Source organism: Roseivivax sediminis (assembly GCF_900112685.1).
Lineage (GTDB): Bacteria > Pseudomonadota > Alphaproteobacteria > Rhodobacterales > Rhodobacteraceae > Roseivivax > Roseivivax sediminis.
In genome coordinates, this window is record NZ_FOMS01000016.1 from 1 (window position 1) to 55929 (window position 55929).

Below are 55929 nucleotides of genomic sequence, written 5' to 3' on the forward strand. Positions count from 1 at the left end.
GCCCAGAACCCCTCGGGATCCTCCACCGACCGGCGATACATCTCCTCGTAACGCGCCTCGTCAACATGCGCCCGCGACACCGTCGCTGCGCTCGGGCTGAACGTTTTCGGCAGTTCGGTCATGCGCTCCTCCTCCGACAACGGCGCCGCGTCTGGCGGCGCCCGCACGATTTGCCGGAAGGATACGCGAATGCGAAAATAAATAAATAACCCATTAGAACCAATAAAAAAGTCAGTAAATAATTTTCCCTATGTCGGATCGCTCTGTAAATTCAGTTCACCTTTTACGCGAACACGCTGGAAAACAACGCACGTTAGCGAAAACCGCCGACGTTGCGTAACGTCACGGTCGCGCAGACCGGAGCGAAAACTGGCATCCGATCCCGGAGAGCCATCGGCGAGCGCAAAGCTTTCGCGGTGACCTTGCTGACGGGAAACCGGCCCGCCACGCACGGCTTGCATCACTTCGGTGTTCGTGACGTTACCCGAAAGTCGCCGTCGAGCACGATCTCGTAGCGCCCGTCGGGGCACAACACATCGTGCAGCGCGTAGCCCGAGCCGGCCTTCTCGATATCGGCGGGACTGACCTCGCAGCCCATCTCCGCGAGAACCTGGAGCACACGGCCCACATCCGTTCCCTGCGCGGCGGCAGGCGGCGCCAGGGCTGTCAGGCAGAGGGCGAAGGCGGCGAAGCGGGGCATCCTGGCGATCCTTCGGAGACAGGGGCGCACATCCAAGGCGCCGCTTCCTCCGAAGATGGACAACGCGGGCCTGTCCCGCAATGGACAGACCCGCAGAAAGACGGCCGAGGTGCCGCGCGGTCAGGCGCGCAGCGTCTCGGTCGACGAAAAGAACATTGCCTGGCTGATGGCCGAGCGCACCTGATCCTCCGAATAGGGCTTGGAGATCAGGAATGCGGGCTCCGGCTTGTCGCCGGTCAGCAGACGTTCCGGGAAGGCGGTGATGAAGATCACCGGACGCTCGCCCAGTTCCCCGAGGATATCGTTGACCGCGTCGACCCCAGAGGAATTGTCCGCCAGCTGGATGTCGGCGAGGATGAGATCCGGCGTTTCCTGCCCCGACAGCTTCACCGCACCTTCGCGCGTGCGCGCCACGCCCGTCACACGGTGACCCAGATCCGCGACGATGCTCTCGAGGTCCATGGCGATGATCGCCTCGTCCTCGATGATCAGCACCCGGCCGGACATGCCGTCGGCCATCTCGCGCCGTGCGGTGGAGATCAGCGTCTCGGCCTCGTCGGGACCGGTCTGCATGATTTCACCGACCTCGGACATGGTGAATTCCTCGATCGTGTGCAGCAGCAGTGCCTCGCGGCTGTTGGTCGTCAGCTTGGCGAGGTGCCGCTGCGCCGCGGCGCGCGGGCCCGTGTCGTCCTCGGTGACCGGCGCGCCGGTGGTCACCCAGATACCGTGAAACACCTGGAAAAGTCCGACTTTCCCGGAACTCGCTTCCTGCACCATCGTTCTGTCGGTGAGGACCGCCTCGAGAGTGGCGGCTGCATACTTGTCCCCGGTCGTCTGCGACCCGGTGAGCGCGCGTGCATAGCGACGCAGATACGGAAGTGCCGCGCCGATCTCGCTGCTCAGGTCTTGTGTCATGGAGTACGTCCCTTCGGAAAACTTTCTTGGGAACCGAACGCGGGTTCCCGCAGTTTGTTCCCGAGCTAGGTGGCGAGTATGTGGCCAATTTGCGCGTGAAGGACAACTATGGCTCAGACCCGGGATAAGACAAAGCAGGCCCAAGTGATCGATGATAACCTGAAGCGTGTTTACCAGGACATGCTCAACGAAGATGTGCCCGACCGATTTCTTACGCTGCTCGACCAGTTGAAAGAGCAGGAGAAGTCCGGCGCGGATGCGAGTGAGAGTGCGCCGACTCAGGTCCGGAGCGCACGCAACTCATGAGCGATGATCCCCGTGACGAGATCGTGAAGCACCTTCCGGCGATGCGGGCCTTCGCCCTCAGCCTGACGCGCAACTCCGCGCTCGCCGACGACATGGTGCAGGACAGTCTCGTCAAGGCGTGGACAAAGATCCACACCTTCGAGCCTGGCACCAACATGCGTGCGTGGTTGTTCACGATCCTGCGCAATACCTACTATTCCAACCGTCGGAAGGCGGGCCGCGAGGTATCGGATGCCGACGGTCTTATGACCGAGGGCCTCTCGGAGAAGCCGGCCCATGACGGCCGGTTGCAGCTCGCCGACTTCCGGCGCGCCTTCGCGCAGCTCAACGACGAACAGCGCGAGGCGTTGATCCTTGTCGGGGCCTCCGGTTTCTCCTACGAGGAGGCCGCAGATATGTGCGGCGTCGCAGTCGGAACCATCAAGAGCCGCACCAACCGGGCGCGGGCCCGACTCGCGCAGTTGATGAATCTGACCGAGGACGAGGCGCTCGAGATGACTGACAGCGCGACGATGGCTGTGGTGTCGGGCAACCGATCGTCCGCAGCGGGGTGATACATGATCGGCGCCACTGGTCCGAGGCCGGTCCCGAGCGGGCTCGGCGCCCGCATCATCGGCTTTCTGACCATCGCGCTGGTACCATTGGGCCTCGTTGCCTATTGGCAGACCACCCAGCTTGAGGAAGAGACGCGGGCCCGATCGCAGTTGAGCGTGACCGGCATAACCGAGAATGCCGCCACCTCTGAACGCCGGAACGTCCTGCGCGCGCTCGGCGCCGCGCAGGCGATCGGGGCGACCGGATCTATCGTCGCCGCCGACGCCGACCAGTGCGACCGGTTTCTGTCGGACTTCCGGGAGTCGAGCCAGAATTACACCTTCGTGGGCGTATTGCTGAAGAGCGGCCGCGTGAAATGTTCCTCGGCGGGACGCACCGTCGACCTTTCCGAGTTTCCGCAGATCGTCAGGTCGATCCAGGAACCGTTTCCTTCGGTGGTGCGCGTCGACAACCCTGCCGTCAGCCCCAGCCCGGTGGTCGTCGTCTCCGAACCGTTCGAGGTCGACGGCGTGCTGCAAGGGCATGTCGCAATCTCCGTCCCGGTGGAGTTCATTCGCCGCGGCGAGCCGCGCGGAGCCGAATATCTCGACCTCGTGACCTTCAGCCGGACGGGGCAGATCCTGACGACCGGGACCGGCTACGAACGGGCCCAGAGGCTCCTGCCGGCCGATATCGACCTGTCCTCGCTCGCCGACGCGGCCGAGCATTCCTTCCTCGCCCGCGGCGCCGACGGGACGGAGCGGATCTTCGCGCTCGCCCCCGTGGTGCCGGACCTGGTCTATGCGCTGAGTGTCTGGCCGCAGGACAGTTCGGCCGCAACCACGCTCGGTACGTCGGGCCTTGCGCGATCCTTGCCGCTCATCATGTGGGCGGCGAGCGTTATCGTCGCATACCTTGCCGTGAACCGGCTGGTGATCCGGCATATCCGCACGCTGCGCCACCAGATGCGCAGCTTTGCCCGCGACCGCCGCGTGCCGGCACAAAGCGCCGTCGCCGACATGGCGCTGGAGTTGCGGGACATGGAAAACGACTTCCTGCACATGGCCGATTCCATCATGCAGGACGAGGCGCAGCTCGAGAACACGCTGCGCGAGAAGACGATTCTGCTGAAGGAAGTCCACCACCGGGTGAAGAACAACCTTCAGCTTATCTCTTCGATCATGAACATGCAGATCCGGCAGAGCGAGTCGAACGAGACCCGGCTCGTGCTGCAACGACTTCAGGAACGCATCCGCGGGCTCGCCACGATCCACCGCAATCTCTACCAGACCGGCGATCTGGGCCATGTTAACGCAGCGCAGCTTCTGTCGGATCTGATCGAGCAGATGAGCATCGTCTCGCGCGACAGCGACGTGACGCTGGAGGTGACCAAGAGCCTCGCGGAAATCGAGGTCTATCCCGACCAGGCGGTGCCGATGTCGCTGCTGGTGGCCGAAGCGCTGACCAATGCAGGCAAGTACATGGGCCCCGATTCCGACGGGATCTACCGGCTGCATGTCGACCTCAAGCGCGACGCCGTCGACCGCGGCGTGATCCTGGAGGTCGCCAACAGCTGCAGCGAGCAGCCGCCCGACGAGGACGCAACGCGCACCGGCCTCGGCAATCGGCTGATCCAGGCTTTCTCGACCCAGCTCGGCGGCACGCTCAACCAGGGGATCGAGAAGGGGCGTTACCGTGTGACGGTGCTGTTCCGGCTGTCCGATTTCAAACCCGAAGTCGTCGATTACTGAAGGAATCGCCGTGCCCAGCCCGCCTCCCATCGCCCCGTTGCCGCGGCCCGACACCGCGGCGGGCACGCCCAGGCGCGTCGGTGTGGAGGTCGAATTCGGCGGGCTCGACGAGGCGCGGGTTGCCGAGACCGTGGCGGCGGAGCTGGGCGGCTCCATCTCTCAGGGCGAGGAAAAGGGCTATATCGTCACCGGCAGCGCCGCGGGCGATTTGCAGGTCTACCTCGATACCGCACTCCTGAAGCGCCCGGACGGCTGGTGGGGCGAGGGGCTGCATTCCATGGCCCGCACCATCGTCCCGGTGGAGATCGTCACCAGCCCGATCGCACCCGAAGGCATCGCGGCGCTTGACACCTTGCTCGCCGCGTTGCGCGGAGCTGGGGCCACGGGCACGGCCTCCGGCCTCGTGGCGGGGTACGGCGTGCATTTCAATCCGGAGGTGGTGTCGACCGACCTGTCGGATGTGCTGCCGGTCCTGTCGGTCTACGCCTTCTGCGAGGATGCGCTGCGCCGCGAGATGGGCATCGACATCGCGCGGCGGATGCTGCCGTTCGTCGATCCCTATCCGCGCGCTCTGCTCGACGGGCTGGCGGGAAAGGTCCTGCCGAACATGGCGGCGCTCATCGACCTCTATCTCGATCGTGCGCCGTCGCGGAATCACGGGCTCGACATGCTGTCTCTGTTTTCCCATATCGACCGGGATCGCGTCGCAGCGCGGATCGACCTGTCGTCGATCTCGCCGCGGCCGACCTTCCATTACCGGCTTCCCGATTGCCGCATCGACGAGCCGGACTGGTCGCTGGCGCTGGAATGGAACCGCTGGGTTCGGATCGAACGCATGTCCGAGGATTCCGGACTCGTGCGCGAACTTGCCCGCGAATGGCGCGCCCACCGGGACGCGCTGACCACCACGCGCAGTGACTGGACGCAGAAGACCGTCGACCGGTTCGGAGACTTCGCATGAGCCGCCCCGTCGTCGGCGTCACCGTCTCGCGCCGCTCGGGCTGGCGCATCTTCCCGCTCATGTGGCTGAACATCCGCCTCGCGGGCGGGCGCGCGGTCAAGTGGCGGGCGGGCCGCGAGGTCGATCTCGACAAGGTCGACGCGGTGGTGATCGGCGGCGGCGACGACATCGCGCCGACGCTCTACGGCGGCGAGGTGCGACTCGGCGTGCGGCTCGATCCGGCGCGCGATGCGCTGGAGACGCAGGTGATCCGCGAGGCGTTCGACCGCAACCTGCCGGTTCTGGGCATCTGCCGCGGCGCGCAGATGCTGAACGTCGTGCTGGGGGGGGATCTGCATCAATCGGCCTACGACGTCTACGACTCGCGCTACGTGCGGACGATCCTGCCGTTGAAGCGGGTCGATCTCGACCGCGAGAGCCTGCTTGCGCGCACCACCGGCACCGGCTGCATGCGCGTCAACGCGCTGCACACCCAGGCGGTGAAGCGCATTGGAAGCGAGCTGCGCGTCGCCGCCCGCGACGAGGGCGGTATGATCCAGGCGATCGAGCGCACGCGCGATCCCTTTGCCATCGGTGTGCAATGGCATCCCGAACACATCTTCTACCGCCGCGCCCACCGGCGGCTGTTCCGCGCCCTGATCGAGGCCGCGCGGGCGCGTCGTGCCAATTCCGGCCAGGTGGACGCCGCGGAGGCGGAAGCGCGGGCCAACGCCGTGCCCGATGTGGCAGCGTCGTAGAGACTCGGTATACGTGATCTGTTGCCGACCTGACACTAAATCTGGGGCTCCCGCGCCTGTGAAGGAACTTGCGGTCCGCCCACCGGTTCTTTCTTCAAACCAAGTGAGGAACCGAGCGCAAATGTCCACAGACGTCTTCATCATAGGGCTGGGCGCATTGTCGTTCGTTGCGGTCCTGATCTATGCGACGACCGGACGAACGAGGCGCGAGGACCGCACGCGGCACAACGACAGGCGCATGTCCTCTCTGGCCCGGGACAGCCGGTCGCACTGACCCGCATCTTGCCGGAAAGGGGCGCCCACTGTGGCGCCCCTTTTCTTCATGCGGCCTTTTCACCGGCGGCGCGCTGCGGTTCTGTGATCCGGACGCAGCTGACCGGAGGCCCCCGATGTCCGATCTCGAAACCCGCATCGCCGCCGCGCGCGGCGAAATCCCCGCCGATCTCGTCCTGCGCGGGGGCCGTGTGCTCGACCTCGTCACCGGCGGATGGATCGAGGGGGATATAGCGATCTGCGGCGACCGCGTCGTCGGAACCGCGGCGAAGTATGACGGCAAACAGGTGATCGACGTCACGGGCCTGACGCTCGTTCCCGGCTTCATCGACACGCATCTGCACGTGGAATCCTCGCTCGTCACGCCGCTGGAATTCGATCGCTGCGTGACGCCGCACGGAGTGACCACCGCGATCTGCGATCCGCACGAGATCGCCAACGTGATCGGGGCCGATGGCATCCGCTATTTCCAGGATGCCGCGGAGCGCACGGTGATGGATCTGCGCGTGCAACTGTCGTCCTGCGTGCCCTCCACCCACATGGAGACGGCAGGCGCGACGCTCACCGCCGATGACCTCGCGGCATTGCGGGGCCATCCGTCGGGCATCGGGCTCGCCGAATTCATGAATTACCCCGGGGTGATCCACCGCGATCCGCAGGCGATGGAGAAGCTGCGCCTGTTCGAGGGCGGACACATCGACGGCCATTGCCCGCTGCTGTCCGGCCAGGATCTCAATGCCTATTGCGCCGCCGGAATAAGGACGGAGCACGAGGCAACGAGTGCCGAGGAGGCGCTGGAAAAGCTGCGGAAGGGCATGCGCGTGCTGATCCGCGAAGGGTCCGTGTCAAAGGATCTGAATGCCCTTCACGCGGTGCTGAACGAGCGCACCGCGCCCTACATGTGCCTGTGCACCGACGATCGCAATCCGCTCGACATCGCGGAAGAGGGGCACCTCGATTACATGATCCGCACGCTGATCGCGCGCGGCACACCGCCGCTGGCCGCATACCGCGCGGCGTCGCTGTCGGCGGCCGAGGCATTCGGGCTGAGGGATCGCGGTCTGATCGCGCCGGGCTACCGCGCGGATATCGTCGGGGTCGGTTCGCTCGAGGCGTGCGATGTGTCGCTGGTGATCGCGGGGGGCACGGTGGCGGACGCGGCTGCCTTCGACGCCCGGCCGGCGCTCGAGCCGGTGGGGCGCAGCTCCGTCCGCGCTCCGCGCGTCGTCGCGGCGGATTTCCGGGCGCGGGGCAATCGCGAAGAGACCGACGTCATCGGCATCCGCGAGGGCCAGATCCTGACCGACCACCTGCACGAGACGATCCCGGTGCAGGACGGCGACAAGCGGCCCGATCCCGCCCGTGACCTCGTGCGCATCGCCGTGGTCGAACGGCATGGCTTAAACGGCAACATCGCCACGGGCTTCGTGCGGGGCTTCGGCATGTCGCGCGGCGCCATCGCCGCGACGGTCTGCCACGACCACCACAACATCGTCGCCGTCGGCGTGGACTATGACGATATCGCCTGCGCGGTGAACCGGCTCTCCGAGATCGAGGGCGGCTTCGTGGTGGCCGAGGGCGGCAATGTGGCGGCGGAACTGGCGCTGCCCGTCGCGGGGCTCATGTCGCTGGAGCCCTTCGAGGAGGTGCGCGATCGGCTGACGACATTGCGCGCGGCGGCCAAGGACCTTGGCGTGACGCTGCATGAGCCGTTCCTGCAACTGGCCTTCCTGGCGCTGCCGGTGATCCCGGCGCTCAAGATAACCGACCGCGGCATGGTCGACGTCACGAAGTTCGAGATCATCGGCTGACGACGCTTGCTCGGATGACTATATTTCTGTACTTCCAGAAATATGGAAGAAAGAATCGTTCCCCAGCTTGCCGCACTCGCCCATCCCGCGCGGCTTTCGGTGTTCCGGCTGCTGATCCGGCGCGCACCGGACGCACTCCGGGCCGGAGAGATTGCCGCTGTGCTCGGCCTGCCGGCCTCGACGCTCTCCGCGCATCTGTCACACCTGCGTCAAGCGGGTCTGATAGCCGAAGCCCGTAGCGGGACTGCGCGGCTTTACCGCGCCGATGTCGAGGGTGCGGCGGAGCTGGTGGAAACCCTCGTCGGCGAGTGCTGCCGGGGGCGCGTCGCAAGCTGCATCCCCTGGTGGGGACCTCTACGGGAGACCCGAGACATGTCCGACCGTCGCTACACTGCGCTCTTCATCTGCACCGGCAATTCGGCCCGGTCGATCTTTGCCGAGGCGCTCCTGCGCGATCTCGGCCGCGACCGGTTCGACGTCCACTCCGCCGGCACCAAGCCGTTCTCGGAGCTCAATCCGCTGGCGGTGGCGCTCTTGCGCGACAAGGGACACGACGTCTCGCGCCTGCGCTCCAAGACCATCGCGGAGTTCCAGGGCGCGGACGCGCCGCAATTCGACTTTGTCTTCACGGTCTGCGACCGCGCCGCGAACGAGGAGTGCCCGGCCTGGCCCGGTCAGCCCGTGTCGGCCCATTGGGGCCAACCCGACCCGGTCGCGGCCACCGGCACCGAGGCCGAGCGGATGCTGGCATTCCAGAGCGTCTATGGCGGTCTGCGCAATCGCATTCAGGCCTTCCTGGCGCTGCCCCTGGAGGCGCTTGACCGCGCCACGCTGCAAAGGCGCGTAGATGACATCGCCCGTCTCGACGACACGGAGTCCGCATGACCACCTACGCGCTGAACGGCCTTGGCCGGATCGGGAAACTGGCCCTGAAGCCGATGCTCGAGGCCGGGCTTGAGATCGCCTGGATCAACGACGCGGTGGGCGATCCGGCGATGCACGCGCATCTCCTGGAATTCGATAGCGTGCATGGCCGCTGGGACGCTGATTTCGACGCCGACGAGAGCAGCATCACCGTGAACGGCACCCGGTTGCCGTGCCTGTCGCAAAAGGATCCGGCGAAGCTGCCGCTGGAAGACGTGGACGTCGTGGTGGATTGCACCGGGGTCTTCAAGTCCGCGGCGAAGCTGGCCCCCTATTTCGAGGCCGGCGTGAAGAAGGTCGTCGTCTCCGCCCCGGTGAAAGAGGAGAAAGCCGCGAACATCGTCTATGGCGTCAACGACGCCACCTATGATCCGACGCGCCACGAAATCGTCACCGCGGCGTCCTGCACCACCAACTGCCTCGCGCCGGTGGTGAAGGTGATACATGAGAATATCGGCATAAAGCATGGAAGTATAACGACTATTCACGACGTGACGAACACGCAGACGATCGTCGACCGGCCCGCGAAAGATTTGCGGCGCGCGCGTTCCGCGCTCAACTCGATGATCCCGACCACGACCGGCAGCGCCACCGCGATCACGCTGATCTATCCCGAGCTGAAGGGCCGGCTGAACGGGCACGCGGTGCGCATCCCGCTCCTGAACGCCTCGCTGACCGATTGCGTCTTCGAGGTGGAGCGCGAGACCAGCGCCGAAGAGGTAAACGCCCTCTTCAGGGCGGCGTCAGAGGGTCCGCTGCGCGGCATTCTGGGCTACGAGGAGCGCCCGCTCGTCTCCTCCGACTTCACCAACGATCCGCGCTCCGCCATCGTCGACGCGCCGTCGACCATGGTGGTGAACGGCACGCAGGTGAAGGTCTACGCGTGGTACGATAACGAATGGGGCTACGCGCACCGGCTGGTGGACGTCGCCCGCATGGTGGGGGACCGGTTGTGAACGCGCCCCGGCCCGAGGGCCTCTCCGCCTATATCGCGGTCACGGCGGCCTACTGGGCGTTCATGGTCACCGACGGCGCGCTGCGGATGCTGGTGCTGCTGCACTTCCACACGCTGGGCTTCTCGCCGGTGCAGCTTGCCTATCTGTTTATCCTTTATGAACTCGCGGGGATTATCACCAACCTGGGCGCGGGCTGGATCGCGGCGCGCTTTGGTCTGACCTCGACGCTCTATGCGGGATTGGCGCTGCAGATCGTTGCGCTGGCGGCGCTGGCGCAGCTCGATCCCGGTTGGGCGGTCGGCTTCTCGGTCGTCTATGTGATGGCGGTACAGGGTGCGTCGGGCGTGGCCAAGGACCTCGCCAAGATGTCCTCCAAAAGCGCGGTCAAGCTGCTCGCGCCGAAGGGGCGGGGCGGGCTCTTCCGCTGGGTGGCGGTGCTGACCGGCTCGAAGAACGCGGTGAAGGGGGTTGGCTTCCTCCTAGGCGCGGGGCTGCTGGCGCTGGCGGGCTTTACCGCGTCGGTCGTGGGAATGGGTTTCGTGCTGGCCCTGATCTTCGCGGCGGTGGCGCTGAAGATGCCCGCGGGTCTGCCGAAGGGTCGCAAGGAGGCGAAATTCAACGAGGTCATCTCCAAGGACGCCAACGTCAATTGGCTCTCGGCGGCGCGGGTCTTCCTGTTCGGCGCGCGTGATGTGTGGTTCGTCGTCGGGATCCCGATCTACTTCTACGCCGTCCTGTCGGACGGATCGGAAGAGGGCAACCGCATCGCCTTCTTCGTCATCGGCACCTTCATGGCGGTGTGGACGATCCTCTACGGCGGGGTTCAGGCCTGGGCGCCCAAGCTGCTGAGGGCGAATGACCGGCCCGAGGATGACCTCGTCGGCGCGGCCCGGGGCTGGGTCTCGGCGCTTATCGCGATCCCCGCGGCGCTCGCCGTGGTGGTCTGGACGCTGGGCGAGAGCACGCCAACCACCGTGACGCTGATCGCGGGGCTGCTGCTCTTCGGCGCGATCTTCGCGGTCAATTCGTCGCTGCACTCCTACCTCATCCTGCACTTCACGAGCGGGGAGCGGGTGACGATGGACGTCGGATTCTACTACATGGCCAACGCCGCCGGGCGGCTTCTGGGCACGCTCGCCTCGGGAGTCACCTACCAGATCGGCGGGGTCGGGCTCTGCCTGATGACGGCGGCGGTTTTCCTCGGGCTTTCGGCGCTCGGCGCGGCGAAGCTGCGGCCGGGGGCGGAGCCCGTGCCCGCCTAGCGCGGCACGCGGCCCGGTCCGCGTGGATCGGCCGTCATCCATTCGGGCAGGAGCGCCCAGCGTTCGAGCGCGAAGAGTGCCGCGCAAATCGCCACCACGGCAAGCACAAGCAGTACCCGGCGCCAGGACGGCGGGTGCTGCGCCCATTTGCGCATCCGCAGAAGCCACAGCGGGTTCATCAGGTGAAACGCACCTTGCCGATATGGGGCAGGTTGCGGTCGCGCTGCGCGTAGTCGATGCCGTAGCCGACGACGAATTCGTCGGGGATCTCGAAACCGGTCCAGTCGGCCTTGATGTCGGTCTCCCGCCGCGACGGTTTATCCAGAAGCGCGATGGTCTTCAGCCGCCTCGGCCCGCGGGATTGCAGAAGGCCGACCACGTGCCGAAGCGTGTGGCCGGTGTCGACGATGTCCTCCACCACAAGCACGTCGCGACCCTCGATCGCGGCGCGCAGGTCCTTGAGGATGCGCACCTCGCGGCTGGATTCCATCGCGTTGCCGTAGGACGAGACCTCCAGGAAATCGACCTCCACCGGCAGTTTCAGCTCGCGCACGAGGTCGGCAATGAAGATGAACGACCCGCGCAGCAGGCCGACCACCACGAGCTGCTCGGTGTCCCGGAACTCGGCAGTGATCTCGCGGGCGAGATCCTCGACCTTCGCGGCGATGGACTTGGCCGAGATCATTTCCTCGATGACATATGGACGCGACATCCGCTCTTCCCTTGATTTTCCGCGCGCACCATACGACATCGCGGAGCACTGTCACGCGAAAGACCCGGGGCGCCCGATGACGACGCATTCCGAGACGAAGGTGCTGCCCTATAGCGCCCAGCAGATGTACGATCTGGTGGCCGACGTGGGCAGCTACCCCGAATTCCTGCCCTGGTGCGCGGCCGCCCGCGTGCGGTCGACCGAGGATCACGGCGACCACACCGTGATGTTCGCGGACCTGGTGATCTCTTTCCGGGTGTTCCGCGAACGCTTCGGCAGCAAGGTCACGCTCTGGCCGGAGTCCAGGACCATCGACACCGAATATATCGACGGGCCGTTCCGCTACATGGAGAGCCGCTGGTCCTTCAAGGACGTGGAGGGCGGCTGCGAGGTCACCTTCTTCGTGGATTTCGAGTTCAAGAACGCGGTGTTGAGGTCGATCATCGGCGTCGTCTTCAACGACGCGATGCAGCGCATCGTGCGCGCGTTCGAACGCCGGGCGGCCAAGCTCTACGGCTGAGGCATTAACCTTCTGTTACGAAATGCGCGGCTCCGCCAAGGGCTTGCCGCATTTCGCGCGCAGTTCCGAACCTCGAAACCCACGCAACCAAGGAGGTTCGGATGATGTCCGGAATTTCGGGCGGCGGCGCGCCGCAAGTACCGCAGATGCAGACGGGCGTGCTCGACCGGCAGGCGGAGTTCAACCAGGAGGCGCAGGCGGCGGCCGAGGCCGCACGGCGCGAGTTGGACGCGCAGATCCAGGCGATGGACGGGCAGGGCGCGGCGTCGAACGCCTATCGCATGGCCCAGATCCTCGGCGCCCCGCCGGAACAGCTGCAGATGCTGAAGTCCGGCTGAGGACCGCCGATCAGTCCGCCGCAAACGCGCCGTGCAGCATCTCCAGCGCGTGGTGCGTCGCGGCGGTGCGCACCTCGGCGCGGCCGATGGCGCCGAAATCGACCGTCTCGACCCGGGTCGCGGCACCGTCGGCCAGCGCGAAACAGACCCGTCCCTCGGGCTTGTGCTCCGATCCGCCCGGGCCGGCGATGCCGCTGATCGCCACGGCGAGGTCGGCATGCGCCGCATCCCGGGCGCCTTCGGCCATCTCGCGCACCACGGCTTCGGACACCGCGCCGTTTCGCTCGAGCGTTTCGGGCGATACGCCGAGCATCTCCGTCTTTGCGGCGTTGGAGTAGGTGACAAAGCCGCGTTCGAAGATCGCAGAGGATCCGGCGACATCGGTGAGCGCGGCGGCCACCATCCCCCCGGTGCAGCTTTCGGCGGTGGTGACCGTCAGGCCGCGGCCCGCGGCGGCGACCCGGATGGCCTCTGCCAGCGCCCGGGTCACATCAGCACCACGTGCCAGAACGCGCCGAGGACGACAACGCCGAGCGCTGCGAACACCCCGGCCACGACGTCGTCCATCATCACGCCCCAGACGTCGCCGCGCCGGTCAGCCCGGCCGACGAGCCACGGCTTCCAGATGTCGAAGAGCCGGAAGAGCGCGAAGGCCGCCACCCAGCCGGGCCAGAGCGCCAGCACCGGCACGCCCGCGAAGGCCGCGCCGTACGACACCGGCAGAAGCGCGATCCACTGGCCCGCGACCTCGTCGATGACGATCTCGCCGGGGTCCTTGTCCTCTGACCCGGCCGTCGCCGCGCGGATCGCGGCCGTGCCGGCGGCGATGACGGCGAGCGTGGCGACAAGCGCCAGAATGATTCCGCCCAGTGCATGCAGCACCCAAAAGAGCGGCAGCGCCGCGAGCGAGCCCCAGGTACCGGGGCCGGGCCGCATGAGTCCGACGCCGAAGAGGGTTGCGATCGCGCGGCTCATGTCCGCACCAGCGCGCAGGTGGCAAGCGCGGCGATGCCCTCGCCGCGCCCGGTGAAGCCGAGCCGTTCGGACGTTGTGGCCTTGACCGACACCCGGTCCACGGCGAGCCCGGCGATATCGGCCATCACCTTGCGCATCTTCGCGGCGTGCGGGCCGATCTTCGGCGCCTCGCAGACAAGCGTGACGTCGATGTTCGACAGCTCGAAGCCCCGCTCCCGCGCGAGGTCGGCGGCGTGGCGCAGGAAGATCCTGCTTTCGGCGCCCTGCCATTGCGGGTCGGAGGGCGGGAAATGCGTGCCGATATCACCCTCGGCGAGCGCGCCGTAGATCGCGTCCGTGGCGGCGTGCATGCCGACGTCGGCGTCCGAATGGCCGTCGAGGGCCGCGTCGTGCCGCACATGCACGCCGCAGAGCGTGACGCCGTCCCCGTCCGTGAACCGGTGGACGTCGAATCCGTTACCCAGTCGTATGTCCATGCCTCTGCTCCAGAATGCGGGCCGCGCGGGCGAGATCCCCGGCGGTGGTGATCTTCATGTTCTCCTCGGCGCCCTCGGTCACGGTCACATCGAGGCCGCTGGTGCGCGCGACCTCCACATCGTCCGCCGCGCCGCCGGGATGGGACATATGCGCATCGAGGATCGCGCGGAAGCGGAAGCCCTGCGGCGTCTGCGCGCGGTAGAGCCCGTCGCGCGGGAGCGTAGCGGCGACCCGCCCGTCCACCGCGCGCCAGAGCGCATCGGTCACCGGCAGCGCCGGGGCCGCGCCGGGGGTGGTGCCCAGAGCGTCGATCACGCCGTCGATCACCGCGCGCGGCACGCAGGGGCGGGCAACGTCGTGGATCAGCACCACCTCGGGGGCAGGGGCCACCAGCGCCTCCAACCCCTTGCGCACCGACAAAGCGCGCGTGTCACCGCCGGCGACCATCCGCACGTTCAGCCCCTCGCAGGCCGCTTCGGCCCGCACCCGGTCGCCGGGATGGATCACGAGCACAAGCGCGTCGAGATGGGCGAACGCCTCAAGCGTCCAGCGCGTGACGCTGCGGCCCGCGATCTCCTGCCATTGCTTGGGAAGCGGCCCGCCGGCCCGCGTGCCGCGGCCGGCCGCGACGATAAGGGCGGCGTGACGCATCGGGAGGGGTCCTTTCCTGCCGCGCTCTCTCTAGGCGGTGCGCGGGGTGCGCGCAATCATCCCGCGTCAGGCGATGAAAAAATAGGCATGCGCCTTATTCGCGGTCGCGCAAGCCGCCGAGGGAATTGAATGCCGTCAGTCGCCGCGATAGCTGGGACAGAGTGCACAAGGAATAATCGCTTGAGCGTCACCCTGAGAGATCGAACCCTTCCCATGCCGGTGCTTCTGGCACCGCTCGCGGGCATCACGGATCTGCCGTTCCGCGACCTGGTGTCGCGGTTCGGCGCCGGGCTCGTCGTGTCCGAGATGATCGCCAGCCAGGAAATGGTGCAGGGCAAGTGGGCCGTGCGCGAGAAAGCCGAGCTCGGCCTCGGCGCGGCGGGCACCTCCGTCCAGCTCGCGGGCCGCGATCCCTACTGGATGGGAGAGGCCGCACGCATGGTGGCCGCGAACGGCGCGGCCGTCATCGACATCAACATGGGCTGCCCGGCCAAGAAGGTTGTGGGCGGCTATTCGGGGTCCGCGCTGATGCGCGACCCCGATCACGCGCTGCGGCTGATCGAGGCGGTGGTCGCAGCCTCGCCGGTGCCGGTCACGCTGAAGACGCGGCTGGGCTGGGACGACCGGCTGCTGAACGCGCCGCAGATCGCCCGCCGCGCCGAAGAGGCCGGCATCGCGATGATCGTGATCCACGGCCGCACGCGCTGCCAGTTCTACAGGGGGCACGCCGACTGGGCCGCGATCCGCGCGGTGAAAGAGGCGGTGTCTGTGCCCGTTATCACCAACGGCGACATCACCGACTCGGGCAGCGCCCGCGAGGCGCTGCGGCTCTCCGGCGCCGACGGCGTTATGATCGGGCGCGGGGCGCAGGGGCGACCCTGGCAGCTGGCGCGGATCGGTGCCGCACTGGGGTATTGCGCGCCACCGGAGACTCCCGAAGGTAACACGCTGGTCGACATGATTTCAGAACATTACGAGGCGATGCTGAGGTTCTATGGCGCCGGTCTGGGCGTGCGCGTCGCGCGCAAGCACCTCGGCTGGTACATGGACGACGCGGGCACGCCGGCAGAGCTGCGCCGGGCGGTGCTGACCGAAGGCGACCCCGCGCGCGTTCTCGGGCAGCTTGCGTCGGCCATCGGCACGGAAAGGCAAGCGGCATGAGCGCATCCTCCCGGGCCGACATCTGGTCGTCGCTTCCCGTTCCCGCGATCCTGATCGACGGCGGCGATCACATCGCAGATCTCAACCCGGCGGCCGAGGGGTTCATGAACAACTCCGCCCGCTGGCTCGTGGGGCAACCCATCTGGGACCGGCTCGCCGTCGACGCGCCGCTGGAAGAAAGCCTCCTGCGGGCCCGCGAACAGGGCACGCCACTCTTCGTCAACGACGTGGATGTCGGCACCGGCAACCGCGCGCCGCTGGTTTGCTCGCTCCACATCGCGCCGGTGACAGGCCAGCCGGGCTGGATGATCATGCTGATTTCCCCGCGCGAACTGGCCGGGCGCATGACGCAGAGCCATTCGGTGAAGTCCGCCGCCAAGTCTGCCATCGGCATGGCCGAGATGCTCGCGCACGAGATCAAGAATCCACTCGCGGGGATCGCGGGGGCGGCACAGCTTCTGTCGATGAACCTCTCCAAGGAAGACCTGGAGCTGACCGATCTCATCGTGGCGGAGACGCGGCGGGTGGTGAAACTGCTCGAACAGGTGGAGCAGTTCGGCAATCTTTCGCCGCCGGAGCTGCGGCCGGTCAATCTGCACGACGTGCTCGACCGCGCGCGGCGCTCCGCGCAGCTCGGGTTCGGCGGGCACATGAAGATCGTGGAGGACTACGACCCCTCGCTGCCGCTGGCGCTGGGGGATCCCGATCAGCTTCTTCAGGTGATCCTGAACCTTCTTAAGAACGCCTCCGAAGCGGCCGATTCCAAGGAGGGCGGCAAGATCCGCCTGCGGACCTTCTACGAACACAGCTTCCGCCTGCGCCGGGCCGATGGATCGGGCCAGTCCGTGCCCCTGCAGATCGAGATCGAGGACGACGGCCCGGGCCTGCCGCCCGACATCAAGGGCGACGTCTTCGATCCGTTCGTGTCGGGCAAGGAAAACGGCACCGGGCTCGGCCTCGCGCTGGTGTCGAAGATCATTTCGGACCACGGCGGATGGATCTCCGTCGACAGCGTGCCGGGGCGGACGCGGTTCCGCATCTCGCTGCCGCGCGCGCCCCGCGATGCCAAGGAGAACGACTGATGGACGGCACGGTACTTGTCGCCGACGACGATCGCACGATCCGCACGGTGCTGACGCAGGCGCTGACGCGGGCCGGTTGCAAGGTTCATGCGACCTCGTCCTTGACCACGCTCATGCGCTGGGTGGGCGAGGGCAAGGGAGACGTGGTGATCTCGGACGTGGTCATGCCCGACGGCAACGGGCTCGAGATGCTGCCGAAGATCCAGCACGACCGGCCCGACCTGCCGGTCATCGTGATCTCGGCGCAGAACACGATCATGACGGCGATTCAGGCGGCGGAGGCCGAGGCCTACGATTACCTTCCCAAGCCCTTCGATCTGCCCGACCTGATGAAGCGCACCGCGCGGGCGCTGGAGAACCGCAACCGCGCGCCCAAGCGGGAGGATCCGGCGATCGGCGCGGATGCCCCGGACGAATTGCCGCTCGTCGGCAAGACGGCCGCCATGCAAGCGCTCTACCGGCTGGTGGCGAAGGTGATGAACACCGATCTGCCGGTCCTCGTCTGCGGCGAGAGCGGCACCGGCAAGTCGCTGATCGCCAAGGCGATCCACGATTTCTCGGACCGCCGCACGCTGCCCTTCGTGACCGTCACGGCGGCCGACCTGTCCGACCTCGAAGGGCCGTCGCGGGTGCTCGCGCGGGTGAAGGGCGGCACGCTCCTGATCGACGAGATCGCGGATACGCCCGACGAGGTGCAGGCGCGCATCGTGCGGATGATGGACGTGCCCGGCGATCACGTCCCACGCTTTATGGCGACCTCGCAGATCGACCTCGCTCACGCGATGGAGGAAGGGCACGTGCGCCGCGACCTCTATTACCGGCTGTCGGGCGCGACGATCAACGTGCCGTCCCTGCGCGAACGGGTCGAAGACATCGCGCTGCTGACCGACCATTTCCTCGCCCGAGTCGAACGCGAGGGCGGGCCGAAGCGCTGGCTCTCCGAAGAGGCGGCGGAGCTGTTCCGCCAGTATTCCTGGCCCGGCAACGTGCGCCAGCTCGAGAACGCGGTGCGGCGTCTGTCTCTGACCTCCCGCGCCGACGAGATCACGCGCGGCGAGGTGGAGGCGGTGCTCGGCAACCAGCCCGAGACCGGGCCGATCCTGAAAGGCGGCGAGTCGGAGAAGCTCGGCACCTCGGTCGCGCGGCACCTGCGGCGGTATTTCGACCTGCACGGGAACATGCTGCCGCCTCCGGGTCTCTACGCGCGTATCCTGCGCGAGGTGGAGGCACCGCTCATCGAGATCGCGCTGGAGGCAACGGGCGGAAATCAGGCAAAATGTGCCGATCTGCTCGGGATCAACCGCAATACCCTGAGAAAGAAGATCACCGACCTCGATATTCGCGTGACACGCCGCCGCAAGTTGATGTAAAACCGCAACAGAACCGTGGCCCTGTCGCAGCGGTGTGCCGAACAGGTGCAGGCTGTGACGGAGAGACCACAATATACGGCGGTCGACTGCGTGAGGCAGTCCATAACGGCGAGGGGCGGTTGTGGCCACTCGGGCACGAGGCATCGACTGGTCGCGTATCGACCGGTTGAGACGGCAGCGCCGCGTACAGAACGCGGCGACCCTGGGGCTGGTCCTGCTCGGGCCGATCCTGGCTGTCATAACGTACATGGTGCTCGGACCGCTCGACCGCGGCTCGGCCGATACGACGACGCTGCGGCTCGTGCTGCTTGCGGACCTCGTCTACATCATCCTCATCGCCGGTCTCGTGCTGTCGCGTGTCGCCGCGCTCATCGCCGCGCGCCGGGCGCAGTCGGCGGGCTCGCGGCTGCACCTGCGGCTTACCGGCGTCTTCGCGCTGATGGCGCTGCTGCCCACGATCACGGTGGCCGTCTTCGGCGTGTTGACGATCAATGCCGGGCTGGAGACCTGGTTCTCCACCCGCGTGCAGAACGTCGTCGGCGCCTCGCTCGAGGCTGCCGAGGCCTACGAGGAAGAGCATCGCGCCGATCTTCAGGCCGATGCGCAGGAACTGGCCGCCTTCCTCGACGCCAACCGCCGCGCCGCACCGCTGCTGACCGACGGGCTCCTGCGCGACATGCTCGCCAGCGGCCAGTTGCAGATCCAGCGCGGTCTTTCGGAAGCCTTCGTCATCGACGGCGTCGGGGAAATCCACGCCCGTGGCGAAGGGTCGTACCGATTCTACTACGAACAGCCCGGACAGATCGACTTTGCCGAGGCGGACGCGAACGGTATCACGCTGATCCCCGACTGGGACAACGACGAACTCCGCGCGTTGGTGCCGCTGCCGGCCTTCGTGGACCGCTACCTCTACGTGACGCGCACCGTCGACGGCGACATCCTCAACCTTCTCGACGACACGCAGGAAACCGCGCGCTTCTACCAGCAGCAAGAAAGCGAACGGGGAAGGCGGCTCTTCGATTTCGCGCTGCTCTATCTGGGGTTTGCGGTGTTGCTGATCCTCGCGGCGGTCTGGCTGGGCCTGTGGTTCGCCGAGCGGCTGTCGCGCCCGGTTGGCCGTCTGACCGGCGCGGCGCAGCGGGTCGGGGCAGGGGATCTCGACGTGCAGGTCAAGGAGGATACCGGCGACGACGAAATCGCCATGCTCGGCCGCTACTTCAACCAGATGACCCGCCAGCTCAAGCGCCAGCGCGAGCGCCTGCTGGAGAACACGCGGCAGATCGAGCGGCGCCAACGGCTCTTCGACTCGGTTCTGACCTCGGTCACCTCGGGCGTCGCCGGACTCGACGCCGAAGGGCGTGTGGCTTTCGTGAACCGCTCGGCCGAGCGGCTGCTGGACTGGCAGGAAGAGAACCAGAGCCTGCCGATCCACGTCGCGGTGCCGGAATTCGGCGCGCTCTTCGACCGGCTGCAATCCACCGGCGCCGAGGTCGTGCAGGAAGAGGTGAAGGTAAGCCGCGAGGGCCGGCTCGAACATCTCCTGGTGCGCATGTCCACGCGCCGCCGCGAGGATCGCAGCCTTGAAGGTTACGTGGTCGCCTTCGATGACGTGACCGACCTTGTCAGCGCGCAGCGCCTCGCGGCCTGGGGCGACGTCGCCCGCCGCATCGCGCACGAGATCAAGAACCCGCTCACGCCGATCCAGCTATCCGCCGAACGCATCAAGCGGCGCTACCGCAGGGGGCTGGAGGAGGACGAGGCCGCGCGGCTCGACCAGATGACCGACGTAATCGTGCGCCAGACCAACGACCTGCGCCGCATCGTCGACGAGTTTTCCAAATTTGCCCGGATGCCGGAGCCCGAGCGAAAGGACGAAGACCTGACCGGGCTTCTGCGCGGGGCGGTCCTGCTGCAGGAGACCGGCCAACCCGGCGTGCGGTTCGACATCGACCTGCCGGACATCGAATTGCGCGCCTCGCTCGACGCCACGATGATCAGCCAGGCGCTGACCAACCTGATGAAGAACGCCGGCGAGGCCATCGAGAGCCTGCAGGAGAAGGGCGCGCCCGAGGGCCACGTTCCGACGATCGGCGTCACGCTCACGCCGGGCGGCGGCTTTGCCGAGATCCGGATCATCGACAACGGCATCGGCCTCCCGGAAGACCGCGCGCGGCTCTTCGAGCCGTACGTGACCACCCGCGACAAGGGCACCGGGCTCGGCCTGCCCATCGTCAAGAAGATCATCGAGGAACACGGCGGCACGCTGTCGCTCGAAGATGCGCCGGCGCCCGAAGGCTGGGCAGGGCATCGCGGCGCGATGGCCGTGGTGCGCCTGCCGGTGGCCGACGCGCCGCCACAAGAGGCCGCGCGCGCGGCGGAAACGGTTTGAACGGAGAGGGCAGTGACATGGGCGACATCCTGATCGTCGACGACGAACGCGACATCCGCGAACTCATCGGGGACATCCTCGAGGACGAGGGCTACACCACCCGGCTTGCGGGCAATTCCGGCGAGGCGATGGCCGAGGTCAACGGCGAGCCGCCGGCGCTCATCATCCTCGACATCTGGCTGAAGGACAGCAAGATGGACGGGATCGACATCCTCAAGACCGTCAAGCGCGACAATCCGGATATCCCCGTGGTGATCATCTCCGGCCACGGCAACATCGAGATCGCCGTCGCCGCGATCAAGCAGGGCGCCTACGACTTCATCGAGAAGCCGTTCAACATCGACCAGCTGCTCGTGGTCATCCGCCGCGCGATGGAGACCTCGCGCCTGCGCCGCGAGAACCTGTCGCTGAAACGGCGCGAGACGCATGCCGCCGAAATGATCGGCGAGAGCCCCGCCTTCCGCACGCTGTCGTCGCAGCTCGACAAGGTCACCAAGTCCAACGGGCGGGTGATGCTCACCGGTCCGGCAGGGTCCGGCAAGGAAGTCGCGGCGCGCTACATCCACTCAAGGTCGAACCGCGCGCAGGGGCCGTTCGTCACCGTCAACTGCGCCGGCGTCGCACCCGAGACCATGGAAGAGACGCTCTTCGGCCGCGAGACCACCGACCGCGGCGTGGAGCCGGGACTTCTGGAGCAGGCGCATGGCGGCGTGCTCTATTTCGACGAAGTCGCGGACATGCCGCTCGGCACCCAGTCGAAGATCCTGCGCGTGCTTGTCGATCAGCAGTTCCAGCGGGTCGGCGGTGCCGACAAGGTGCGGGTCGATCTGCGCGTGATCTCCTCGACCAACCGCGATCTCGACACGGAGATCGCCGCCGGACGTTTCCGCCAGGAACTCTATCACCGGCTCAACGTGGTACCGATCGCGGTGCCGAGCCTCGAGGACCGGCGCGAGGACATTCCCCGGCTCGCCCGCCATTTCGTGGAGCAGTGCCACAAGGCGCAGGGCCTGCCGCACCGGGACTTCACCGACGACGCCGACGCACTGTTGCAGACGATGGTCTGGCCGGGCAACGTGCGCCAGCTCAAGAACCTGGTGGAGCGGGTGCTGATCCTCGGCGAAGGCTCCGGCCCGATCGAGGCTCGCGAATTGCCGCAGGACGGCCCGCGCGACGCCGAGGACGGGCGCGTGGTCCTGTCCGGCACGCTCGCCACTCTGCCCCTTCGCGAGGCGCGCGAGGCGTTCGAGCGCGAATACCTGCTCACCCAGATAAACCGCTTCGGCGGCAACATCTCCCGCACCGCCAGCTTCGTCGGGATGGAGCGCTCGGCCCTGCACCGCAAGCTGAAGTCACTGGGCGTGGTGACCTCCGCCAAGGGCGGCGCGCGCATCGCACAGCTGGGCGAGGAAGAGGAGCCGGAGACCGAGCGCCAGGCAGGCTAGGCCCGGCGCGCGGACGGAGAGCGCCGGCGGCCGGCCCCCCGGACCCCCGGAGTATTTGAAGCCCAAAGAAGCGGGCGGAGCGGACCATGGCGGGCCGCGCGCCCTGGACGGGCACGGGTCGAAGAGTCGGCCACGCGGCGCGTGCCGGTTTGGACAATCTGCCCACCCCCGGGCGGGCCGACCTTGGCGCAGATTGACCCCCGCGCGCCGACCTGTCACACCGATGCGTCGGGGGACCTCGCGAAAAGGCGATCCATGAAGGTCATCATCTGCGGCGCGGGCCAGGTGGGCTGGCAGATCGCCCGGCATCTCTCGGGCGAGCGCAACGACGTTTTCGTCGTCGACAACAACCCGGACCTCGTGCGCCGCGCCACAGACACGCTCGACGTGCGCGGCATCGCGGGCTTCGCGTCCTATCCCGACGTGCTCGACCGGGCCGGCGCGCGCGATGCCGACATGATCATCGCCGCGACCCATTCCGACGAGGTCAACATGGTCACCTGCCAGGTGGCCCATTCGGTCTTCGCGATCCCTCGCAAGATCGCCCGGCTCAGGGCCAAGTCCTACCTGACGGCGATCTATTCCGACCTCTATCGGCGCGATCACATGCCGATCGACGTGGTGATCAGCCCCGAGCGTGAGGTCGCCGACGCCGCCCTTCAGCGGCTCGCTCTGCCGGCGGCTTTCGACACGGAGACCTTCCTCGACGGCCACGCGCAGCTTATCGGTCTGCACATCGATGACGACTGCCCGATCGTGAACACGCCGCTGCGGCAGCTCACCGACCTCTTTTCCACGCTGCGCTGCGTGGTGGTGGGGGTGTCGCGCGACGGCCGGCTCTTCGCGCCGGAGCCGCGCGATCAGCTCTTCGTTGGGGACTCGGCCTACTTCGTATGCCACCGCGACGACATCACCCGCCTCCTGGAGATCCTCGGCAAGCCCTATCGCCAGCAGGAGCGGGTGGTGCTGGTCGGCGGCGGCAATGTCGGGCTGATGGTGGCGCGCGACCTGGAAAGCCGCCAAACGCGGGTGCGCGCGAAGATCATCGAGCGCAACCGCAAATGTGCCGAACGCGCTGCCGAGGCATTGGAAAAGACCATCGTGCTGAACGGGGACGGACTCGACTCGACGCTGCTGGCGGAAGCCAACATCGAACGCGCCGATGCCGTTCTCTGCGTGACCGACGACGACAAGACCAACATGCTGTCCGCCGTGCGCGCCAAGGCCGCCGGCGCCAAGATGTCCATCGTGCTGATCAACGATCCGACCCTCGTGCCGCTGATGGAGCCGCTCGGTATCGACGCCTTTATCAACCCGCGCGCCACCACCGTCAGCTCGATCCTGCGCCACATCCGCCACGGGCGCGTTCGCTCGGTCTATTCCATCGGCGACGGCGAGGCGGAGGTGATCGAGGCCGAGGTCCTTTCGACCTCCACCATCGCCGGTCAGCGCATCCGCGACATCGACTTCCCCGAGGGCGTTCTCGTGGGCGCGGTGCTGCGCGGCGACAGGATCCAGAAGATCACCGGCGGGCTGAAGATCGAGGAGGGCGACCTCATCGTGATCTTCGCCATGTCCAAGGACGTGCCGGAGGTCGAGCGGCTCCTGCAGGTCTCCATCGACTTCTTCTGAGCCTCATGCGCGCGCTCGCGTCCCTGCCACTGCTTCTGCTCCTCACCGGGATCTTCTCGGCCTCGATGCTTGCGCCGGCCGCGCTGGCGCTGGTGCAGGAGGAGTTCCACGACGCGCGCAGCTTCTTCTATGCCGGGCTGTCGGGGCTGATCGTGACCACGCTGGTCGCCATCGCCGTGGCCGGACGGCCGCACAATCGCAACCCGATGCGCCAGCTCCTGGCGCTGGCCCTGGGCTACATCCTGTTGCCGGCGGTTCTGGCCGTGCCGTTCCACGAGGCGGTGCGGACGACCGCGTTCCTCAATGCCTATGTCGAGATGGTATCGAGCCTGACGACGACGGGCGCGACGCTGTTCGCGCCAGGGCGGCTGTCGGATGCCGAGCATCTGTGGCGCGCGCAGGTCGGTTGGATGGGCGGCGGGCTTCTGTGGGTGACCGCGGCGGCGATCCTCGCGCCGCTCACGCTCGGCGGGTTCGAGGTCACCGCTGCAGGTGAGCCCGGGCAGACCCCGCCCCCGGGCGCGGCGCTGCGCGACACCGCCGATCCGCGTGTGCGCCTGGCGCGCGCCGCCGGCGCGCTGCTGCCGCTCTACATCGCGCTTACCGTCGCCGTCTGGGTCCTGCTGGTGATGGCCGGGGAGGGCACGTTTGTCGCGCTCTGTCACGCGATGGCGACCATGTCGACTTCGGGCATCTCGCCCGTCGGCGGGCTTGCGGCGGCCGAAGCCGGGATCGTGGGCGAGGCGGTGATCCTCTGCTTCCTTGTGTTCGCGCTGTCACGCCTGACCTTTTCCAGCGACACCGGCGCCTCGCGGGAGCGGGGACTCTGGCAGGATGCAGAGATCCGGCTCGGCCTGCTGATCGTGGTCGGCGTGCCGGCGGCGCTGTTCCTGCGCCACTGGGTCGCCGCCTTCGACATCGGCGACGAGGAGAACCTCGTGGCGGCGCTGCGCTCGCTCTGGGGGGCGCTGTTCACCACCGCCTCGTTCCTGACCACCACCGGGTTCGAGAGCGCCGAGTGGGACCGCCTTCAGGACTGGTCGGGGCTGGAGACGCCGGGGCTCGTGCTCATGGGGCTCGCCATCGTCGGCGGCGGCGTCGCCACCACCGCGGGCGGGGTGAAGCTCTTGCGGGTGTTCATCCTCTACATCACCGGCAGGCGGGAGCTGGAGTTGCTTATCCACCCGCATTCGATCGGCCGCGCGGGCCTGCTCAGCCGCCGCACGCGGCGCGAAGGCGCGTTCATCGCCTGGGTCTTCTTCATGATCTTCGCGCTTACGATGATGGTCATCGTCCTGGCGCTGGCGGCGACCGGCCTGCGGTTCGAACCGGCCTTCGTGGTGGCGGTGGCCGGGCTGACGAATGCCGGCCCGCTCATCGCGCTTGGCACGGAGATGCCGATCGCGCTGGCGCAGTACGGGGCCGAGACGCGGCTGGTCTTCGCGCTCGCGATGGTGCTCGGCCGGCTCGAGGTGCTGGCGCTGGTGGTGATGCTGATGCCGGATCTCTGGCGGGACTGAGACATTCGTGCAAGGGGTGTGTCCGCGCTTCGGATTCGCTCTGGAAGTCCGTGGACTGGGATTCCATACTCGGGTCCGGCGAGGCTCGTGCCGCATTGCGGCGTAAACAAGAAAAAAGGCTGTTTCAATGGCTTCCGACAGACAGAACCTGCAGGATGCGTTCCTCAATCACGTCCGGAAGACGAAGGTTCCGGTGACTGTGTTCCTGATTAACGGGGTGAAATTGCAGGGTGTGATTACCTGGTTCGACAATTTCTGCGTGCTTCTGCGCCGCGACGGTCAGTCGCAGCTTGTCTACAAGCACGCCATTTCGACCATCATGCCGGCGCAGCCGATCAACCTCTACGACTCCGAAGAGGGATCTTGAACGATCTGACCCCGCAAGAGACCCGCGCCTGGGTCCTGCATCCCGACATAAAAAACGACCGCAGCCGGCGCGATCCGGTGATGGCGCTCGAAGAGGCGGTGGCGCTGGCCGAGGCGCTGCCGGGGCTTTCCGTAGTCGGCTCGTCGGTGGTGCCGCTGCCGCAGCCGCATCCGAACGCGCTGTTCGGGACCGGCAAGATCGCCGAGATTGGTGAGCACCTGAAGGCCGACGAGATCGAGCTGGTGCTGGTCGACGGGCCGCTGACGCCGGTCCAGCAGCGCAACCTCGAACGCGAGTGGAAGGTCAAGCTGCTCGACCGGACAGGCCTGATCCTGGAGATCTTCTCGGACCGCGCGGCGACCCGCGAGGGCGTGTTGCAGGTCGAGATGGCGCACCTGTCCTACCAGCGCACGCGGCTGGTGCGGGCCTGGACGCACCTCGAACGCCAGCGCGGGGGCTTGGGCTTCGTCGGCGGCCCCGGCGAGACGCAGATCGAGGCGGACAGGCGGGCCATCGACGAACAGCTCGTGCGGCTGCGCCGGCAGCTCGACAAGGTGGTCAAGACCCGCGCGCTGCATCGCAAGGCGCGGGCCAAGGTTCCGTATCCGATCGTCGCGCTGGTGGGTTATACCAACGCCGGCAAGTCGACGCTCTTCAACCGCCTGACCGGGGCGGAGGTGATGGCCAAGGACATGCTGTTCGCCACGCTCGACCCGACGATGCGCGGCGTGAAGCTTGAGGACGGCCCCGAGGTGATCCTGTCCGACACGGTGGGCTTCATCTCCGACCTACCGACGGAACTGGTGGCCGCCTTCCGCGCGACGCTGGAAGAAGTGCTGGAGGCGGACCTGATCGTGCATGTGCGCGACATCTCGCACCCCAACGCGCAGGAACAGGCGGACGACGTGCACGCAATCCTCGCCTCGCTCGGCGTGGCCGAGACGGTGCCGCAGCTCGAAGTCTGGAACAAGATCGACCAGCTGGGGCCTGAGGCGCGCGAGGCGGCGATGACGCGCGCGGCGCGGGTGCCGTCGATCTTCGCGCTGTCGGCCTGGACGGGCGAGGGGATGGATCCTCTGCTGAATGGCATCGCCCGAGCGATCGAGGGCGAGAAGATGCGCGCCTCGGTGCATCTGGGCTTCGAGGACGGGCGCAAGCGCGCCTGGCTTTTCGAACGCGGACTCGTCGAGCGCGAGGCGCAGACCGAGGACGGCTACGACCTCGACGTGCGCTGGACGGCGAAGGAAGCTGCGCAGTTCGAGAAGGTGTGAGCGGCATTTCCATCCAGCCACCGAATGTGTCAGGCGCGCGCCGGGCTGGGCTGGGGGCTGGCGCCACAGCCTCCGAGGTCCGCGCTTTATCCCGGCCACGTCCCTCCGCAATACGAACCGCGCACGAGGCTGACATCGCGCCAGACCGCCGGGCCGGTCCGGCTGCGCGCCCGGCACCTGCGGTGCTGTTCGGGCGGGTGGGGCTGTGCTCTAACGCAACATACGCCGGAATTCGGCGTTCCCGGGCGGCGCTTCTCTCAAAACGAAATACGGCGCGGGAAGTCCCCGCGCCGTCCTTTTTTTAAGAAGCTTGCCGCGCTTACTTCACGTCGAAGCGGTCAGCGTCCATGACCTTCGTCCAGGCTGTCACGAAGTCCTTCACGAACTTCTGGCTCGCATCCGCGCAGCCGTAGACTTCGGCCAACGCGCGCAGCTGCGAGTTGGAGCCGAACACCAGGTCGACCCGGGTGCCGGTCCACTTGAGCTCGCCCGAGGCGCGGTCGCGGGCCTCGAACACCTGCTGGGTCTCGTCCACCGGCGTCCACGCGATGTTCATGTCCATCAGGTTGACGAAGAAGTCGTTCGACAGCGTTCCCGGCCGCGTCGTCAGCACGCCGTGATCGGACCCGCCGTGATTGGCCTCGAGCGTGCGCATGCCGCCGACGAGGACGGTCATCTCGGGCGCCGTCAGCGTCAGGAGCTGCGCGCGGTCGATCAGCAGCTCTTCGGCCGGCACCGAATAGGACGTCTTGAGGTAGTTGCGGAACCCGTCGGCGAAGGGCTCCAGCGGCTCGAAGCTCTCGGCATCCGTCATCTCCTCGGTCGCATCCGTGCGGCCGGGTGTGAACGGCACCTCGATGGCGTGACCGCCCGCGGCGGCCGCCTTCTCGATCCCGACGCTGCCGCCGAGCACGATCAGGTCCGCAAGCGACACGCTCTTGTCGCTGGATCCGTCGAAGTCCGACTTGATGCCCTCGTAGACCTTCAGCACCTTCTGAAGCTGCTGGGGCTCGTTGACCTCCCAATCCTTCATCGGGGCGAGGCGGATGCGCGCGCCGTTGGCGCCGCCGCGCTTGTCCGATCCGCGGAACGTCGCCGCCGAGGACCAGGCCGTGTAGACCATCTCGCGCACCGACAGGCCGCTGTCGAGGATCTTGGACTTCAGCACCGCCACATCGCTGGCGTCGATCACCGGGCCGTCATGCGCCGGGACCGGATCCTGCCAGATCAGCTCCTCGGACGGCACTTCCTTGCCGAGATACCGGACCTTCGGCCCCATGTCGCGGTGGGTCAGCTTGAACCAGGCCCGGGCGAAGGCGTCGGCGAATTCCGCCGGGTTCTTGTGGAACCGCTCCGAAATCGCGCGGTAGGACGGGTCGACCTTCATCGCCATGTCGGCGGTCGACATCATCGGGATGACCTTTTCGGCCGATCCGTCGACCTGCGGTGCCTTGTCTTCCTCGCGGATGCCCTTGGGCGTCCACTGATTGGCCCCGGCGGGCGACTTGGTCAGCTCCCATTCGTAGCCGAAGAGCATGTCGAAATAGGTCATGTCCCATGTCGTCGGCGTCGGCGTCCACGGCCCTTCGAGGCCCGAGGTGATGGCATGCTTGCCCTTGCCGCTCTCGTAGGTCGAGCTCCAGCCGAAACCCTGCGCGGCCAGGTCGCCGCCCTCGGGCTCAGTGCCCACATGGTCGGCCGGGCCGGCGCCGTGGGTCTTGCCGAAGGTGTGCCCGCCGGCAGTCAGCGCGACGGTTTCCTCGTCGTTCATCGCCATGCGCGCGAAGGTCTCGCGGATGTCGTTGGCGGACGCCTGCGGATCGGGGTGACCGTCAGGCCCTTCGGGGTTCACGTAGATCAGGCCCATCTGCACCGCGGCGAGCGGGTTCTCCAGCGCGCGGCCCTCGGAATAGCGCGAATGCTCCTCGTCGGAGGTGGCGAGCCATTTCTCCTCGGAGCCCCAGTAGATGTCCTCCTCGGGCTCCCAGATGTCCTCGCGGCCGCCGGCGAAGCCGAAGGTCTTGAAGCCCATGTCCTCGAGCGCGACGTTTCCGGTGAGGATGAACAGATCGGCCCAGGAGAGCGCCCGGCCGTATTTCTGCTTCACCGGCCACAGCAGGCGCCGCGCCTTGTCGAGGTTGCCGTTGTCCGGCCAGGAGTTCAGCGGCGCGAAGCGCTGGCTGCCCGAGGACGACCCGCCGCGGCCGTCGCCGGTGCGGTAGGTGCCGGCCGAATGCCAGGCCATGCGGATCATGAACGGGCCGTAATGGCCGTAATCGGCCGGCCACCATTCCTTGCTGTCCTTAAGGACGTACGCGATGTCGGCCTTCACCGCGTCGAGGTCGAGCGTCTTGAATGCCTCGGCATAGTCGAAATCGCCGTCCATCGGATCGCCGAGCGGCGAGTTCTGGTGCAGGATCTTGAGGTTCAGCTGGTTCGGCCACCAATCCTTGTTGGTGCGCGCGCCGAACGTGGTGTGCTTGATCGTGCCGTGCACGATGGGGCACCCGCCACCCTGGTTCTGGATATCGTCGCCGTCCATGTCGCTCTCCCGTTCATCTTGGGTTGCTGCAGTCGGGGCAGAGAGGCGCTGCCTTGACGCTCTCTCTGCCGATTTGCGCGGAAGATAGCAAATGCCGCTGATAGGAAGAATTTCATTCTTCCGATCAAGGTGATTTGCATTTCCTATCGGCTGTCACGCCTTCTTGGGCGCCTCTTCGACAGGGCCGCCTTGCGTCACCCAGTCCGAAAACCCGTCCCGCAGATGCGCCGCGTCGAAGCCCATGTCCGAGAGTGTCGCCACGGTCAGCGCGGAACGCCAGCCCGAGGCGCAGTGAAAGACGTAGGTTTTTCCCTCCTGCGCGAAGACCGGCTTGTGATAGGGGCTCTCGGGGTCGACCCAGAACTCGATCATGCCGCGCGGGGCGTGCACCGATCCGGGGATGAAGCCGCTTTTCTGCCGTTCGCGCACGTCGCGGATGTCGACAATGACCACGTCGTCGCGTCCGTGCATGTCCATCAGTTCTTGGGTGTCGACCTCGCGGATGCGGCCCCGGGCCTTGGCAACCATGTCGGCGGCTGTTGTCTTCATGTCGGTCCCCCCTTGCGCGGTGCGCGCTGTCGCGGTGATGCTGGCCCGGTCGCCAGGAAGGTGCAACCCGACAAGGATCTTCGATGATCGAGCCGATCTCGCTTTGGGATGCGTCCGCCGAGGAGGCGCAGGTCGCGGACCAGAGCGTTTCAAGCGTTCCGGTCGACCTGGTCATCGTCGGGGGCGGGTACACCGGCCTGTCGACGGCGCTCCATGCGGCCGAGGCCGGGCTGTCGGTGCAGATTCTCGAAGCCGCCGGGATCGGCCATGGCGGATCGGGCCGCAATGTGGGGCTCGTCAACGCAGGTTTGTGGCTGCCGCCGGAGTCGGTGGCAAAGGCGCTTGGGCCGGAGCACGGGCCGCGCTTCGTGAAGCGGTTCGGGGAAGGGCCCGAGACGGTCTTCGACCTGATCGAGCGTCACCAGATCCGCTGCTCCGCCACGCGCACCGGTACGATCCACGCCGCCCATGCGCCGGCCGGCATGACCGACCTGCGCGCGCGGCACGCGCAATGGCGGGCGCTCGGCGCGCCGGTGCGGCTGCTGGAGCGCGAGGAAGCGGCGGCGAAGATCGGCAGCCGGGCCTTTCACGGCGGTCTGCTCGACGTCCGTGCCGGGACCGTGAATCCTATGGGCTATGCGCGGGGCCTTGCGCGGGCCGCGAAGGGGGCCGGGGCGCGATTGGCGACGGGGGTGGCCGTCACCGGGCTCACGCCCGAAGCGGCCGGCTGGCAGGTCGAGACGGCACAAGGCGCGATCCGGGCGACGACCGTAGTTCTGGCGACGAACGCCTATACCGGCGGGCTCTGGCCCGGTCTCGACCGCGCATTCACCACGATCCGCTTCGTCCAACTCGCGACGCCGCCGCTGGGGGAGCGCGCGGCGCATGTGCTGCCGGAAGGGCAGGGCGTCTGGGACACCGGGCGCATCATGCGCGCGCTGCGGCGCGATGCCGCCGGACGGCTGGTGATCGGCACGATGGGCCGGTTGCATGGGACCGCTGCGGCGGGGCTCACCCGCCGCTGGGCCGAACGGCAGCTTGCCCGCCTTTTCCCCGAACTCGCCGGCACCGGGTTCGAGGAGGCGTGGGAGGGCGCCATCGCCATGACCCCCGATCATCTACCGCGCATCCAGCGGCTTGCTGACGGACTCTATGCGCCGATCGGCTACAACGGGCGCGGCATCACCACCGGCACGATCTTCGGGCAGGCGCTCGCGGCGCTCCTGACCGGCGCGCCGGAGACGGACCTGCCGCTGCCGGTCACCGGCGCCGCGCCGGTGCCGCGCGCGCGCCTGACCTCGCATATCTTCGATGCGGCCTTCACTGCGAACCAGATCCGGCAGGGGCTCTGGTAGGGCGGGCTGCGCCGGTCTAGGACCGGTCCAACAGGGCACAGAAAGGACCAGACATGTCGCAACCCATCGCACTCGTCACCGGCGCCGCGCAGGGCATCGGTTATGCCTGCGCCGAAGCTCTCGCCGAGGATGGCCACAAGGTGATCCTCGCCGACCTCAAGGGCGATGCCGTCATCGCCGCGGCCGAACGGCTGGGCGGGCACGGCTACGCCTGCGACCTCGGCCAGCCCGACCAGATCGCCTCGCTCTTCGATAAGATCGAGGCCGATCACGGCCCGGTCTCGGTGCTGGTCAACAATGCCGGCCTCGCTGTGCCGGGCGACTTCCTCGAGCTGTCGCTCGACGACTGGCAGACGGTGCTCGACGTCAACCTCACGGGCACGTTCCTGGCGACGCAGCGGGCGGCCAAGGGCATGGTGGCGGCCGGAATCGAAGGCGCCATCGTCAACATGTCCTCGATCAACGCGCAGGTGGCGATCCCGGCGATCGCGTCCTACTGCGCGTCCAAGGGCGGGGTGATGCAGTTGACCAAGGCCGCGGCGCTGGCGCTCGCGCCGCACAACATCCGCGTGAACGCGGTCGGCCCCGGCTCCATCGACACGGAGATGATGGCCGGCGTGAACGCCAAGCCCGAGGCGATGGCCCGCGTGATGTCGCGCACGCCGCTCGGCCGCGTCGGTACCCCGCGCGAGATCGGCGACGTGGTCGCGTTCCTCGCCGGGCCGAAGTCGAGCTACATCACCGGCGAGACGATCTATGTCGACGGCGGCCGGCTCGGCCTCAACTACACGGTCTGAGCGCCCGCAAGGTCCGGGCCGGACGGTGCGCGACACCATGTCCGGCCGGACACGAAAGGGCTTGCCTTGCGCGGCGCTTCACGGGATGCCTTTGGCCCCATGAAGACGACGCCGCGCCCCCCCGCACCCTCCCGCAAGCTTGACGATGCCGCGCGCGCGGCGTGGCTGGCCTATGTCGCCGGCAAGACCCAGGATGAAATCGCGCGCATTCTCGGCGTCTCGCGCCAGTCGGCGCAGCGGCTGGTCTCTCAGGCGATGCAGGCGGGGCTGGTGAAGGTGCGGATCGACCACCCGATCTCCAATTGTCTCGACCTCGCCGAGCGGCTGCGCGACCGCTACGGGCTCGCGCTCTGCGAGGTGGTGCCGGCGATGTCGTCTGAGTCCGAGGCGGGGCAGGCGGTGGCGCATCGCATGGCCGATCTGATCGAGGATCGGCTCGCCGCGCCCGACCCGATCACGCTCGGCATCGGCACGGGGCGGACGATGCGTGCGGCAGTGGAACACCTGCCGCGCATCGACTGTCCGCAGCACCGCATCGTGTCGCTGACCGGGAACGTGGCGCCGGACGGCTCCACCGCCTATTACAACGTGCTCTTCACCCTCGCCGAGAAGGTGTCGGCGCCGACTTTTCCGCTGCCGGTTCCGGTGATCGCCGGATCGGCCGAGGAACGGACGGCGCTGTTGGGACAGTCGACGCTGGCCTCGGCATTCCGTCTCGCCGCCGAGGCCGATCTGCGCGTGTTCGGTATCGGCACGATGGACGACGCGGCGGCGATCCTGCTTGACGGTTTCGTCGATACGGCCGGTGTGGCGCGGCTGCGCGAGAAGGGCGCGGTGGGCGAGATCTTCGGCTTTCCCTTCGACTCCGAGGGTGAAATCGTCCCCGACGAGGTCACCGAAAGGGTCTGTTCGGCGAGCCTCTTCCCACCCGAGGGCGTGGAACGGATCGCCGCCGCCCACGGTGCCGCGAAGATACGCGCAATGCGCGCCGCGATCCGCGGCGGTCTGCTGAGCGGCCTCGTCACCGACGAGGTTTCGGCCGCAGCGCTGCTGGACGACTGATCCTCCGACGGAAATTTCCGCCTCAAGTCAGAGATTTCTCCGCACGGCCGGTGCCGTGCGCGGGAATCAGCTTGACCATTTGCGTAAAAAAGTGAACCATTGCCCGAGAGCATGGCAATTGCTCGGGCATTTGCTCTACGGGAGGAACAATGACCAATCTGACACGCGCCCTGCTGGGCGCATCGGCTCTGTGCACCGTGGCGGGTCTGGCTGCGGCACAGGAGACCACCCTTACCATCGCCACCGTGAACAACGGCGACATGATCCGGATGCAGGGGCTGACGGACGACTTCACCGAACAGAACCCCGACATTGCGCTCGAGTGGGTGACGCTCGAGGAAAACGTGCTGCGCCAGCGCGTCACGCAGGACATCGCCACCAATGGCGGGCAGTTCGACGTGATGACCATCGGCACCTACGAGGTTCCGATCTGGGCCGGGCAGGACTGGCTCGCGCCGCTCGACAACCTGCCGGACGATTACGACGTGGACGACCTTCTACCGTCGGTGCGCGAGGCGCTGTCGGTGGACGGCACGCTCTATGCCGCTCCGTTCTACGGCGAGTCGGCGATGATCATGTACCGCACCGACCTGATGGAAGAGGCCGGGCTCGAGATGCCCGACAGCCCAACCTGGTCGGAGGTCATGGAAGCCGCCGAAGCGATGACCGACAAGGAAAACGACGTCTACGGCATCTGCCTGCGCGGCAAGCCGGGCTGGGGCGAGAACATGGCCTTCATCTCGGCCATGGCCAACTCCTACGGGGCGCGCTGGTTTGACATGGACTGGCAGGCGCAGTTCGACAGCGAAGAGTGGAACGCCACGCTGACCGACTACCTGACGCTGATGAACGAATACGGGCCTCCGGGCGCGTCCTCGAACGGCTTCAACGAGAACCTGTCGCTGTTCCAGCAGGGCCGCTGCGGCATGTGGATCGACGCGACCGTCGCCGCCGGCTTCGTGACCGACCCCGACGAGTCGACCGTCGCCGACAGCGTCGGCTTCGCGCAGTTCCCGAACAAGGAAGGTCTGGACAACCACGGCAACTGGCTCTGGGCGTGGTCCCTTGCGATCCCGGCCTCGTCGAATTCCACGGATGCGGCCAAGACCTTCGTCGCCTGGGCGACATCGAAGGGCTACACCGAACTCGTGGCCGAGGAAGAGGGCTGGCGCGCCGCGCCTCCGGGCACGCGCACCTCGCTCTACGAGAACGAGGAATACCAGGAGGCGGCGCCCTTCGCGGAGATGACGCTGAACTCCATGGAGGCGGTCGACACGCAGCAACCGTCGGTGCAGGAGATCCCGTACACCGGGGCTCAGTTCATCGCGATCCCTGAATTTCAGGGCATCGGCACCGCGGTCGGGCAGACCTTCTCCGCGGCACTCGCCGGGCAGATGGACGCCGAACAGGCGCTCAGCCAGGCGCAGAGCCAGACCCAGCGCGAGATCGACCGCGCCGGCTACACCGACTGAGGACTCCTCCCGCGGGGGCGCCTTCGGGCGCTCCCGACCCTCCCCACGGCTCCGCCGCACGCGGGGCCGTGGACCCTGCGCCGTGCCTGATCGCAGGCGTAAGCGGGCGCAGCTCATCGCCGTTTCGGGATTCGCGCCATGGCCACACAACATTCCCGCGCAGCCGCGCGATTCATGATCGCCCCCTCGGTCCTCCTGCTTCTGGGCTGGATGCTGATCCCGCTGGGGATGACGATCTACTTCTCGCTCCTGCGCTACAACTTGTTGATGCCGGGGAACAATCCCTTCGTCGGTTTCGAGAATTACAGCTATTTCCTGAGCGATCCGACCTTCCTGACGGCGATGCTGAACACGCTGCTGCTGGTCGGGGGCGTGCTGCTGATCACCACGGTCGGGGGGATCCTTCTGGCGCTTCTGATCGACCAGCCGATCTGGGGGCAGGGGATCGTGCGCATCCTGGTGATCGCGCCGTTCTTCGTGATGCCCACCGTGTCGGCGCTGGTCTGGAAGAACATGTTCATGAACCCGGTGAACGGCCTCTTCGCCTGGGTCGCGGACCTCATGGGGTTGCAGCCCTACGACTTTCTCGCTTCCGCGCCGCTCCTGTCGATCATCGGCATGGTCAGCTGGACCTGGCTGCCCTTCGCGACGCTGATCCTGCTCACGGCGCTGCAATCGCTCGACAGCGAGCAACTGGAGGCGGCCGAAATGGACGGCGCCGGGCCGGTCTCGCGCTTCTTCCACATCATGCTGCCGCATCTGGCGCGGGCGATCACCGTGGTGATCCTGATCCAGACGATCTTCCACCTGTCGATCTTCGCCGAGATCCTAGTGACCACCAACGGCGGGCCGGGCGTTGCATCGACCAACCTGACCTACCTCGTCTATGCCGAGAGCCTTCTGCGGTTCGACGTGGGCACCGGGTCGGCCGGGGGCGTCGTGGCCATCATCCTCGCCAACATCGTCGCGATCTTCCTGATGCGGATGATCGGCAAGAACCTCGATGCGTGAGGTGGCTGATATGGTCGTGCGTTTTGAGGCTGATAGCCGGTTGAACGGAAGGCCCGGTCCGGGGCGGGTCGCACCGGACGGAGCCAAAGCCCGCCGCATTCGACACCAAGAACCCGCCGCAGCCGGCACCCGGACAGGGAGGATCTGACATGGCCCGCGCCGTCACCCCGCGCCGCAAGGCGATCAACTCAGCCGTCGCCTGGACGCTTGCGATCCTGATCTTCTTCCCGATCTTCTGGACCGTGCTGACCAGCTTCAAGACCGAGGCGCAGGCGATCGCCGATCCGCCGCTGTTCTTCAACTTCGACTGGACGCTGGAAAACTACGTCACCGTGCAGGAGCGGTCGAACTACTTCCGCCACTTCTGGAATTCGGTGGTGATCTCGGTCGGCTCCACGCTCCTTGGCGTCATCATCGCGGTGCCCGCGGCCTGGGCCATGGCCTTCGTGCCCGGCAAGCAGACCAAGAACGTGCTGATGTGGATGCTGTCGACCAAGATGCTGCCGCCCGTGGGCGTGCTGGTGCCGATCTACCTGATCTTCCGCAATGTCGGACTTCTCGACACGCGCACGGGCCTCGTCATCGTGCTGACGCTGATCAACCTGCCGATCATCGTCTGGATGCTCTACACCTACTTTCGCGAGATCCCCGGAGAGATCCTGGAAGCCGCGCGAATGGACGGCGCGACGCTGCGCTCGGAGATCCTCTACGTGCTCACGCCGATGGCGGTGCCGGGCATCGCCTCCACGGTGCTGCTCAACATCATCCTCGCCTGGAACGAGGCGTTCTGGACGCTGAACCTCACCGCCGCGAATGCCGCTCCGCTGACCGCTTTCATCGCGAGCTATTCGAGCCCCGAGGGCCTGTTCTACGCCAAGCTCTCGGCGGCCTCGACCATGGCCATCGCGCCGATCCTCATCATGGGCTGGTTCAGCCAGAAGCAGCTGGTGCGCGGCCTGACCTTCGGCGCCGTCAAATAAGGAAGATCACCATGGGACAGATAACCCTGAACAAAGTGACCAAGTCCTTTGGCGAGGTGCAGGTCATCCCGCCCCTGGACCTCGACATCAACGACGGCGAATTCGTGGTCTTCGTCGGCCCCTCGGGCTGCGGCAAGTCCACGCTCCTGCGCCTGATCGCGGGGCTGGAAGACGTGACCTCGGGTGACATCGTGATCGATGGAACCCCGGCAACCGACCTGCCGCCCGCCAAGCGGCGGCTGGCGATGGTGTTCCAGTCCTACGCGCTCTATCCGCACATGAGCGTGCGCAAGAACATCGCCTTCCCGATGAAGATGGCGGGCGTTTCCCAGGAAGAGCAGCAGAGACGCATCGACGGCGCCGCCAAGGCGCTGAACCTCACGGACTACCTCGACCGGCGGCCGGGGCAGCTCTCGGGCGGCCAGCGCCAGCGCGTCGCCATCGGCCGGGCCATCGTGCGCGAGCCGGCGGCGTTCCTCTTCGACGAGCCCTTGTCGAACCTCGACGCGGCGCTGCGCGTGGGCATGCGGCTCGAGATCAGCGAACTGCACAAGCGGCTGGAAACCACGATGATCTACGTCACCCACGACCAGGTCGAGGCGATGACCATGGCCGACAAGATCGTGGTGCTGCGCGCCGGCCATATCGAGCAGGTCGGCTCCCCGCTGGAACTCTACCGCACGCCGCGCAACCTCTTCGTCGCCGGCTTCATCGGCTCGCCCAAGATGAACCTGATCGAGGGCGCGGAGGCGGGGAAGCACGGCGCCAACACCATCGGTGTCCGCCCCGAACATGTCCGCGTCACCGAGACCGGACCATGGTCGGGTGTGGTGGGCGTGTCCGAGCATCTGGGCTCCGACACGTTTCTGCATGTCCACGACACGGGACTGTGCGACGTCATGACGGTGCGCGCGGGCGGAGAGCTGAACGTTCACCACGGCGACCGCATCAGCCTGACCCCCGACACCGACAAGATGCACCGCTTCGACGCCGAAGGGCTGCGCATCGCATGACATGCCGGGCTGCGCCCCGCCTTGCCAGCACAGGTTCGGCGAACCCCGACCGCGTCCGGCCGCGCCCAGTGCGCCGGCCGGACCGGACGCCGTCCTGAGGCCGATTGAGAGGAGCCGACCATGGCCATCCCGCTGTCCCTCGCCACGTTGCCCGACCTGCCGCCCGCGGTGGGCCTGCCGGACTACGCACGCGAGGATCTGTCCGCCGGCATCCTGCACGTGGGCGTCGGTAACTTTCATCGCGCGCACCAGGTGGCCTATCTCGACCGGCTGTTCTCCGCCGGGAAGGGCCGCGACTTCGCCATAGTCGGTGCCGGCATCATGGAAGCCGACCGCAAGGCGCGCGACACGCTCGCCGCGCAGGACTGGTTCTCGACCCTCGTCGAACAATCCGCCGAGGCGTCCGATGCGCGCGTAACCGGCGTCATGATCGACTATGTCGAGCCGGCGGATCAGGACGCGATCACCAGACGTATGGCCGCGCCGGATATCCGCATCGTATCGCTGACGATCACCGAAGGCGGCTATTTCCTCGATTCTTCGGGCCATTTCGATGCCGATCATCCGGCGATCGCGGCCGATGCCGCCGCGCCGGACGCGCCGAGAACGGTTTTCGGCATGATCCTGAAGGCCCTGCGCCTGCGTCGCCACGCCGGTCTGCCACCGTTCACGGTCATGTCCTGTGACAACATCCCTCATAACGGTGTGGTGACGCGCGACACCCTCTCCGGCCTCGCGGCGCTGACCGACAACACTTTCGCGGAATGGGTTCGGGACAATGTCGCGTTCCCCAACGGCATGGTCGACCGCATCACCCCGGCCACCTCCGACCGCGAACGCGCGTTGCTGCGGGACACGCACGGTGTGGAGGACGGCTGGCCCGTCTTTGCCGAGGACTTCATCCAGTGGGTCCTGGAGGACAACTTCCCCCAGGGTCGGCCGCCGCTCGAGGATGTGGGCGTGGAGTTCGTGGAGGACGTGACGCCCTTCGAGGCGATGAAGATCCGCATCCTCAACGGTGGGCACGCGATTATCGCCTATCCGGCGGGGCTCATGGGCATCCATTTCGTCCACGAGGCGATGGAGAACGACCTCGTGGCGCGCTTTCTCGACAAGGTGGAGCGCGAAGAGATCCTGCCGGGCGTGCCGCCGGTGCCGAACACCGACACCGGCGCCTATCTCGAAAAGATCAAGGAGCGGTTCGCCAACCCCAAGATCGGCGACACGGTGCGGCGGCTCTGCCTCGACGGGTCGAACCGGCAGCCGAAGTTCATCCTGCTGTCGCTGGCGGACGCGCTGGCGCGCGGCGGCGCCATCGACGGGCTGGCGCTGGAATCCGCGCTGTGGTGCCGCTATTGTGCCGGGACCACCGACACCGGGGAAACCATCGCCCCCAACGACCCGAACTGGAACAGCCTGCAGCCGGTTGCGCTGGCGGCGCGCGAGCGCCCGCAGGCCTGGCTCGAACAGCGGGCGATCTATGGTGCGCTCGGCGACGAGCCGCGCCTGCGGGAGGCCTTCGGGCGGTGGCTGTCTTTGCTGTGGTCCGAGGGAACGGAGGCCACCTTGCGGACCTACCTGAAGGAGGGGTGAGATCGCCACGCCCAGGCCCTTTCTCGTCATCTTCGACTGCGACGGCGTGCTCGTGGACAGCGAGCCGATCGCCGTCGATGTCCTGCGCGAGACCTTGCGCTGCGTGGGGTTGGAAATTTCTCCGACCACCGCCTACGAGCGCTTCCTCGGCCGGTCCCTCGCCTCGATCCTGCGCGACGTGGCCGAACGGGACGGGCTGGTGCTGACCGAAGCGGACCTGGCGGACATGCGCGCGCGGCTCGCCCGGCGCTTCGAGAACGAGCTGCGCCCGGTGCCCGGTGTGGCGGCGGCGGTCGGGGCGCTCGATGCGGCGGTCTGCGTCGCCTCGTCCAGCCATCCCGAGCGGCTGGCGCTGTCGCTGCGGGTGACGGGGCTGGCGCCGCTCTTCGGTGCGGATGTCTTCAGCGCCGTCGAGGTCGAGCGCGGCAAGCCGGCGCCCGATCTTTTCCTGCACGCGGCCCGGCGCATGCACGCGCCCGCCCGGGGCACCGTGGTGATCGAGGACAGCCCGGCGGGAATCGCGGCGGCGCGCGCCGCCGGCATGCGCGTCGTCGGCTTCACCGGCGGAGCGCATGCCGGGCCGGCGATGCTGGACCAAAGCCTTCGCGCCATGGGCCCCGATGCGGTCGTGACGCACATGGACGACCTCGCGGCGGCGCTTGACGCCCTCCCGGCATGATGCGGCACCTGCCGATGGGTGCTGGCGCGACGGCGCCAGCGGTGCCATGATCTCCTCCACGACCCATTTCAAGGCCAGGCCCTGCCCGACGTGACGGACGACGACTACTATTTCGGGATCGATGTGGGCACAGCCAGCGTGCGGGCCGGGCTGTTCTCGCCCGGCGGGCGGATGGTGGCCCGGGCGGTGCATCCGATCACCGTGCACGACCTGTCCGGCAGCCGGGCCGAGCAATCTTCCGAGGAGATCTGGCAGGCGGTCGCCGCGTCGGTGCGCGAGGCGCACGCCAATGCCGGCAATCCACCCGTCGCCGGGATCGCCTTCGACGCCACCTGCTCGCTGGTGCTGCGCGACCGCGCGGATGCGCCGCTCGACCTTGGCGGCGGGCGCGACATCATCCTGTGGTACGATCATCGCGCGCGGGAGGAGGCGGCGGCCTGCACCGCCACCGGCCACGATTTGTTACAGACCGTGGGCGGCGTCATGTCGCCCGAGATGCAGTCTCCGAAACTCATGTGGGTCAAGCGCCACCGACCCGACCTCTGGTCGAGGTTGGGCGGCGCCTACGATCTCAGCGAATGGCTGGCACACCGCGCCACGGGGCAGGGGGCAAGGTCGCTCAACCCGCTGGTGGCGAAATGGGGCTGGCTGGCGCGCGCCGGCGGGCTGCAACCGGACTTCCTCGAAGCGGTCGGTCTCGAGGACATGGCCGCGCGGGCCGGCATCGGCGCGGATATCGTGCCGCCCGGGGTGGCCATCGGCGGGCTTGACGAGGCCGCGGCGCGGGATCTCGGGCTTGCCCCGGACACGCCGGTCGCGGCCGGGCTCGTCGACGCCTTCGCGGGCGCGCTGGCGATGCTCGGCGGCCTCGCACCCGAGGCGCAGGGCCGCACCGCGGCGCTGGTCGCCGGCACGTCGAGCTGCATCATGACGCTGACGTCGGAGCCCTGGCGCGCGCGCGGCGTCTGGGGGCCCTATGCCGACGCGATCCTGCCCGGGCTCTTCGTGAACGATGGCGGCCAGTCCGCGACGGGCGCGCTTCTCGACGACGTGCTGGGCCGGTCTCCGGGCCTGTCGCACGACGAGGCGCAGCGCCTGGTGGCCGAAGGGCTGGCGCGGGACGGAGCGGCCTTCGGAGCCGAAATCGACATCTTGCCCGATGTGAACGGCAACCGCACGCCCTTCGCCGATCCCGATCTCGGCGCGGTCGTCTCGGGGCTGACGCTGGACCGGTCCCGTGCGGGCACCGCGCGGCTCTACTGGCGGTCCGCGGTGGGGATCGCCCTCGGCCTGCGTCAGATCCTGGCGCATCTGCGCCAGGCGGGGCAGCCGGTCGAGGTGCTGAACGTCACCGGAGGGCACGCCCGGTCGCCGCTGCTCATGCAGCTCCTGGCCGATGCGACGGGCTGCACGCTCAACACCGCGCGCGACGTCGATGGCGTCCTGCTCGGCGCGGCGATCGCCGCGGCGGCGCCGGGGCGCGGGCTGGCGGAGGCCGCGCGAGAGATGCAGCCGGACTGGCAGGTCTACCGGCCGGACCCGGCAATGCGGGACCAGTTGGCGCGGGACTACGCCGTCTTCGAGCGGATGCAGGACCACCGTTCCGTGATCCGCGCGCTGAAGCGCTGACGGACGCTCAGTCCACCGTCCGGGCGATGTAGTCGGCCACCATGAGATCGAGGTGCGCGCCGCCGCCGTTCTTGAACACCGTGACCTCGTTCTCCGACCGGCGGCCCCGAGCGGGATCGGGCACGAGATCGTAGAGATCGCCCAGCACGTCCGCTTCCGAGATGACGCCGGCGGCCAGCGGGATCTTCAACTCGCCGATATGGCCCAACGTCGTCTCCCGGCTGTCGACGAAAAGCCGCCCCCCCGAGATCAGCGCATCGTCTGCCTCACGCATGTCGGCCCGGAACGCGCCGATCAGGTCCACATGCGTGCCGGGGCGGATCCAATCGCCCTTCAGCACGGGCTCCTGCGCCATTGTGGCGGTCGCCACGATATCCGCCTCGGCCACCGCCGCCGGCAGGTCCCCGGCGGCGCGAACGTCGAGACCCTCGCGCGCGAGCTCGGCCGCCAGCGCCTCCGCCTGCTCTTTCCGCCGCGCCCAGACGTCGATGCGCTCCAGGTCGGGAAAGAGCGCCGGATAAGCCGCGCAGAGGCTGCGCGCCACGGTCCCGGCGCCGAGGATCAGCAGCCTCCGGCTTTCCGGCCGCGCCAGAAGCACCGCCGCCAGCACCGAGTCCCCGGCGGTCTTGAACTCCGTCACCAGCGTGCTGTCGATGACCGCGCGCACCGCGCCGGTGTCGGGGTCGAAGACGATCATCGCGCCCTGCACGCTCGGCCTGTCCCGTGCCGGGTTCCCCGGCATGACCGTCACGCTCTTCACGCCGTAGCCGAGCCCCTCCAGGTAGGCGCCCCGCGTCAGCAGCGTGCCCTCCGCCGGCCCGAGGAACAGGTCTCCGATCTCGGCGCGCGGCAGAAAATGCCCCTGACGCAGCGCCTCGACGGCGCCCTGCCAGTTGAGCGCATCTGCGGCGTCGTAGGTCAGGTATCTCGCTGTCATCGGGGCCTCCGCGCTGCATCTCCGCCGCAGCCTAGCGCAATCGTCAGGGCCACAGAAGCCGCCGCACTCGACAACCGCGGGGGCCGCCGCTAGCACGCCGGACGGATCAATCGCGGAAAGACCCCCATGCGGCATCTCGGACGGCTTCTTGTCCTCGCTTTCACCCTCGCGCTCGCCGCCTGCGGGCCCAGCTACGAGAATGGCCCGCCCGCGCCGGAGCCCGCCGACATTGCGGCACTCGAACGCGCGATCCTGGGGCTCGGACCCGACGTCTCCCCGGACGAGGCCGCGACGGCCGCGCGCATCGCCTATCGCTACCCGCTGGAGCTCGCCGATCGCTACCAGATCACCGATCCGCCGATCATTCACAACATGAAGGTCAATTCCGGCACCCGCCCGCGCGGCCTGTGCTATCAATGGGCCGACGACCTCGAGGCCCGTCTCGCGCAGGAGCGTTTCGTCACGCTCGATCTGCACCGCGCCATCGCCAACCACGACAAGCCGCTGGCCATCGAACATTCGACCGTGATCCTCAGCCGCGCCGGGGCGCCGATGGCGCAGGGTCTCATCCTCGACCCCTGGCGCTGGGGCGGCAAGCTCTACTGGGGCCCGGTCACCGAGGACAGCCGCTACGATTGGTGGCCGCGCGGCGAGGTCTTCGCCTGGAAACGCGCCCGCGAAGGCCGCGCCCCGGTCGATCCCTCGGCCGAACCGCTGCCCCCGCTCTGAGTGCCGACCGCGCATCCCACGCCGGGGTGATGCGTGCCCCCTTGCTTTCATCTGCCCAGAAATATCCCGGGGGCGCGGGGGCAGAGCCCCCGCTCCACCCCTTGGGTTCAGTGCAGCAGCCGCCCCATCGCGCCGGCAACATCCGCCATCCGCGCCGAGAAGCCCCATTCGTTGTCGTACCAGGCCAGCACCCGCACCATCCGGCGGCCCACGACCTTGGTCTGCTCGGGCGCAAAGATCGAGCTTGCGGTCGTGTGGTTGAAGTCGACCGACACCTTGGGTTCGGGATCGTAGTCGAGCACCATGCCCATGTGACCCGACGCCGCCTCGCGCACGACCTCGTTGACATCGGCGACGGTCACGTCGCGCCCGGCCTCGAAGGTCAGGTCCACCGCCGAGACGTTCGGCGTCGGCACCCGCATCGAGGTTCCGTCGAGCTTGCCGGCAAGGTTCGGCAGCACCTCGCCGAGCGCCTTGGCCGCGCCGGTGGACGTCGGGATCATCGCCATTGCCGCGGCGCGTGCGCGGTAGAGATCCTTGTGCCGCCGGTCGAGCGTCGGCTGGTCGCCGGTATAAGAGTGGATCGTGGTCATGATCCCGCTCTCGATGCCGATCCCCTCGTCCAGAACCTTGGCCAGCGGCGCGAGGCAGTTGGTCGTGCAGGACCCGTTCGAGATCATCCTCTCGTCCGGGGTCAGCGCCCGGTGGTTCACGCCGTAAACAACCGTGCGGTCGACATTGCTGGCCGGTGCGGAGATCAGCACCTTCTTGGCGCCGCGACTCAGGTGCACGCCGGCCTTGGCGCCGTCGTTGAAATTCCCGGTGCATTCCAGCACCACATCGCAACCCGACCAGTCGAGCGCCTCGGGATCGTAACTCGACATCACCTGGATCGGCCCACGCCCGAGGTCGAGCGTGTCGCCCGACACGGTGACAGGCCCCGCGAACCGGCCGTGCACGCTGTCGTAGCGCATCAGGTGCGCGTGGGTGTCGATGTCGCCGGGCGCGTTGACGCGCACCACCGCGACGTCGTTCCGCGCGCTCTCGGCGATGTGCGCCAGCGTGCAACGGCCGATCCGGCCGAATCCGTTGATCCCGAGAGTGACGGTCATGGGCTCTGGTCCTCGCTGTGGGCAATCGGCCTTCCGATAGCCGGACGAGGCGTTGGCGAAAAGGCGAAAATCGAACACAGGCAATATGTTAGCGTTAAACGCGTGGTCGCCGGGCATGGTTGCGCTAACCTTGGCGCGCATCGGCAGCAGGGGCAGGGGGAACGCGTGGGGGACATCGCCGTATTCGTCGGACGGCTTCTGATCGCGGCGTTGTTCGCGGCCGGATTCGCGCAGAAGATTGCCGATCCCGGTGCCGCGACGGTGCTTCTGACCGACCGGGGACTGCCTGGCGTTCTGGTCTGGCCGGCGGCGGCGTTCAACCTAGGGGCGGCGCTCGCGCTTGTCGCCGGGTGGCGGGTGACGCCGGTCGCGGCACTTCTCGCGTTCTACTGCGCCATCACCAGCCTGTTTCACCTTGTGCCGGAGGATCCCTGGCAGATGAGTATCTTCGTCAAGAACTGGGCGATCGCCGGGGGGTGCCTGTGCCTCGCGGCGCAGGGTGGCGGCCGGTACCGGATCGCCCGCTTGCGCTGAACGTGCCGGGCGCTAGGCTTGCGCACAACACGGGACGGGCAGGGATCTTGGGCAATGAGCGGACTTCTGGCGCTACTCGACGACGTGGCGGCGATCGCCAAGGTGGCGGCGGCCTCCGTCGATGATGTCGCCACTCAGGCCGTAAAGGCCGGCTCGAAAGCCGCCGGCGCGATGATCGACGACGCCGCGGTCACGCCGAAATACGTCACCGGCTTTCCGCCGGCGCGAGAATTGCCGATCATCTGGAAAATCGCCCGCGGATCGCTGTTCAACAAGCTGGTGTTTCTCCTGCCGGCGGGGCTGCTGCTGTCGGCCTTCGCGCCCTGGCTGATCCCGCCGCTGCTTATGCTCGGCGGCGCCTATCTGTGTTTCGAAGGGGCGGAGAAACTGCACCACGCCCTCTTCCACGACAAGACACATGACCCGGACCCGAAGGAGCAGAAGCTCGACGCCCAGCACCTCGAGGAACAGAAGGTCGCCGGCGCGATCAAGACCGATTTCATCCTGTCGGCCGAGATCATGACCATCGCGCTTGCGGCGATTCCCGCAAGCGGGTTCTGGATGGAGGCGGCGACGCTTGCCGCCGTGGCACTTCTGATCACGGCGGCGGTCTACGGGGCGGTGGCGCTTCTCGTGAAAATGGACGATATCGGGCTGTGGATGGCACAGACGGCGCGAAGCGGGGCCGGTCGGTCGATGGGCCGCGGAATCGTCAAGGCCATGCCGGCCGTGATGACGACGCTGGCGGTGGTGGGCACCGCGGCGATGCTCTGGGTCGGCGGATCGATCATCGTGCACGGGCTTGCGCAGATGGGCTGGCACACCCCGGAAGAGGTGATCCATTCCATCGCCGTGTCCGCGACGCGTGTCTTCCCCGAAGGCGCGCACGGCGCCGCCGAATGGATCGTCACCGCCTTCTGTGACGGCGTCCTGGGCGTCGCGCTCGGCTTCGTGCTGATCCCGATCGGCACGAAGATCATCGGCCCGATCTGGTCGTCCGTGTTTGGCGGCAAGGCGGCCTGACCGGCGTAACTTGCCCAGCGGGTGGCGACTCGCCCCGGCAGCAGGATCATCGGTGCCGGTTTCCCTGGCGGTCATGCCTCCATGTCGGTCGGGCGGCTCGTCGCGACATGCTACCTTTCGCGCGGCCCGAAATAGCGCCGTCTGTGCGATCCGCCCGGAACCTTCCGGAAGTTTCCGCCGCGTCGCCCGCATGACACGCCCGGCTTCATAAAACTGTTACATCACTGTCACAAAAGGATAGCCCACGGGATCTAGCGGTGGCGCCGAGGCCATCGGGGGATGGCCCTGACGATTCATGTCAAACAGGAGTTCTCCATGAAATCCGTTACGCTGACCGCGTCCGCGCTGGCCATCGCCGTTGCCGCACCGGCCTTCGCTCAGTCGCGCGAGAACGTGCAGGTCGCCGGTTCGTCGACCGTGCTGCCCTACGCGTCGATCGTGGCCGAAGCCTTCGGCGAAAACACCGACTTCCCGACCCCGGTCGTCGAATCGGGCGGCTCCTCGGCGGGCCTCGCACGTTTCTGCGAAGGCGTGGGCGAGAACAGCATCGACATCGCCAACGCATCGCGCGCGATCCGCGACGGCGAAGTCGAGACCTGCGCCGAGAACGGCGTGGAAGAGATCATCGAAGTGCGCATCGGCTATGACGGCATCGTCTTTGCCAGCCAGCAGTCGGGCCCCGAGTTCACCGCGTTCGAGCCCTCCGACTGGTTCTCGGCCCTGGCCGCCGAGATCCCGCAGGACGGCGAGATGGTGTCCAACCCCAACTCGACCTGGGCGGACGTGAACGGCGATCTGCCCGACGTCGAGATCTCGGCCTTCATCCCGGGCACCAAGCACGGCACCCGCGAAGTCTTCGAGGAAAACGTCCTGCTGCAGGGCTGCGAGGACACCGGCGCCTATGACCAGATGGTCGAGGCGGGCATGTCCGAGGACGACGCGGAAAGTGCCTGCATGGCGGTCCGCACCGACGGCGCCTCGGTCGACATCGACGGCGACTACACCGAGACACTCGCGCGGATCGAATCCAACCCCGACGGCATCGGCGTCTTCGGCCTGGCGTTCTACGAGAACAACACCGACACCCTGAAGGTCGCCACCATGGGCGGCGTCGAGCCCTCGACCGAGACCATCGCGTCGGGCGAATACCCGGTGTCGCGGCCGCTGTTCTTCTACATCAAGAAGGCGCATATCGGCGTGATCCCCGGGCTGAAGGAGTTCGCGTCCTTCTTCGTCTCCGACGAGATCGCCGGCCCGGGCGGCCCGCTCGCCAATTACGGCCTCGTCCCGGATCCGGAACTCGCCGACACCCAGTCGAAGATCGAGAACGAGACCACGCTGGGCGACGAGCAGTCCTGATCGACTGAGGACGCTTTTCCGGGGGGCGGCCGGTCGCCGCCCCCCTACGTCTTTCAGGTTCTTTCAGAGACCCGATTTCGAGACACGATAACAAGGCGGAGTGGGGACGCGAATGACGACATCTTTGCTGGTACTCATCGTCCTTGCGCTGGGGGTCGGAGGCTACATCGTCGGCCGAGCCCGAGCGCTGCGGGGCGTCGGGGGCGATCAGCGCAAGCTGCATTCGCTGCCCTCGTACTACGGCACCAACGTGGCGATGAAGGCCATCGTGCCGGCGCTTCTGGTCATGCTGGTCTGGCTGCTGGCGCAGCCGCTCGTGGTCGAAAGCTCCGTCCGCGGCGATCTACAGGAAGAAAGCGTGCGGCAGGACCGTTCCGTCAGCCTGATGATGTCGGATGTCCGGCGCCTGGCAAATGGGCTCGACGTGGCGGTGGAGAGCGGGATGATGACGCGCGAGCGCGCCGCCAACATGCGCACCGAGTTCACAGACGTGCGCGAACGCCTGGGAGAGGCGGGCGTCGCGCTCGGCTCCGCCGTGACCTCTCCGGTGCTGCGCGCCGCGCAGAAGTATCGCGCGCTGAGCGAGACGGGCGATCTGCTACGCACCGGGATCGTCCTTGCGCTGGCGGTAGCGGGGCTCGGCTGGGGCATAAGGAACAGCACGCCCGAGTATCGCGCCCGCAACGTGGTGGAGACGGGCGTGCGGATCCTTCTGATCCTGGCCTCCTGCATCGCCATCCTGACGACGGTCGGCATCGTGCTGAGCCTGGTGTTCAACACCATCGAGTTCTTCCGCATCTACCCGGCCAGCGACTTCTTCTTCTCGACCACCTGGTCGCCGTCCTTCGGCGGCGGATCGGAGCTCGGCATCCTGCCGCTGCTCTGGGGCACGCTCTACATCTCGCTCATCGCGCTGATCGTGGCGGTGCCGGTGGGGCTCTTCACCGCGATCTACCTGTCGGAATACGCGTCCAAGCGGGTGCGGTCGGTCGCCAAGCCGGCGATCGAGATTCTCGCCGGGATCCCGACCATCGTTTACGGTCTCTTCGCGCTTCTGACGATCGGGCCGCTTCTGCTGTCGGTTTTCGGCGACAGTACGGTCGGATGGATGGACGCGGGCACGGCGGTGATGACGGCCGGCATCGCGATGGGGATCATGCTGATCCCGTTCGTCTCTTCGCTGTCGGACGACATCATCAACGCGGTACCCCAGGCGATGCGCGACGGCTCCTACGGGCTCGGCGCGACGCAGTCGGAGACGATCAAGCAGGTGATCCTGCCGGCGGCGCTGCCGGGGATCGTCGGCGCGGTCCTGCTGGCGGCCTCGCGCGCCATCGGCGAGACGATGATCGTCGTGCTCGGCGCCGGCGCGGCCGCGCGGCTCAGCCTCAACCCGTTCGAGGCGATGACCACGGTGACCGCCAAGATCGTCAGCCAGCTCACCGGTGACAGCGACTTCGGCTCGCCCGAGGCGCTGGTGGCCTTCGCCCTCGGCATGACGCTCTTCGTCGTCACGCTCGGGCTCAACGTCCTTGCCCTCTACATCGTCCGCAAGTACCGGGAGCAGTACGAATGACCGACGCAACCGCAAACGCCGCCCCGGCTGCGGGACGCCGCACGTCCAAGTCGATCATCGAGACCGACGCGAACACCCGCAAGCGCAACGCCGCCGAAGCCCGCTTCCGCTATTACGGCATGGCCGCCATCGGCGTCGGTCTGTTCTTCCTCTGCGCGCTGACATTCTCCATCCTGCGTTCGGGTCTGCCGGCCTTCACCGAAACGGCGGTCACCGTCGACTTCACGCTCAGCCAGGAGCAGTTCGACGAGGCCGAGGGCCAGGTGCTGAAGACCGCCGCCTACGAAGGCTTCTTCGTGCGCGAGCTTCAGGCAGAACTGAACGAGGAAGGCGCCTCCGACGTCGAGGTGTCCGAGGCGGCGGTCGGCCGGATCATGGGCAAGGTGGGCAGCCAGATCCGCGAGTTTTACCGCGCCAATCCTGACCGGCTTGGCGAAGAGGTGTCGTTCACCTTGCCCGCGTCCAGCCGGGTCGACCGCTACCTCAATGGCAATCTGTCGCGCGAACAACTGACCAACAGCCGGTTCCTGGAACCCGACGACCTGGACATCGTCGACGGCCTTGTCGAAAGCGGCGTCATGGTCAACGCCTTCGACTGGGGCTTCATCACCGGCACCGATTCCGGTGTGGACAACCCCGGCGGCGCGGGCCTTGGCGCCTCCATCATGGGCTCGTTCTTCATGATGCTGGTGGTGCTGGTGCTGGCGCTGCCGATCGGGGTCGCGGCGTCGATCTACCTCGAGGAATTCGCGCCGCAGAACAAGTTCACCGACCTCATCGAGATCAACATCTCGAACCTCGCGGCGGTGCCCTCGATCGTCTTCGGCATTCTCGGCCTCGCGGTGTTCATCCAGTTCGCGCACCTGCCGCAATCGGCGCCGCTGGTGGGCGGTCTGGTGCTGACACTGATGACCTTGCCGACGATCATCATCTCGACTCGCGCATCGCTGAAATCGGTGCCGCCGTCGATCCGGGCCGCCGCGCTCGGCGTCGGGGCCTCGAAGATGCAGTCGGTGTTCCACCACGTCCTGCCGCTGGCCATGCCGGGGATCCTGACCGGCACGATCATCGGGCTCGCGCAGGCGCTCGGCGAGACGGCGCCGCTGCTGCTGATCGGCATGGTCGGCTACGTCGCGCGCCAGCATCCCGACGGGCTCGCCTCGGGCCTGCTCGACCCGAACTCGGCGATGCCGGCGCAGATCTACACCTGGGCCGCACGGTCCGATCCGGCCTTCTACGAAAAGGCCTGGGGCGGGATCATCATTCTTCTGGTATTCCTGCTCTTCATGAATGCAATCGCCATCATCCTGCGCCGCCGCTTCGAGCGCCGTTGGTAAGGAGTAGACCCATGTATGACGCGGATCACAATCGCACGGAGAGCCGGGTGAGCCAGAACGAGATCAAGATCAGCTCCAGGAACGTGCAGGTCTATTACGGCGACAACCACGCCATCAAGGACGTGGATGTCGACATCGAAGATCGCCTCGTCACCGCCTTCATCGGCCCGTCGGGCTGCGGCAAGTCGACCTTCCTGCGCTGCCTCAACCGGATGAACGACACGATTCCGATCTGCCGGGTCGAGGGCGACATCCACATCGACGGCGAGGACATCTACGACAAGCGCGTTGATCCGGTGCAGCTGCGCGCCAAGGTCGGCATGGTGTTCCAGAAGCCCAACCCGTTCCCGAAGTCGATCTATGACAACGTCGCCTACGGTCCCAAGATCCACGGGCTCGCCAAGAACAAGTCCGAGCTCGACGACATCGTAGAGCGGGCGCTGAAACGCGCGGCCATCTGGGATGAGGTGAAGGACCGGCTCGACGCGTCGGGCACTGGGCTGTCGGGCGGTCAGCAGCAGCGCCTGTGCATCGCCCGCGCCGTGGCGACCGAACCCGAGGTCCTTCTGATGGACGAGCCGTGCTCGGCGCTCGACCCGATCGCCACCGGTCAGGTCGAGGAGCTGATCGACGAGCTGAAACAGAACTACTCGGTGGTGATCGTCACCCACTCCATGCAGCAGGCGGCGCGGGTGAGCCAGAAGACGGCGTTCTTCCACCTCGGAAACCTCGTGGAGTACGGCGAGACCGAGAAGATCTTCACCAACCCGCAGGACAGCCGCACCGAAAGTTACATCACCGGCCGTATCGGCTGACGAGAGAGGCTCCATGTCCCAGGAACTTAGCAAGCACATCGTGTCGTCCTTCGACCGCGACCTCGAAGGGATCCAGGCGCATATCATGAAGATGGGCGGTCTCGTGGAGACCGCCATCCGCGACGCCGCCAAGAGCCTCGAGACCCGTGACGAGGAGCTGGCCGAAGACGTGCGGCGCCGCGACGCGTCGGTCGACGAACTGGAGCGCGTGATCAATGACGAGGCGGCGCGGGTGATCGCTCTCCGCGCGCCTGCGGCCTCGGACCTGCGCGTCGCGCTGTCGGTGTTGCGGATGTCCAACAACCTCGAACGGATCGGCGACCTGGCCAAGAACATGGCCAAGCGCACCGGCGTTCTGGTGCAGCTGCAGCCGATCGACGGCGCCGCGGCGAGCCTGCGGCGGATGGCGCGCGAGGTGGAGCTGATGCTCAAGGACGCGCTCGACTGCTACATCCAGCGCGACGCCGAACTGGCGCGCGACGTGATCGAGCGCGACCGCGATGTCGACCAGATGTACAACACAGCATTCCGCGAGTTCCTGACCTTCATGCTGGAGGATCCGCGCAACATCACTGCATGCATGCATCTGCACTTCATTGCCAAGAACGTGGAGCGGATGGGCGATCATGTCACCGGCATCGCCGAGCAGGTGATCTTCCTCACCGAGGGGTCGATCCCGGCGGACAAGCGGCCCAAGGCGGATGCGACCTCGACCGATGCGCGGTTCTCCCCCGAGGTCGGTGAAGTGTCAGGGACAGAGGACTGACGGATGCCGGCCGATCAGCCGATGGTTCTCGTCGTGGAGGACGAGGAGGCGCAGCGCGAGGTGCTGGGCTACAACCTTGAGGCCGAGGGCTTCCGGGTGTCGAAAGCCGCGAACGGGGAAGAGGCGCTGCTTCTGGTGTCGGAGGAGAACCCCGACATCATCGTGCTGGACTGGATGCTGCCCAAGACCAGCGGCATCGAGGTGTGTCGGCAGCTGAAATCCAGGCCAGAGACCCGCGGTGTGCCGGTCATAATGCTCTCGGCCCGCTCCGAGGAGGTCGACAAGGTGCGCGGGCTGGAGACCGGTGCGGACGATTACGTCGTGAAGCCGTATTCGGTGATCGAGCTGATGGCGCGGGTGCGCGCGCAGCTGCGCCGCACGCGGCCGGCGGCGGCGGGCATGCGGCTGGAATACGAGGACATCGTGCTCGATTCCGAGACACACCGGGTCACGCGCGACGGCGCGGCGCTGAAGCTGGGGCCGACGGAGTTCCGGCTCCTGTCGACCTTCATGGAGAAACCGGGCCGGGTCTGGTCGCGTGAGCAGTTGCTGGACCGGGTGTGGGGCCGCGACATCTATGTCGACACGCGCACCGTCGACGTGCATATCGGGCGGCTGCGCAAGGCCCTGTGCCAGCACGGCGGGCCCGATCCGCTGCGCACCGTACGCGGCGCGGGCTATGCGCTCGGCTGAAGCCGGGTCCGGGGGAGCTCCTCGAGCCCTTGCGGGCTCTCCTCGCCGGCGCGCTGATGCCGCGGTGCGGCAATCGGCCCTTGCCGCGGGCGCGGGGGCCGATACGTTGGCGGGGAGGCGCACGAAACCGGCGGGACGGCAGCATGAAACGGATCAACCTGGCGCTTCAGGGCGGCGGCGCCCACGGAGCTTTCACCTGGGGGGTGCTCGACCGCCTTCTGGAAGACGAGGAGATCGAGATCGCGGCGATCTCGGGCACCTCGGCCGGGGCGCTGAACGGCGCGGCGGTGAAGTCAGGCATGATCCGGGGCGGGCGCGAGGGCGCGCGCGAGATGCTCAATTGGGTCTGGACCGAGGTCGGGCAGCTCGAGTCGCTGAAACTGCCGGAATGGATGAACGCCTGGCTGCCGCATCCGGGGGTGCTCAGCCTCGCGGTGGAATACTCGCCCGTCTTCGCGCTCGGCGACGGGCTGACGCGCGCGATGTCGCCGTATTCCTGGGGCCCGCTCTACCAGAACCCGGTACAGCCGATCGCCGAGCGGTTCGATTTCGACGAGGTCTGCGCCGATGCCGGCCCCGCGCTTTACATCTGTGCGACCTCCGTGCGCGACGGCAAGGTGCGGGTGTTCTCGGGGCGGCACATCTCCACCGAGGCGATCCTCGCCTCGGCCTGCCTGCCGACGGTGTTCCAGGCGGTCTGGGCGGAGGATCCGATCACCGGCGAGCGCGAGCCGTTCTGGGACGGCGGCTATACCGGCAACCCGGCACTCTTTCCGCTGTTCCGGCCGGAGCTGCCCGACGACGTGCTCATCGTGAACATCAACCCGCTCAAGATCGACCGGCTGCCGGTCACGCCACAGGAAATCCAGAACCGGATCAACGAGATCAGCTTCAATTCCTCCTTGTTGCGCGAGCTCCGGGCGATCGAGTTCGTGCAGCGCCTCATTCAGGAGGGGCGCATGGAGGAGGGGGTGATGAAGCGGGTGCTGGTGCATATGGTGGCCGATGACGAGCTGATGAACCGGCTGTCGGTGGCGACCAAGATCGTACCTATCTCCACGGTGATCCTGCAGCTCAAGGAGGCCGGACGGCGCGCGGCGTCGCAGTTCCTCGCCGGGCACCGGGACGATCTGAACGTGCGGCAGAGCGCGGATCTGGTGCGGATGTTCAACTGACGGCGCCTGTGGAGAGCGTAGGAGCGAGGGGCCAGCCCCTCGCGCTCCCCGGGATATTTTCGGGCAGATGAAGAGAGGGCCGGCCGCTTTTGTCAGGCGAGGGCCCAGAGATAGGCGGCGTAGAGGGCGAGAAGCGCGGCGCCCTCCGTGCGGGCGATGCGGCGACCCGTCCGGGCGAAAAGGACGAGCAGCAGCGTCGCGCCGGCCATAATCCAGACATCGAAGCGGGCAATCTGCGGGTCGACCGGCAGCGGTGAGACGAGCGCGGTGATGCCGAGGATACCGAGCAGGTTGAAGATGTTGGAGCCGATGACGTTGCCGAGCGCCACCTCGCCGTGACCGCGGCGCGCGGCGAGGAGCGAGGTCACCAGTTCGGGCAGCGATGTACCGACGGCGACGAGGGTGAGGCCGATCACGGCCTCGGACACGCCAAAGGCACGGGCGAGTCCGGTGGCACCGTCGACCAGAAGGACCGCGCCGGCGAGGGTGAGTGCGAGACCGGCGGTGAAGCGCAGCGCCGCGGGCACGGCGCGCGCGCCGGCCGGAGCCGGGGCCTCGGCGACGGTGCTGGCGCCGGAGCGCACGGTCGTGATCAGGAAGGCGGCCAGGCCAAGGACGAGACAGGCCGCAGGCAGACGGCCGACCACCGGCAGGGCCGCGAGCGCGAGGCCGCCCGCCGTCGCCGCGAAGAGCCAGCCGGCATCGCGCGAGAGCCGCGCGCGGTCCACGGCGATCGGCGCAAGCAGCGCGGAGAGCCCGACGATCAGCAGGATGTTGGCGATGTTCGAGCCGACGACGTTGCCGACCGCGATTCCCGGCCGACCGGTCAGCGCCGCGTTGAGCGAGGTGAAGAGCTCGGGTGCGGAGGTGCCGAAGCCGACAAGCGTGAGCCCGATGACCATCGGCGGCACGCGGAAGCGCTGTGCCAGCGTCACCGCGCCCGAGACGAGGAGTTCGCCGCCGCCCAGAAGCGCGGCGAGGCCGAGAGCGAGAAGAAGGATGTCCATGAGGTCGGTCCGGAAGGGCGGCGTAATGCGACCCGGCTGCGCAGAGATGCGCGTGCGGCGGAGCTTTGCAAGAGGCGGGGCGCGCGATTTTTTTGAAATCGCAAGCGGATAACGCGGCCCGGCGGCAGCGCCTGGCCTACTCGGCCGCGTTGGCGTGCGGCGGTTGGACGGCCGGGTGGCGGGGATCCTCGGGGTTGGGGTAGACGAGACCCGCGGAGATCACCAGTTTCGCCGCGTCCTCGAGGCTCATGTCGAGCTCGATCACGTCCTCGGCCGGGAAGAACAGCAGGAAGCCCGAGGTCGGGTTCGGTGTCGTCGGCACGAAGACCGAGATCAGACCGCCGCCGGTGACGGCCTTCTGTGCGACCTCGCCGCGCGTGTCGGTGGAGATGAAGCCGATCGCCCAGATGCCACGCCGCGGATACTCGATCAGGCAGGCCTTCTCGAAGCTGCGCTCGGATTGCACGAAGACCGTCTCGGCGATCTGCTTCACGCCGCCGTAGACCGAGCGGACGATGGGCAGCTGGGCCACGAGGCTCTCGGCCCAGCGGATCAGCGACCGCCCGATGATGCCCTTGGCAACCCAGCCGACGAAGACCGTGAACAGCAAAAAGAAGATCACCCCGATGCCGCGCAGGTTGATGCCGATGTACTGCTCGGGGTCGAGTCGCGAGGGCACAAGCGGCAGCACGAACCCGTCGATCCAGCCGATCACCGTCCAGATCAGCCAGACCGTGAGGCCCACGGGCGCGATCACCACGATCCCGGTCAGGAAGCTGGCACGCAGCCCGGTCATGAAGCCCGGACGTCGCGGCTGCGGATCGAAGGGAGTGGTCATGGTATCTGGGCGACCTCGGATGCGCGTCTCGCGCCAAATTATGCGGCGGCGGGTCGGGATACAATGGTGTGCCGGCGCCGCGCGCTCAGGAGGCGGGCAGAGCGACCAATTCTGTGGCAATCCGGGCGCCGAGCGCGGCGTTGTTCAGGACCAGCGCGACATTGGCGTCGAGCGACCGCCCTTCCGTCAGTTCGAAGATGCGCTGCAGCAGGTAGGGCGTGAGGTCTTTGCCGTGGATGCCGTGATCGATCGCGTCCTGCATCGCGCGCGAGATGACAGGCGTCATCTCCGCCCGCGGGATCT

At 67.4% G+C, this 55929-nt stretch carries 56 protein-coding genes (1 of these 56 only partly in view); 41 read left to right on the top strand and 15 right to left on the bottom strand.

The genetic code is table 11. From position 1 onward, the window contains the following. Positions 1-460 precede the first annotated feature (460 nt). The gene (locus F3H57_RS19335; RefSeq protein ID WP_149758122.1) at positions 461-700 is read right to left on the bottom strand and encodes a PepSY domain-containing protein; all 240 of its coding nucleotides are present in this window, start codon (positions 698-700) and stop codon (positions 461-463) included. Positions 701-820: 120 nt separating this feature from the next. Further along, entirely contained in the window at positions 821-1618 is a 798-nt protein-coding gene (locus tag F3H57_RS19340) for a response regulator (RefSeq protein WP_149758124.1), read from the bottom strand. Between the two features lie 108 nt (positions 1619-1726). Between F3H57_RS19340 and F3H57_RS19345 the strand changes: the two genes are divergently transcribed. The 10 genes from F3H57_RS19345 to arsJ all read left to right on the top strand — a co-directional run bounded on the left by F3H57_RS19345 (position 1727) and on the right by arsJ (position 11133). After that, complete coding sequence (locus F3H57_RS19345) at positions 1727-1924, top strand: NepR family anti-sigma factor (RefSeq protein WP_149758126.1); 198 nt, start codon at positions 1727-1729, stop codon at positions 1922-1924. Beyond that, on the top strand, positions 1921-2478 hold the full coding sequence (locus F3H57_RS19350) for an RNA polymerase sigma factor (RefSeq protein ID WP_149758128.1): 558 nt from the start codon (positions 1921-1923) through the stop codon (positions 2476-2478). The genes F3H57_RS19345 and F3H57_RS19350 overlap by 4 nt, the downstream gene beginning before the upstream one ends. Before the next feature lie 3 nt (positions 2479-2481). Beyond that, complete coding sequence (locus F3H57_RS19355) at positions 2482-4209, top strand: sensor histidine kinase (protein WP_149758130.1); 1728 nt, start codon at positions 2482-2484, stop codon at positions 4207-4209. 10 nt (positions 4210-4219) lie between these two features. Next, positions 4220-5170, top strand: coding sequence for an amidoligase family protein (locus tag F3H57_RS19360; RefSeq protein WP_223163155.1), 951 nt, complete (start codon positions 4220-4222; stop codon positions 5168-5170). Continuing rightward, positions 5167-5907 carry a gamma-glutamyl-gamma-aminobutyrate hydrolase family protein gene (locus F3H57_RS19365; protein ID WP_149758132.1) on the top strand — a complete coding sequence of 247 codons (741 nt, stop codon included), beginning with the start codon at positions 5167-5169 and terminating at the stop codon, positions 5905-5907. Before F3H57_RS19360 ends, F3H57_RS19365 begins: the two co-directional genes overlap by 4 nt. A gap of 121 nt (positions 5908-6028) precedes the next feature. Next, a complete protein-coding gene (locus F3H57_RS22355) occupies positions 6029-6181 on the top strand; it encodes a hypothetical protein (RefSeq protein ID WP_188129755.1) in 153 nt (50 codons plus the stop codon). Positions 6182-6296: 115 nt separating this feature from the next. Continuing rightward, complete coding sequence (gene ade, locus F3H57_RS19370) at positions 6297-7991, top strand: adenine deaminase (RefSeq protein WP_149758134.1); 1695 nt, start codon at positions 6297-6299, stop codon at positions 7989-7991. 42 nt (positions 7992-8033) lie between these two features. Further along, a complete protein-coding gene (locus F3H57_RS19375) occupies positions 8034-8876 on the top strand; it encodes a metalloregulator ArsR/SmtB family transcription factor (RefSeq protein ID WP_149758136.1) in 843 nt (280 codons plus the stop codon). Further along, a complete protein-coding gene (locus F3H57_RS19380) occupies positions 8873-9871 on the top strand; it encodes an ArsJ-associated glyceraldehyde-3-phosphate dehydrogenase (RefSeq protein WP_149758137.1) in 999 nt (332 codons plus the stop codon). The genes F3H57_RS19375 and F3H57_RS19380 overlap by 4 nt, the downstream gene beginning before the upstream one ends. Further along, positions 9868-11133: an organoarsenical effux MFS transporter ArsJ gene (gene arsJ / locus F3H57_RS19385; RefSeq protein ID WP_223163156.1), complete on the top strand. Its 1266-nt coding sequence runs from the start codon at positions 9868-9870 to the stop codon at positions 11131-11133. The genes F3H57_RS19380 and arsJ overlap by 4 nt, the downstream gene beginning before the upstream one ends. Here the strand turns inward: arsJ and F3H57_RS19390 are convergent. Next, a complete protein-coding gene (locus tag F3H57_RS19390; protein ID WP_149758141.1) occupies positions 11130-11312 on the bottom strand; it encodes a hypothetical protein in 183 nt (60 codons plus the stop codon). The two genes, arsJ and F3H57_RS19390, sit on opposite strands and share 4 nt — an antisense overlap. After that, complete coding sequence (gene hpt / locus F3H57_RS19395) at positions 11312-11845, bottom strand: hypoxanthine phosphoribosyltransferase (RefSeq protein WP_149758143.1); 534 nt, start codon at positions 11843-11845, stop codon at positions 11312-11314. The genes F3H57_RS19390 and hpt overlap by 1 nt, the downstream gene beginning before the upstream one ends. A gap of 76 nt (positions 11846-11921) precedes the next feature. Here hpt and F3H57_RS19400 point away from each other — a divergent pair, with 76 nt between their 5' ends. Then, complete coding sequence (locus F3H57_RS19400) at positions 11922-12365, top strand: type II toxin-antitoxin system RatA family toxin (RefSeq protein WP_149758145.1); 444 nt, start codon at positions 11922-11924, stop codon at positions 12363-12365. Between the two features lie 101 nt (positions 12366-12466). Further along, positions 12467-12703: a hypothetical protein gene (locus F3H57_RS19405; RefSeq protein WP_149758147.1), complete on the top strand. Its 237-nt coding sequence runs from the start codon at positions 12467-12469 to the stop codon at positions 12701-12703. 10 nt (positions 12704-12713) lie between these two features. On the opposite strand, the gene F3H57_RS19410 is transcribed toward F3H57_RS19405, so the two are convergent. From F3H57_RS19410 to ispD, 4 genes are read right to left on the bottom strand one after another with little or no spacing between them, the layout of a single operon-like run. After that, complete coding sequence (locus F3H57_RS19410; protein ID WP_149758149.1) at positions 12714-13193, bottom strand: CinA family protein; 480 nt, start codon at positions 13191-13193, stop codon at positions 12714-12716. Continuing rightward, the gene (locus F3H57_RS19415; RefSeq protein ID WP_149758151.1) at positions 13190-13678 is read right to left on the bottom strand and encodes a phosphatidylglycerophosphatase A family protein; all 489 of its coding nucleotides are present in this window, start codon (positions 13676-13678) and stop codon (positions 13190-13192) included. The genes F3H57_RS19410 and F3H57_RS19415 overlap by 4 nt, the downstream gene beginning before the upstream one ends. Then, positions 13675-14154: a 2-C-methyl-D-erythritol 2,4-cyclodiphosphate synthase gene (gene ispF / locus F3H57_RS22900; protein WP_188129756.1), complete on the bottom strand. Its 480-nt coding sequence runs from the start codon at positions 14152-14154 to the stop codon at positions 13675-13677. The genes F3H57_RS19415 and ispF overlap by 4 nt, the downstream gene beginning before the upstream one ends. Beyond that, positions 14135-14806, bottom strand: coding sequence for a 2-C-methyl-D-erythritol 4-phosphate cytidylyltransferase (ispD, locus tag F3H57_RS22905; RefSeq protein WP_188129757.1), 672 nt, complete (start codon positions 14804-14806; stop codon positions 14135-14137). Before ispD ends, ispF begins: the two co-directional genes overlap by 20 nt. Positions 14807-15019: 213 nt before the next feature. Between ispD and dusB the strand changes: the two genes are divergently transcribed. The 9 genes from dusB to hflX all read left to right on the top strand — a co-directional run bounded on the left by dusB (position 15020) and on the right by hflX (position 27043). Continuing rightward, complete coding sequence (gene dusB / locus F3H57_RS19425) at positions 15020-15967, top strand: tRNA dihydrouridine synthase DusB (RefSeq protein ID WP_223163157.1); 948 nt, start codon at positions 15020-15022, stop codon at positions 15965-15967. Further along, a complete protein-coding gene (locus tag F3H57_RS19430) occupies positions 15964-17049 on the top strand; it encodes a two-component system sensor histidine kinase NtrB (RefSeq protein ID WP_149758155.1) in 1086 nt (361 codons plus the stop codon). The genes dusB and F3H57_RS19430 overlap by 4 nt, the downstream gene beginning before the upstream one ends. After that, a complete protein-coding gene (locus F3H57_RS19435; protein WP_149758157.1) occupies positions 17049-18419 on the top strand; it encodes a response regulator in 1371 nt (456 codons plus the stop codon). The genes F3H57_RS19430 and F3H57_RS19435 overlap by 1 nt, the downstream gene beginning before the upstream one ends. 121 nt (positions 18420-18540) lie before the next feature. Further along, positions 18541-20808, top strand: a complete 2268-nt coding sequence (locus tag F3H57_RS19440) for a sensor histidine kinase (protein WP_223163158.1) — start codon at positions 18541-18543, stop codon at positions 20806-20808. 17 nt (positions 20809-20825) lie between these two features. Beyond that, on the top strand, positions 20826-22253 hold the full coding sequence (ntrX, locus tag F3H57_RS19445) for a nitrogen assimilation response regulator NtrX (protein ID WP_149758159.1): 1428 nt from the start codon (positions 20826-20828) through the stop codon (positions 22251-22253). Between the two features lie 255 nt (positions 22254-22508). Then, entirely contained in the window at positions 22509-23885 is a 1377-nt protein-coding gene (gene trkA / locus F3H57_RS19450; RefSeq protein WP_149758161.1) for a Trk system potassium transporter TrkA, read from the top strand. 5 nt (positions 23886-23890) lie between these two features. Beyond that, positions 23891-25405 carry a TrkH family potassium uptake protein gene (locus F3H57_RS19455; protein WP_149758163.1) on the top strand — a complete coding sequence of 505 codons (1515 nt, stop codon included), beginning with the start codon at positions 23891-23893 and terminating at the stop codon, positions 25403-25405. A gap of 127 nt (positions 25406-25532) precedes the next feature. Continuing rightward, complete coding sequence (gene hfq, locus F3H57_RS19460; protein ID WP_149758165.1) at positions 25533-25772, top strand: RNA chaperone Hfq; 240 nt, start codon at positions 25533-25535, stop codon at positions 25770-25772. After that, a complete protein-coding gene (gene hflX / locus F3H57_RS19465) occupies positions 25769-27043 on the top strand; it encodes a GTPase HflX (RefSeq protein ID WP_223163159.1) in 1275 nt (424 codons plus the stop codon). Before hfq ends, hflX begins: the two co-directional genes overlap by 4 nt. 319 nt (positions 27044-27362) lie before the next feature. Here hflX and katG read toward each other — a convergent pair whose 3' ends face one another. Both katG and F3H57_RS19475 read right to left on the bottom strand, forming a co-directional pair. Continuing rightward, positions 27363-29585 (bottom strand): catalase/peroxidase HPI, encoded by a 2223-nt coding sequence (gene katG / locus F3H57_RS19470; protein ID WP_149758166.1) that lies wholly within the window; start codon positions 29583-29585, stop codon positions 27363-27365. A 153-nt stretch (positions 29586-29738) separates the two neighbouring features. Further along, complete coding sequence (locus F3H57_RS19475; RefSeq protein WP_149758168.1) at positions 29739-30134, bottom strand: rhodanese-like domain-containing protein; 396 nt, start codon at positions 30132-30134, stop codon at positions 29739-29741. 83 nt (positions 30135-30217) lie between these two features. Here F3H57_RS19475 and F3H57_RS19480 point away from each other — a divergent pair, with 83 nt between their 5' ends. From F3H57_RS19480 to F3H57_RS19525, 10 genes are all read left to right on the top strand, one after another. Further along, on the top strand, positions 30218-31489 hold the full coding sequence (locus tag F3H57_RS19480; RefSeq protein ID WP_149758170.1) for an NAD(P)/FAD-dependent oxidoreductase: 1272 nt from the start codon (positions 30218-30220) through the stop codon (positions 31487-31489). A gap of 53 nt (positions 31490-31542) precedes the next feature. Further along, positions 31543-32286: an SDR family NAD(P)-dependent oxidoreductase gene (locus F3H57_RS19485; RefSeq protein WP_149758173.1), complete on the top strand. Its 744-nt coding sequence runs from the start codon at positions 31543-31545 to the stop codon at positions 32284-32286. Positions 32287-32385: 99 nt separating this feature from the next. After that, positions 32386-33348, top strand: a complete 963-nt coding sequence (locus tag F3H57_RS19490) for a sugar-binding transcriptional regulator (protein ID WP_149758175.1) — start codon at positions 32386-32388, stop codon at positions 33346-33348. 149 nt (positions 33349-33497) lie between these two features. Further along, entirely contained in the window at positions 33498-34820 is a 1323-nt protein-coding gene (locus F3H57_RS19495; protein WP_149758177.1) for an ABC transporter substrate-binding protein, read from the top strand. Between the two features lie 138 nt (positions 34821-34958). Then, positions 34959-35831, top strand: a complete 873-nt coding sequence (locus F3H57_RS19500) for a carbohydrate ABC transporter permease (RefSeq protein WP_149758179.1) — start codon at positions 34959-34961, stop codon at positions 35829-35831. Between the two features lie 149 nt (positions 35832-35980). Then, positions 35981-36811: a carbohydrate ABC transporter permease gene (locus tag F3H57_RS19505; protein ID WP_149758181.1), complete on the top strand. Its 831-nt coding sequence runs from the start codon at positions 35981-35983 to the stop codon at positions 36809-36811. 11 nt (positions 36812-36822) lie between these two features. Next, positions 36823-37824, top strand: a complete 1002-nt coding sequence (locus tag F3H57_RS19510; protein ID WP_149758183.1) for an ABC transporter ATP-binding protein — start codon at positions 36823-36825, stop codon at positions 37822-37824. A gap of 120 nt (positions 37825-37944) precedes the next feature. Beyond that, positions 37945-39417, top strand: a complete 1473-nt coding sequence (locus F3H57_RS19515; protein ID WP_149758185.1) for a mannitol dehydrogenase family protein — start codon at positions 37945-37947, stop codon at positions 39415-39417. 28 nt (positions 39418-39445) lie between these two features. Next, on the top strand, positions 39446-40096 hold the full coding sequence (locus F3H57_RS19520) for an HAD family hydrolase (protein ID WP_223163164.1): 651 nt from the start codon (positions 39446-39448) through the stop codon (positions 40094-40096). Positions 40097-40186: 90 nt separating this feature from the next. Continuing rightward, positions 40187-41725, top strand: a complete 1539-nt coding sequence (locus F3H57_RS19525; protein ID WP_223163160.1) for an FGGY-family carbohydrate kinase — start codon at positions 40187-40189, stop codon at positions 41723-41725. 7 nt (positions 41726-41732) lie between these two features. Here the strand turns inward: F3H57_RS19525 and F3H57_RS19530 are convergent, their stop codons facing one another. Next, positions 41733-42662 (bottom strand): ornithine cyclodeaminase family protein, encoded by a 930-nt coding sequence (locus tag F3H57_RS19530; protein ID WP_149758189.1) that lies wholly within the window; start codon positions 42660-42662, stop codon positions 41733-41735. A 126-nt stretch (positions 42663-42788) separates the two neighbouring features. On the opposite strand from F3H57_RS19530, the gene F3H57_RS19535 reads away from it, so the two are divergent. Then, positions 42789-43391, top strand: coding sequence for a hypothetical protein (locus F3H57_RS19535; RefSeq protein ID WP_149758191.1), 603 nt, complete (start codon positions 42789-42791; stop codon positions 43389-43391). A gap of 107 nt (positions 43392-43498) precedes the next feature. On the opposite strand, the gene gap is transcribed toward F3H57_RS19535, so the two are convergent. Continuing rightward, entirely contained in the window at positions 43499-44503 is a 1005-nt protein-coding gene (gene gap / locus F3H57_RS19540) for a type I glyceraldehyde-3-phosphate dehydrogenase (RefSeq protein WP_149758193.1), read from the bottom strand. Between the two features lie 165 nt (positions 44504-44668). Here gap and F3H57_RS19545 point away from each other — a divergent pair, with 165 nt between their 5' ends. From F3H57_RS19545 to F3H57_RS19585, 9 genes are all read left to right on the top strand, one after another. Next, positions 44669-45037, top strand: a complete 369-nt coding sequence (locus F3H57_RS19545) for a DoxX family protein (protein ID WP_149758195.1) — start codon at positions 44669-44671, stop codon at positions 45035-45037. Between the two features lie 54 nt (positions 45038-45091). Further along, complete coding sequence (locus F3H57_RS19550; RefSeq protein ID WP_149758197.1) at positions 45092-46060, top strand: DUF808 domain-containing protein; 969 nt, start codon at positions 45092-45094, stop codon at positions 46058-46060. Between the two features lie 315 nt (positions 46061-46375). After that, positions 46376-47419, top strand: a complete 1044-nt coding sequence (locus tag F3H57_RS19555; RefSeq protein WP_149758199.1) for a PstS family phosphate ABC transporter substrate-binding protein — start codon at positions 46376-46378, stop codon at positions 47417-47419. A gap of 112 nt (positions 47420-47531) precedes the next feature. Beyond that, a complete protein-coding gene (gene pstC, locus F3H57_RS19560; RefSeq protein ID WP_149758201.1) occupies positions 47532-48995 on the top strand; it encodes a phosphate ABC transporter permease subunit PstC in 1464 nt (487 codons plus the stop codon). Next, a complete protein-coding gene (pstA, locus tag F3H57_RS19565) occupies positions 48992-50332 on the top strand; it encodes a phosphate ABC transporter permease PstA (RefSeq protein WP_149758203.1) in 1341 nt (446 codons plus the stop codon). Before pstC ends, pstA begins: the two co-directional genes overlap by 4 nt. A gap of 11 nt (positions 50333-50343) precedes the next feature. Then, the gene (pstB, locus tag F3H57_RS19570) at positions 50344-51147 is read left to right on the top strand and encodes a phosphate ABC transporter ATP-binding protein PstB (RefSeq protein WP_149758205.1); all 804 of its coding nucleotides are present in this window, start codon (positions 50344-50346) and stop codon (positions 51145-51147) included. A 13-nt stretch (positions 51148-51160) separates the two neighbouring features. Then, positions 51161-51913, top strand: a complete 753-nt coding sequence (gene phoU, locus F3H57_RS19575) for a phosphate signaling complex protein PhoU (RefSeq protein ID WP_149758207.1) — start codon at positions 51161-51163, stop codon at positions 51911-51913. Between the two features lie 3 nt (positions 51914-51916). After that, positions 51917-52606: a phosphate regulon transcriptional regulator PhoB gene (gene phoB / locus F3H57_RS19580; RefSeq protein ID WP_149758209.1), complete on the top strand. Its 690-nt coding sequence runs from the start codon at positions 51917-51919 to the stop codon at positions 52604-52606. A gap of 143 nt (positions 52607-52749) precedes the next feature. Further along, complete coding sequence (locus F3H57_RS19585) at positions 52750-53781, top strand: patatin-like phospholipase family protein (RefSeq protein WP_149758211.1); 1032 nt, start codon at positions 52750-52752, stop codon at positions 53779-53781. Between the two features lie 92 nt (positions 53782-53873). On the opposite strand, the gene F3H57_RS19590 is transcribed toward F3H57_RS19585, so the two are convergent. The 3 genes from F3H57_RS19590 to F3H57_RS19600 all read right to left on the bottom strand — a co-directional run. Continuing rightward, positions 53874-54788 carry a calcium/sodium antiporter gene (locus tag F3H57_RS19590; protein ID WP_149758213.1) on the bottom strand — a complete coding sequence of 305 codons (915 nt, stop codon included), beginning with the start codon at positions 54786-54788 and terminating at the stop codon, positions 53874-53876. Positions 54789-54924: 136 nt separating this feature from the next. After that, positions 54925-55626, bottom strand: a complete 702-nt coding sequence (locus F3H57_RS19595) for a DUF502 domain-containing protein (RefSeq protein ID WP_149758215.1) — start codon at positions 55624-55626, stop codon at positions 54925-54927. A gap of 85 nt (positions 55627-55711) precedes the next feature. Beyond that, positions 55712-55929, bottom strand: partial view of a pseudouridine-5'-phosphate glycosidase gene (locus tag F3H57_RS19600; RefSeq protein ID WP_149758217.1) — the 3' end only. 700 nt of this gene lie beyond the right edge of the window; 218 of the gene's 918 nt are visible here — the last part of the coding sequence; its start codon lies off the right edge, out of view — the gene reads right to left on this strand; its stop codon occupies positions 55712-55714.

Excerpts from the sequence above, each read along its gene's own strand:
- katG (WP_149758166.1), bottom strand. The coding sequence starts at position 29,585 with ATGGACGGCGACGATATCCAGAACCAGGGTGGCGGGTGCCCCATCGTG.
- F3H57_RS19430 (WP_149758155.1), top strand. The coding sequence starts at position 15,964 with ATGAGCGCATCCTCCCGGGCCGACATCTGGTCGTCGCTTCCCGTTCCC.
- F3H57_RS19405 (WP_149758147.1), top strand. The coding sequence starts at position 12,467 with ATGATGTCCGGAATTTCGGGCGGCGGCGCGCCGCAAGTACCGCAGATG.
- F3H57_RS19415 (WP_149758151.1), bottom strand. The coding sequence starts at position 13,678 with ATGAGCCGCGCGATCGCAACCCTCTTCGGCGTCGGACTCATGCGGCCC.
- ntrX (WP_149758159.1), top strand. The coding sequence starts at position 20,826 with ATGGGCGACATCCTGATCGTCGACGACGAACGCGACATCCGCGAACTC.
- ispD (WP_188129757.1), bottom strand. The coding sequence starts at position 14,806 with ATGCGTCACGCCGCCCTTATCGTCGCGGCCGGCCGCGGCACGCGGGCC.
- F3H57_RS19350 (WP_149758128.1), top strand. The coding sequence starts at position 1,921 with ATGAGCGATGATCCCCGTGACGAGATCGTGAAGCACCTTCCGGCGATG.
- F3H57_RS19530 (WP_149758189.1), bottom strand. The coding sequence starts at position 42,662 with ATGACAGCGAGATACCTGACCTACGACGCCGCAGATGCGCTCAACTGG.
- F3H57_RS22355 (WP_188129755.1), top strand. The coding sequence starts at position 6,029 with ATGTCCACAGACGTCTTCATCATAGGGCTGGGCGCATTGTCGTTCGTT.
- F3H57_RS19500 (WP_149758179.1), top strand. The coding sequence starts at position 34,959 with ATGGCCACACAACATTCCCGCGCAGCCGCGCGATTCATGATCGCCCCC.
- F3H57_RS19585 (WP_149758211.1), top strand. The coding sequence starts at position 52,750 with ATGAAACGGATCAACCTGGCGCTTCAGGGCGGCGGCGCCCACGGAGCT.
- F3H57_RS19495 (WP_149758177.1), top strand. The coding sequence starts at position 33,498 with ATGACCAATCTGACACGCGCCCTGCTGGGCGCATCGGCTCTGTGCACC.
- phoU (WP_149758207.1), top strand. The coding sequence starts at position 51,161 with ATGTCCCAGGAACTTAGCAAGCACATCGTGTCGTCCTTCGACCGCGAC.
- ade (WP_149758134.1), top strand. The coding sequence starts at position 6,297 with ATGTCCGATCTCGAAACCCGCATCGCCGCCGCGCGCGGCGAAATCCCC.
- F3H57_RS19515 (WP_149758185.1), top strand. The coding sequence starts at position 37,945 with ATGGCCATCCCGCTGTCCCTCGCCACGTTGCCCGACCTGCCGCCCGCG.
- F3H57_RS19345 (WP_149758126.1), top strand. The coding sequence starts at position 1,727 with ATGGCTCAGACCCGGGATAAGACAAAGCAGGCCCAAGTGATCGATGAT.
- pstC (WP_149758201.1), top strand. The coding sequence starts at position 47,532 with ATGACGACATCTTTGCTGGTACTCATCGTCCTTGCGCTGGGGGTCGGA.
- F3H57_RS19335 (WP_149758122.1), bottom strand. The coding sequence starts at position 700 with ATGCCCCGCTTCGCCGCCTTCGCCCTCTGCCTGACAGCCCTGGCGCCG.
- F3H57_RS19375 (WP_149758136.1), top strand. The coding sequence starts at position 8,034 with ATGGAAGAAAGAATCGTTCCCCAGCTTGCCGCACTCGCCCATCCCGCG.
- F3H57_RS19505 (WP_149758181.1), top strand. The coding sequence starts at position 35,981 with ATGGCCCGCGCCGTCACCCCGCGCCGCAAGGCGATCAACTCAGCCGTC.
- F3H57_RS19365 (WP_149758132.1), top strand. The coding sequence starts at position 5,167 with ATGAGCCGCCCCGTCGTCGGCGTCACCGTCTCGCGCCGCTCGGGCTGG.
- F3H57_RS19590 (WP_149758213.1), bottom strand. The coding sequence starts at position 54,788 with ATGGACATCCTTCTTCTCGCTCTCGGCCTCGCCGCGCTTCTGGGCGGC.
- pstA (WP_149758203.1), top strand. The coding sequence starts at position 48,992 with ATGACCGACGCAACCGCAAACGCCGCCCCGGCTGCGGGACGCCGCACG.
- F3H57_RS19485 (WP_149758173.1), top strand. The coding sequence starts at position 31,543 with ATGTCGCAACCCATCGCACTCGTCACCGGCGCCGCGCAGGGCATCGGT.
- F3H57_RS19380 (WP_149758137.1), top strand. The coding sequence starts at position 8,873 with ATGACCACCTACGCGCTGAACGGCCTTGGCCGGATCGGGAAACTGGCC.
- gap (WP_149758193.1), bottom strand. The coding sequence starts at position 44,503 with ATGACCGTCACTCTCGGGATCAACGGATTCGGCCGGATCGGCCGTTGC.
- F3H57_RS19340 (WP_149758124.1), bottom strand. The coding sequence starts at position 1,618 with ATGACACAAGACCTGAGCAGCGAGATCGGCGCGGCACTTCCGTATCTG.
- F3H57_RS19400 (WP_149758145.1), top strand. The coding sequence starts at position 11,922 with ATGACGACGCATTCCGAGACGAAGGTGCTGCCCTATAGCGCCCAGCAG.
- F3H57_RS19475 (WP_149758168.1), bottom strand. The coding sequence starts at position 30,134 with ATGAAGACAACAGCCGCCGACATGGTTGCCAAGGCCCGGGGCCGCATC.
- phoB (WP_149758209.1), top strand. The coding sequence starts at position 51,917 with ATGCCGGCCGATCAGCCGATGGTTCTCGTCGTGGAGGACGAGGAGGCG.
- F3H57_RS19480 (WP_149758170.1), top strand. The coding sequence starts at position 30,218 with ATGATCGAGCCGATCTCGCTTTGGGATGCGTCCGCCGAGGAGGCGCAG.
- F3H57_RS19550 (WP_149758197.1), top strand. The coding sequence starts at position 45,092 with ATGAGCGGACTTCTGGCGCTACTCGACGACGTGGCGGCGATCGCCAAG.
- hpt (WP_149758143.1), bottom strand. The coding sequence starts at position 11,845 with ATGTCGCGTCCATATGTCATCGAGGAAATGATCTCGGCCAAGTCCATC.
- F3H57_RS19355 (WP_149758130.1), top strand. The coding sequence starts at position 2,482 with ATGATCGGCGCCACTGGTCCGAGGCCGGTCCCGAGCGGGCTCGGCGCC.
- trkA (WP_149758161.1), top strand. The coding sequence starts at position 22,509 with ATGAAGGTCATCATCTGCGGCGCGGGCCAGGTGGGCTGGCAGATCGCC.
- F3H57_RS19390 (WP_149758141.1), bottom strand. The coding sequence starts at position 11,312 with ATGAACCCGCTGTGGCTTCTGCGGATGCGCAAATGGGCGCAGCACCCG.
- F3H57_RS19510 (WP_149758183.1), top strand. The coding sequence starts at position 36,823 with ATGGGACAGATAACCCTGAACAAAGTGACCAAGTCCTTTGGCGAGGTG.
- F3H57_RS19595 (WP_149758215.1), bottom strand. The coding sequence starts at position 55,626 with ATGACCACTCCCTTCGATCCGCAGCCGCGACGTCCGGGCTTCATGACC.
- F3H57_RS19535 (WP_149758191.1), top strand. The coding sequence starts at position 42,789 with ATGCGGCATCTCGGACGGCTTCTTGTCCTCGCTTTCACCCTCGCGCTC.
- F3H57_RS19435 (WP_149758157.1), top strand. The coding sequence starts at position 17,049 with ATGGACGGCACGGTACTTGTCGCCGACGACGATCGCACGATCCGCACG.
- dusB (WP_223163157.1), top strand. The coding sequence starts at position 15,020 with ATGCCGGTGCTTCTGGCACCGCTCGCGGGCATCACGGATCTGCCGTTC.
- hfq (WP_149758165.1), top strand. The coding sequence starts at position 25,533 with ATGGCTTCCGACAGACAGAACCTGCAGGATGCGTTCCTCAATCACGTC.
- F3H57_RS19555 (WP_149758199.1), top strand. The coding sequence starts at position 46,376 with ATGAAATCCGTTACGCTGACCGCGTCCGCGCTGGCCATCGCCGTTGCC.
- F3H57_RS19490 (WP_149758175.1), top strand. The coding sequence starts at position 32,386 with ATGAAGACGACGCCGCGCCCCCCCGCACCCTCCCGCAAGCTTGACGAT.
- ispF (WP_188129756.1), bottom strand. The coding sequence starts at position 14,154 with ATGGACATACGACTGGGTAACGGATTCGACGTCCACCGGTTCACGGAC.
- F3H57_RS19455 (WP_149758163.1), top strand. The coding sequence starts at position 23,891 with ATGCGCGCGCTCGCGTCCCTGCCACTGCTTCTGCTCCTCACCGGGATC.
- pstB (WP_149758205.1), top strand. The coding sequence starts at position 50,344 with ATGTATGACGCGGATCACAATCGCACGGAGAGCCGGGTGAGCCAGAAC.